General features: G+C 68.1%; 48 protein-coding genes (2 of these 48 cut by a window edge). 17 read left to right on the top strand and 31 right to left on the bottom strand.

Translation table 11 applies throughout. The annotated features are described in order from the left end of the window. Together M6E97_RS20180 and M6E97_RS20185 are read right to left on the bottom strand one after the other, a co-directional pair. On the bottom strand, nt 1-315 hold the 5' portion of the coding sequence (locus M6E97_RS20180) for a hypothetical protein (protein ID WP_003085438.1). 162 nt of this gene lie to the left of the window's left edge; the window shows 315 of its 477 coding nt (coding positions 1-315); its start codon is at nt 313-315; its stop codon lies off the left edge, out of view. Between the two features lie 231 nt (nt 316-546). Then, nucleotides 547-840: a DUF2845 domain-containing protein gene (locus tag M6E97_RS20185; RefSeq protein ID WP_003085435.1), complete on the bottom strand. Its 294-nt coding sequence runs from the start codon at nt 838-840 to the stop codon at nt 547-549. A 339-nt stretch (nt 841-1,179) separates the two neighbouring features. Between M6E97_RS20185 and M6E97_RS20190 the strand changes: the two genes are divergently transcribed. Together M6E97_RS20190 and M6E97_RS20195 are read left to right on the top strand one after the other, a co-directional pair. Beyond that, nucleotides 1,180-1,437, top strand: coding sequence for a YjhX family toxin (locus tag M6E97_RS20190; RefSeq protein WP_003085431.1), 258 nt, complete (start codon nt 1,180-1,182; stop codon nt 1,435-1,437). Nucleotides 1,438-1,496: 59 nt separating this feature from the next. Continuing rightward, complete coding sequence (locus tag M6E97_RS20195; RefSeq protein WP_003085428.1) at nt 1,497-2,003, top strand: GNAT family N-acetyltransferase; 507 nt, start codon at nt 1,497-1,499, stop codon at nt 2,001-2,003. 43 nt (nt 2,004-2,046) lie between these two features. Here M6E97_RS20195 and gloA read toward each other — a convergent pair whose 3' ends face one another. Then, the gene (gloA, locus tag M6E97_RS20200) at nt 2,047-2,442 is read right to left on the bottom strand and encodes a lactoylglutathione lyase (RefSeq protein WP_019485089.1); all 396 of its coding nucleotides are present in this window, start codon (nt 2,440-2,442) and stop codon (nt 2,047-2,049) included. Nucleotides 2,443-2,486: 44 nt separating this feature from the next. Beyond that, entirely contained in the window at nt 2,487-2,783 is a 297-nt protein-coding gene (locus M6E97_RS20205; RefSeq protein ID WP_003085421.1) for a putative quinol monooxygenase, read from the bottom strand. Nucleotides 2,784-2,898: 115 nt separating this feature from the next. On the opposite strand from M6E97_RS20205, the gene M6E97_RS20210 reads away from it, so the two are divergent. From M6E97_RS20210 to M6E97_RS20245, 8 genes are all read left to right on the top strand, one after another. Continuing rightward, nucleotides 2,899-3,753, top strand: coding sequence for a LysR family transcriptional regulator (locus M6E97_RS20210; protein WP_031636593.1), 855 nt, complete (start codon nt 2,899-2,901; stop codon nt 3,751-3,753). A gap of 285 nt (nt 3,754-4,038) precedes the next feature. After that, complete coding sequence (gene toxR, locus M6E97_RS20215) at nt 4,039-4,818, top strand: toxA transcriptional regulator ToxR (RefSeq protein WP_003120800.1); 780 nt, start codon at nt 4,039-4,041, stop codon at nt 4,816-4,818. Nucleotides 4,819-4,910: 92 nt separating this feature from the next. Continuing rightward, on the top strand, nt 4,911-5,549 hold the full coding sequence (gene catB, locus M6E97_RS20220) for a type B chloramphenicol O-acetyltransferase (protein ID WP_019485091.1): 639 nt from the start codon (nt 4,911-4,913) through the stop codon (nt 5,547-5,549). Between the two features lie 254 nt (nt 5,550-5,803). Next, nucleotides 5,804-6,706, top strand: coding sequence for an alpha-1,6-rhamnosyltransferase (gene migA, locus M6E97_RS20225; RefSeq protein WP_003085404.1), 903 nt, complete (start codon nt 5,804-5,806; stop codon nt 6,704-6,706). A 33-nt stretch (nt 6,707-6,739) separates the two neighbouring features. Next, nucleotides 6,740-7,360: a CatB-related O-acetyltransferase gene (locus tag M6E97_RS20230; protein ID WP_003085401.1), complete on the top strand. Its 621-nt coding sequence runs from the start codon at nt 6,740-6,742 to the stop codon at nt 7,358-7,360. 126 nt (nt 7,361-7,486) lie between these two features. After that, nucleotides 7,487-8,881, top strand: coding sequence for an amidase (locus tag M6E97_RS20235; protein ID WP_003085396.1), 1,395 nt, complete (start codon nt 7,487-7,489; stop codon nt 8,879-8,881). Between the two features lie 70 nt (nt 8,882-8,951). Continuing rightward, complete coding sequence (locus tag M6E97_RS20240) at nt 8,952-10,268, top strand: MFS transporter (protein ID WP_031686510.1); 1,317 nt, start codon at nt 8,952-8,954, stop codon at nt 10,266-10,268. A 78-nt stretch (nt 10,269-10,346) separates the two neighbouring features. After that, nucleotides 10,347-11,252, top strand: coding sequence for a sterol desaturase family protein (locus M6E97_RS20245; RefSeq protein WP_003085391.1), 906 nt, complete (start codon nt 10,347-10,349; stop codon nt 11,250-11,252). On the opposite strand, the gene M6E97_RS20250 is transcribed toward M6E97_RS20245, so the two are convergent. From M6E97_RS20250 to gspG, 21 genes are all read right to left on the bottom strand, one after another. Next, nucleotides 11,235-11,900, bottom strand: coding sequence for a helix-turn-helix transcriptional regulator (locus M6E97_RS20250; RefSeq protein ID WP_023094979.1), 666 nt, complete (start codon nt 11,898-11,900; stop codon nt 11,235-11,237). The genes M6E97_RS20245 and M6E97_RS20250 overlap by 18 nt on opposite strands. 71 nt (nt 11,901-11,971) lie before the next feature. After that, complete coding sequence (locus M6E97_RS20255) at nt 11,972-12,958, bottom strand: LysR family transcriptional regulator (RefSeq protein ID WP_021264203.1); 987 nt, start codon at nt 12,956-12,958, stop codon at nt 11,972-11,974. A gap of 9 nt (nt 12,959-12,967) precedes the next feature. Then, nucleotides 12,968-13,393, bottom strand: a complete 426-nt coding sequence (locus M6E97_RS20260) for a hypothetical protein (RefSeq protein WP_003085381.1) — start codon at nt 13,391-13,393, stop codon at nt 12,968-12,970. Next, nucleotides 13,393-14,337, bottom strand: coding sequence for a peptidylprolyl isomerase (locus tag M6E97_RS20265; protein ID WP_023096067.1), 945 nt, complete (start codon nt 14,335-14,337; stop codon nt 13,393-13,395). Before M6E97_RS20265 ends, M6E97_RS20260 begins: the two co-directional genes overlap by 1 nt. A gap of 4 nt (nt 14,338-14,341) precedes the next feature. Next, a complete protein-coding gene (locus M6E97_RS20270) occupies nt 14,342-14,821 on the bottom strand; it encodes a YbjN domain-containing protein (RefSeq protein WP_003085375.1) in 480 nt (159 codons plus the stop codon). Between the two features lie 28 nt (nt 14,822-14,849). Further along, nucleotides 14,850-15,512, bottom strand: coding sequence for a hypothetical protein (locus M6E97_RS20275; protein ID WP_004348169.1), 663 nt, complete (start codon nt 15,510-15,512; stop codon nt 14,850-14,852). Between the two features lie 34 nt (nt 15,513-15,546). Further along, on the bottom strand, nt 15,547-17,253 hold the full coding sequence (locus M6E97_RS20280; RefSeq protein WP_003110840.1) for a putative porin: 1,707 nt from the start codon (nt 17,251-17,253) through the stop codon (nt 15,547-15,549). A 67-nt stretch (nt 17,254-17,320) separates the two neighbouring features. Further along, a complete protein-coding gene (locus tag M6E97_RS20285; RefSeq protein WP_003085367.1) occupies nt 17,321-18,067 on the bottom strand; it encodes an energy transducer TonB family protein in 747 nt (248 codons plus the stop codon). Nucleotides 18,068-18,075: 8 nt separating this feature from the next. Beyond that, complete coding sequence (locus tag M6E97_RS20290; protein ID WP_003085366.1) at nt 18,076-18,495, bottom strand: ExbD/TolR family protein; 420 nt, start codon at nt 18,493-18,495, stop codon at nt 18,076-18,078. 10 nt (nt 18,496-18,505) lie between these two features. Continuing rightward, complete coding sequence (locus M6E97_RS20295) at nt 18,506-20,353, bottom strand: DUF2341 domain-containing protein (RefSeq protein WP_019485096.1); 1,848 nt, start codon at nt 20,351-20,353, stop codon at nt 18,506-18,508. Between the two features lie 23 nt (nt 20,354-20,376). Further along, entirely contained in the window at nt 20,377-22,011 is a 1,635-nt protein-coding gene (locus M6E97_RS20300; protein ID WP_023110358.1) for a ShlB/FhaC/HecB family hemolysin secretion/activation protein, read from the bottom strand. A gap of 164 nt (nt 22,012-22,175) precedes the next feature. Then, nucleotides 22,176-22,778: a transposase gene (locus tag M6E97_RS31245; protein ID WP_003141137.1), complete on the bottom strand. Its 603-nt coding sequence runs from the start codon at nt 22,776-22,778 to the stop codon at nt 22,176-22,178. A gap of 391 nt (nt 22,779-23,169) precedes the next feature. Next, nucleotides 23,170-35,703, bottom strand: a complete 12,534-nt coding sequence (locus M6E97_RS20310; RefSeq protein WP_033939050.1) for a filamentous hemagglutinin family protein — start codon at nt 35,701-35,703, stop codon at nt 23,170-23,172. Nucleotides 35,704-35,901: 198 nt separating this feature from the next. Then, nucleotides 35,902-37,080, bottom strand: a complete 1,179-nt coding sequence (locus tag M6E97_RS20315; protein ID WP_003085359.1) for a substrate-binding domain-containing protein — start codon at nt 37,078-37,080, stop codon at nt 35,902-35,904. Nucleotides 37,081-37,593: 513 nt separating this feature from the next. After that, complete coding sequence (gspF, locus tag M6E97_RS20320) at nt 37,594-38,808, bottom strand: type II secretion system inner membrane protein GspF (RefSeq protein WP_033939048.1); 1,215 nt, start codon at nt 38,806-38,808, stop codon at nt 37,594-37,596. After that, on the bottom strand, nt 38,808-40,217 hold the full coding sequence (gene gspE, locus M6E97_RS20325; RefSeq protein WP_003120811.1) for a type II secretion system ATPase GspE: 1,410 nt from the start codon (nt 40,215-40,217) through the stop codon (nt 38,808-38,810). The genes gspF and gspE overlap by 1 nt, the downstream gene beginning before the upstream one ends. Continuing rightward, nucleotides 40,214-42,625: a type II secretion system secretin GspD gene (gene gspD, locus M6E97_RS20330; RefSeq protein ID WP_023088536.1), complete on the bottom strand. Its 2,412-nt coding sequence runs from the start codon at nt 42,623-42,625 to the stop codon at nt 40,214-40,216. Before gspD ends, gspE begins: the two co-directional genes overlap by 4 nt. Further along, on the bottom strand, nt 42,622-43,215 hold the full coding sequence (locus M6E97_RS20335) for a type II secretion system protein M (RefSeq protein ID WP_003141147.1): 594 nt from the start codon (nt 43,213-43,215) through the stop codon (nt 42,622-42,624). Before M6E97_RS20335 ends, gspD begins: the two co-directional genes overlap by 4 nt. After that, the gene (gene gspL, locus M6E97_RS20340; protein ID WP_033939046.1) at nt 43,202-44,413 is read right to left on the bottom strand and encodes a type II secretion system protein GspL; all 1,212 of its coding nucleotides are present in this window, start codon (nt 44,411-44,413) and stop codon (nt 43,202-43,204) included. The genes M6E97_RS20335 and gspL overlap by 14 nt, the downstream gene beginning before the upstream one ends. After that, on the bottom strand, nt 44,410-45,375 hold the full coding sequence (gene gspK, locus M6E97_RS20345; RefSeq protein WP_003085351.1) for a type II secretion system minor pseudopilin GspK: 966 nt from the start codon (nt 45,373-45,375) through the stop codon (nt 44,410-44,412). Before gspK ends, gspL begins: the two co-directional genes overlap by 4 nt. Nucleotides 45,376-45,382: 7 nt before the next feature. Next, nucleotides 45,383-45,832: a type II secretion system major pseudopilin GspG gene (gene gspG, locus M6E97_RS20350; RefSeq protein ID WP_003085349.1), complete on the bottom strand. Its 450-nt coding sequence runs from the start codon at nt 45,830-45,832 to the stop codon at nt 45,383-45,385. Between the two features lie 233 nt (nt 45,833-46,065). Between gspG and gspI the strand changes: the two genes are divergently transcribed. Further along, nucleotides 46,066-46,440: a type II secretion system minor pseudopilin GspI gene (gene gspI / locus M6E97_RS20355; RefSeq protein WP_003085347.1), complete on the top strand. Its 375-nt coding sequence runs from the start codon at nt 46,066-46,068 to the stop codon at nt 46,438-46,440. Nucleotides 46,441-46,442: 2 nt separating this feature from the next. Here the strand turns inward: gspI and M6E97_RS20360 are convergent, their stop codons facing one another. Beyond that, a complete protein-coding gene (locus M6E97_RS20360; protein ID WP_004364205.1) occupies nt 46,443-46,874 on the bottom strand; it encodes a type II secretion system protein N in 432 nt (143 codons plus the stop codon). 147 nt (nt 46,875-47,021) lie between these two features. Here M6E97_RS20360 and gspH point away from each other — a divergent pair, with 147 nt between their 5' ends. Continuing rightward, nucleotides 47,022-47,471 (top strand): type II secretion system minor pseudopilin GspH, encoded by a 450-nt coding sequence (gspH, locus tag M6E97_RS20365; protein ID WP_003111910.1) that lies wholly within the window; start codon nt 47,022-47,024, stop codon nt 47,469-47,471. Then, nucleotides 47,455-48,096: a PulJ/GspJ family protein gene (locus M6E97_RS20370; RefSeq protein ID WP_003085334.1), complete on the top strand. Its 642-nt coding sequence runs from the start codon at nt 47,455-47,457 to the stop codon at nt 48,094-48,096. The genes gspH and M6E97_RS20370 overlap by 17 nt, the downstream gene beginning before the upstream one ends. A gap of 9 nt (nt 48,097-48,105) precedes the next feature. Here the strand turns inward: M6E97_RS20370 and vreR are convergent, their stop codons facing one another. The 3 genes from vreR to vreA all read right to left on the bottom strand — a co-directional run bounded on the left by vreR (nt 48,106) and on the right by vreA (nt 50,393). Beyond that, the gene (gene vreR, locus M6E97_RS20375) at nt 48,106-49,065 is read right to left on the bottom strand and encodes an anti-sigma factor VreR (protein WP_003106396.1); all 960 of its coding nucleotides are present in this window, start codon (nt 49,063-49,065) and stop codon (nt 48,106-48,108) included. Nucleotides 49,066-49,134: 69 nt separating this feature from the next. Next, complete coding sequence (vreI, locus tag M6E97_RS20380; RefSeq protein ID WP_003085329.1) at nt 49,135-49,680, bottom strand: RNA polymerase sigma factor VreI; 546 nt, start codon at nt 49,678-49,680, stop codon at nt 49,135-49,137. Then, nucleotides 49,677-50,393: a TonB-dependent outer membrane receptor VreA gene (vreA, locus tag M6E97_RS20385; protein ID WP_003120815.1), complete on the bottom strand. Its 717-nt coding sequence runs from the start codon at nt 50,391-50,393 to the stop codon at nt 49,677-49,679. Before vreA ends, vreI begins: the two co-directional genes overlap by 4 nt. Nucleotides 50,394-50,558: 165 nt before the next feature. Here vreA and M6E97_RS20390 point away from each other — a divergent pair, with 165 nt between their 5' ends. Further along, complete coding sequence (locus M6E97_RS20390) at nt 50,559-50,879, top strand: hypothetical protein (RefSeq protein ID WP_003116538.1); 321 nt, start codon at nt 50,559-50,561, stop codon at nt 50,877-50,879. Between the two features lie 117 nt (nt 50,880-50,996). On the opposite strand, the gene pigA is transcribed toward M6E97_RS20390, so the two are convergent. Next, the gene (gene pigA, locus M6E97_RS20395) at nt 50,997-51,593 is read right to left on the bottom strand and encodes a biliverdin-producing heme oxygenase PigA (RefSeq protein ID WP_003160831.1); all 597 of its coding nucleotides are present in this window, start codon (nt 51,591-51,593) and stop codon (nt 50,997-50,999) included. A 251-nt stretch (nt 51,594-51,844) separates the two neighbouring features. Here pigA and imuA point away from each other — a divergent pair, with 251 nt between their 5' ends. Genes imuA through dnaE2 form a run of 3 tightly spaced genes read left to right on the top strand, consistent with a single transcriptional unit; the run spans nt 51,845 to nt 56,944 of the window. Further along, the gene (imuA, locus tag M6E97_RS20400) at nt 51,845-52,450 is read left to right on the top strand and encodes a translesion DNA synthesis-associated protein ImuA (protein ID WP_031627677.1); all 606 of its coding nucleotides are present in this window, start codon (nt 51,845-51,847) and stop codon (nt 52,448-52,450) included. 7 nt (nt 52,451-52,457) lie between these two features. Beyond that, a complete protein-coding gene (locus M6E97_RS20405) occupies nt 52,458-53,873 on the top strand; it encodes a Y-family DNA polymerase (protein ID WP_033939038.1) in 1,416 nt (471 codons plus the stop codon). After that, a complete protein-coding gene (gene dnaE2, locus M6E97_RS20410) occupies nt 53,849-56,944 on the top strand; it encodes an error-prone DNA polymerase (RefSeq protein ID WP_079385789.1) in 3,096 nt (1,031 codons plus the stop codon). The genes M6E97_RS20405 and dnaE2 overlap by 25 nt, the downstream gene beginning before the upstream one ends. A gap of 447 nt (nt 56,945-57,391) precedes the next feature. On the opposite strand, the gene msrQ is transcribed toward dnaE2, so the two are convergent. After that, nucleotides 57,392-57,481 carry the 3' portion of a protein-methionine-sulfoxide reductase heme-binding subunit MsrQ gene (msrQ, locus tag M6E97_RS20415; protein WP_034005304.1) on the bottom strand. Its footprint extends 519 nt past the window's final position, so the window shows 90 of its 609 coding nt (coding positions 520-609); its start codon lies off the right edge, out of view; its stop codon occupies nt 57,392-57,394.

Genomic DNA, 57,481 nt, shown 5'->3' on the forward strand with positions numbered 1-57,481 from the left:
GAAGTTCAGCGGTGAGCGGCCGGAATAGGTTTCGTTCCAGCATGCGACGTACGAACGTTCGCCCAGGACTTTCGGACGGCAGGAAACGTAGGGTTCCAGATAGACCTCATGGGTGAGGTACAGGAAGGTGAGGTCATCCACGCGATAGGCCGGCGCTTCGCTGACCTCCTGAGGCTCCTCGTCCAGTTGCGCTTCGGGGTTCGCTCCCGGATCGACCGCTGCGACAGCGGAAAACCCATCCGCCCCCCGGGGTTCTTCCATGGCCATGCCTCCGCCGATGAACAGGGAAGCAACCACGACCAATAACTTCAACATGACGCGCCCTCGCCTGAAAATCGCGTAGATTACGCCGCCAACTTTTCAGGTATGCGATCGGGGTGGCCCGCAACCTTCCGCCCCGCCGCCCGATATCGGGCAATTCCTACACGACGGAAGACGCATCCACCTGGGCCCGCACCCGGCTCGTCTTCTCGCTCAGCGCTCTTTCACGGTGTTCCGCAGCGAATTAGTAATTATCTGTAGGAATAACTCCTCAACAGCCTCGTATCACTTCCGCTCGAGCCGAATCTCGACCAGCTTGCCATCGATGAAGCGCAAGTGTCGGTAGACGCCTCCACTGGGGCCATACACCCAGAATTCGGTGCGTGCGGCATTCAACTTGGGCACGCCGTTGTTGCGCAGGGCAGGCTCGTTGACGATCCTGCTCAGCGGTTGCCCGCACCTTTCCAGGACTTGCTCGACGCTGTCGCCCTCGTCCACCAGATGCGTGCCGCATCTCATCGAGGCGAGGGCAGGAATTGCCAACGAAGACATGAACAGCGTCAGCGCCGTGCGAAACATGGATACCTCCCGCTTCCCCCGATAATGAAAGCGCGGACCGCCGCGGGGCGAGGCGAACTCCCTCACAAAGGCGCAAGCGTCGCACAGCGGCATGGCGACGCAGGCAGTTCCTTGCCGTCGCTTCGCCAGCTTCGTTAGACTGCCGCATCGCAGCACGCTTTCGTGGCTGCGCCCTCCCCGATCCGAGGCTTGCATGTTGGAGATAGTAGTCATCCGATAACCGCCACTTCGTCATCCCGCACGAGGTGTCGCCGGTTATCTGCCTTCGCCATGGCTCGCACGCGCCTTTTCGCGCAGTGCGGCCGCGTTGTCACACCGATGATTACAGGTTCTACCGACATGAACGTTTCCAAGCCGGAACAACGGACGCTTCACGCCTTGGCCCAGGGCGGCCATATCGCCTTCCTTCGCGACGCTTCGGGCAAGATCACCCGCGTCGAGTGCTACAACCGCGACGGCCACCTGCTGCTCGACTGCACCCTGGCGGTGTTCTCCAGGCTGAAGAACAAGGGCCTGGTCCACTCCCGCCAGGGCAGGCCCTACCGGATATCCATGGCCGGGCTGAAAGCCGTGCGCCCGCAGGCGGACAATCGCTGACCCCCTTTCTTTTCCATTGCCCTCGCCGGGACAAGGCGGGGGTTCCGAGGAGTGCTTGCATGAATATTTCCATCCGTGCGGAAACGCCCGGCGACATCGACGCCATCGCTCGCCTGACCGAAGCCGCGTTCCGCAACGAAACGCACAGCAGCCATACCGAGCAGTACATCATCGACGCCCTGCGCCGTGCCGGCGCGCTGACGTTTTCGCTGGTGGCCGAAGCGAACGGCCAGGTGATCGGCCATATCGCAGCCTCGCCAGTGACCATCGATGGCGAAGCGGGCGACTGGTACGGCCTCGCGCCGCTATCGGTGGCGCCCGAGCGGCAGCACCAGGGCCTCGGTTCGCAGTTGGTCCGGCGCCTGCTCGCCGAGCTGCGCATGCTGCCCGCGGGCGGCTGCGTGGTACTGGGCGAACCGACCTACTACTCGCGCTTCGGCTTTCGGGTGGAAAGCGGCCTGGCGTTGCTCGGCGTTCCCGCCGAATACTTCCAGGCACAGTCCTTCAGCGGGCGCATGGCGCGAGGAATAGTGGCCTTCCACGCCGCATTCGACGCCAGCGGCTGAGCCGGAACGACAGCAGCCGCTATGTCGCCCGCTGGTCGCGGGCTCAATCGAACTGGGTGCCCTTCTGGATCAGTTCCACCTTGTAGCCGTCCGGGTCTTCGAGGAAGGCGATCACGCTGCGTCCGTGCTGCATCGGCCCGGCCTCGCGGGTGACCCGATAGCCCAGCGCCCTGGCCCGGGCGCAGGTGACGGCGGCATCCTCGACCTCGATGGCCAGGTGGCCGTAGCCGTCGCCCTGGCTGTAGCCGTCCCGGTCCCAGTTGTGGGTCAACTCCAGGGCAGCGGCCGCGCGCTCGTCCTGGTAGCCGACGAAGGCCAGGGTGAAGCGGCCTTCGGGATAGTCCCGGCGCCGTAGCAGACGCATGTCCAGGGCGCGGGTGTAGAACTCCAGCGCGGCCTCAAGATCGGCCACGCGGAGCATGCTGTGCAGGATTCGCATGGAAATTCTCCGTGGAGTCCGGCGGCGAGCCGCCGGAGCGGGAATCAACCCTCGACGCGGTAGCCCTTGAACAGGAAAAGCGGACCGAAGGCATAGCTGTCGATCAGTTCATAGAAGCGCGCGATGGTTTCGTTGCGGCAATGCTGGAGGAACGCCGCCTCGTCTTCGTACACCTCGTCGAGGTAGAAGCGGTTGCGGTTGTTCTCGTCGCGGATCACCTCGAAGCGCAGGGTGCCCGGCTCGTTCTGCAACGAGCCATTGGCATCGAACAGGCCTGCCGCGGCGAACGCTTCGCGCTTGTCGGAGGGAACGTCGAACTGAACCAGTACGTGGTAGGTCATGGAATCTTTCCTCGTGAAATGGGGTTGGAAGCGATCGCGAGGTCCATGCTAGGGTGGCCTTCCACTCATTAAAAGTAATCAATAATCAGCAAAGCACTCACTTAAAGAGAATGATGTGAAACTCTCCCAACTCGGATTCTTCTGCGCGGTGGTCGAACGCGGCACCATCGCAGCCGCGGCCGAACAGTTGCATTGCGTGCCGTCGAACATCACTACCCGCTTGCGCGAACTCGAAGGACAACTCGGCGTAGCCCTGTTCAATCGCGAAAGGAACCGCCTGCTGGTCACCCCCGAGGGCCGCCTGTTGTACCGCCACGCCCGGCGCCTGCTGGCGCTGGCCGACGAGACCGCCGCGCTGTTCGCCGGCGACCAGGCGCACGGCGCGCTACGGGTCGGCGCGCTGGACGTGGCCCTGGCCAATCACCTGCCCCAGCGCCTGGCCCGCTACCGCCGCGAGTCGCCGGGCGTTGAACTGCACATCCGCCCGGAGCATTCGCTGCTGCTCGAGCGTCTGCTGATGGAAGGAGAGCTGGACCTGATCGTCACCGACGGCCCCATCGAACACCCGTTGCTGGCCAGCCGCCTGGCCTTCCGCGAGCGCCTGTTGCGGGTCACTCCCGCCGACCTGCCGGCGCCCACTCCCGAGGACCTCGCCGGCCTCGAACTCTATGTGTTCGGCCACACTTGCCACTACCGCCGCCAGGTCGACCGCTGGCTGGCGGAGAGCGGTATCCAGCCGCGTGCGACCCTGGAAATCGAGTCCTACCCGAGCCTCTTCGCCTGCATCGAGGCCGGTCTCGGCTTCGCCTGCGTGCCGGAGAGCTGCGTTGCACGCATGCCCTCCACGCGACGGGGTTTCCATGCCGAACCGGTAGCCGGCCTGGACTCCAGCGATATCCATTTCGTCTGGCGCAAACAGCAAGCCTCGCCGCTGATCCAGGGCTTCATCGACAGCATCGGCGCCGACTGACGCCAACGAACGATGCCGCAACACAAACGCACTCGGAAAAATCGGTAACAGCGGAACCACTGCACAGACCAGAGAAAAAGCCGCCACCAACCAGGCCTGGCGGCGACACCGGAAGTACCCTCGGCGGCCGATTGCCGAGCCGATCTCCTACCTGCCCCCTGGGTTTTCCGACGAAAGACCTTGATTCGTGGGAGGAAGGGTCGTCTCCGCTAGATACCCCTCAACCCTGCGTGCGGGCTCCATGCCCGAGCGCCTTGGCGAGATTTGCCCATAGAGCCATCACTTATGACTGCGACAGACAGAACGCCCCCGCCATTGAAATGGCTCTGCCTCGGCAACCGTGATGCGAACGACGGATTCGAGCTCTTCGCCCATGGCATCTATGCGAGGAACGGCGCGTTGGTCGGCAGCAAGCTCTCCCTGCGCGAACGGCGCCAGCGCGTCGACCTGTCGGCCTTCCTTTCCGGCGCACCGCCGCTGCTTGCTGAGGCGGCGGTCAAGCACCTGCTGGCGCGCCTCCTGTGCGTGCACCGGCACAACACCGACCTCGAACTGCTCGGCAAGAACTTCATTCCCCTGCATGCCAGCAGCCTGGGCAACGCCGGGGTCTGCGAGCGGATCCTGGCCTCGGCCAGGCAATTGCAGCAGCACCAGGTCGAACTCTGCCTGCTGCTGGCCATCGACGAGCAGGAACCCGCCTCGGCGGAGTACCTGGCGTCCCTCGCCCGGCTACGCGACAGCGGCGTGCGCATCGCGCTGCACCCGCAACGCATCGATACCGACGCTCGCCAGTGCTTCGCCGAGGTCGACGCCGGCCTCTGCGATTACCTGGGCCTGGACGCGCGCCTGCTTGCCCCCGGCCCGCTGACGCGTAACCTGCGCCAGCGCAAGAGCATCGAGTACCTGAACCGGCTGCTGGTGGCACAGGACATCCAGATGCTTTGCCTCAACGTCGACAATGAGGAACTGCACCAACAAGCCAACGCACTCCCCTTCGCCTTCCGTCACGGCAGGCACTATTCGGAGCCTTTCCAGGCCTGGCCGTTCAGCAGTCCGGCCTGCTGAACGCCGATGCGGCTGCCAGCCGTCACGCCAGGCTGGCCCGCTATCCCGCCAGGCGCTACCCTTGGCGGTTTCGACGGACAGGGACGACGGTCATGGGCAACTATTTCGAGAGCCCCTTCAGGGGCAAGCTGCTCTCGGAACAGGTCAGCAACCCAAACATTCGGGTGGGGCGCTACAGCTACTACTCCGGCTACTATCACGGGCATTCCTTCGACGACTGCGCCCGCTACCTGATGCCGGACCGCGACGACGTGGACAAGCTGGTCATCGGCAGTTTCTGTTCGATCGGCAGTGGCGCCGCCTTCATCATGGCCGGCAACCAGGGACACCGCGCCGAATGGGCATCGACCTTCCCCTTCCACTTCATGCACGAAGAGCCTGCCTTCGCCGGCGCCGTGAACGGCTATCAGCCAGCGGGCGACACGCTGATCGGCCATGAAGTCTGGATCGGTACCGAGGCGATGTTCATGCCCGGCGTACGGGTCGGCCACGGAGCCATCATCGGCAGCCGCGCGCTGGTGACCGGCGATGTCGAGCCCTATGCCATCGTCGGCGGTAACCCGGCCCGGACCATTCGTAAGCGCTTTTCCGATGGCGATATCCAGAACCTGCTGGAAATGGCCTGGTGGGACTGGCCACTGGCCGATATCGAGGCAGCCATGCCACTGCTGTGTACTGGGGATATCCCCGCCTTGTACCAGCACTGGAAACAGCGCCAGGCCTCGGCCTGACGGTTGGACGAAGGAGGTCGAGGATTTTTCTCGGGCCCGATGGCCTACCCTCTATGCTTCCAACGGTGTACTGTCGCGATGCCTGGCCATCCAGGCATGCGTGCCAGAGCCACTCCAGCGACCGTACCGGCGGAACGAAACGCTGTGTTTCCGCCAGCCCGTGCCGAGCAACGATTGCCGGAACGATCGCAGGACTTCATGACCGGCGGCCTCCTGGAACGGCTACCGGGCAAGACGAGTGACAAGAACGACACATGATTGAAGAAGCCACTTCCAGCAAGCACTCAGGCACGACGGACGCCCCGCTGGTATCCGTCGTAGCGCCCTGCTTCAACGCGGAAAAGTACCTGGAAGAAGCCCTGCGCAGCATCTACGAGCAGGACTACCCGAATTTCGAAGTGATCATCGTCGACGACGGTTCCACCGACAACAGCTACGCCATGCTGGAGCAGTTGCAGAAAGTCCACGGTTTCCAGCTCTACCGCCAGCAGAACCAGGGCGTCAGCGCAGCGCTGAACTTCGGCCTGCGACACGCCCGCGGCGACTACGTAGCCACGCCGGACCTGGACGACATCATGCTGCCACACTCGTTGAGCGTGCGCGCCGCGTACCTCGACCAGCACTCGGAAGTCGGCTGCGTCGGCGCCCTGGTGATCTACATCGACAGCGAAGGCCAGGAAACCAAGCGGCAGAACGGCAATCGCATCCGCCAGCTGGACTTCGACTACCTGCTCGGCAACGCCTACGTTTGCGGCGCCCCGGTGTCCCTGTACCGCATGGAGGCCCTGCGCGCAGCCGGCTTCTACGATCCCGAGATCAAGGTGCAGGACTTCCAGATGACCCTGCGCATCGCCAGCCAGGGCTACCAGATCCACAAGCTGCCGGTGCTGGTCACTCGCTACCGGCGCCACCCCGACAACCTGTCGCGGCGCTACAAGGTGCTGCTCGATGCCGACCTGCGCACCATCGAGCCCTACCAGTCGCATCCCGCCTACGAGCGCGGCCGCACGGAACTGGTCAACAAGGCCCTGAAATACGCCGTGGTCGCGGACAAGCGGCATGCCTGGCAACTGCTCCGCTCGCTGCCGCTGCGGCAGTGGAACCGCACCACCTTCCGCCGGTTGAAGCGCTTCCTTCTCCATCACGAGACCACCTGAGCCCCGCGGACTCCAAGGTGGCAAGGTAATTCGATGAAATTCCTGGAAAAACTGAAAAAACGCAAAGAGCGGAAGTACTTCCGTGGCTGGGAAAAGATCTTCAAGGCCCCGGAGAAGATCCGTCTTGCCTACCCACATTACGAGGTCGGCGTGGGCACCTACGGGATCCCGGAGGTCACCGAGTTCGGCGACAAGGCCACCCTAAGGATCGGCGCCTACACCTCGATCGCTGCCGGCGTGAAGATCCTCCTCGGCGGCGAGCACCATACCGACTGGCTCACCACCTACCCCTTCCCGAAGATGATCGATGAGGTCGCCGACATCCCTGACAGCACCACGACCCGCGGCGACGTGGTCATCGGTAGCGACTGTTGGATCTGCACGAACGCGCTGATCCTCTCCGGGGTCACCATCGGGCATGGTGCGGTAGTCGCCGCCGGCGCGGTGGTGACCCGCGACGTGCCGCCATTCGCCATCGTCGGCGGCAACCCGGCCCGGCAGATCCGCTGGCGCTTCGAGGAAGACATCCGCGAAGCCCTGCTGGCTTCGTCCTGGTGGGACTGGCCGGTGGACGAGGTGAAGCAGGTCGCCCGGACCCTGTGCAGTACCGACATGACAGCCTTCCTGCGCTACATCGAGCAACGCAAGGGCTGATTCCCCGGCGGGAACGATCGCCGGTCATGGGCTATACCTCCCCGATACACCTTGGTTTCGAATCGCCGCCCGACAACGGGTAGGCCGGCCGCTTGACGCCCGCGGCCGTTCTTCGAGGGAGCTTGAATGACCGCGCTGCACGACCTTCCGGGAACCCGCCTGCTGGCACTGTTCGCCCGCCGGGAACTCTCGCCCAGCGAGTACTACGAGCATCTGCTGGCCCACATCCAGCGCTGGGAACCGCATCTCAACGCGCTGTATCGCTTCGACCCGCAACGGATTCGCGAACAGGCCGCGGCGGCCACCGAGCGTTGGCGCAAGGGACAGCCCAAAGGCCCGCTGGACGGGCTGCCGGTAACCATCAAGGAGCTGATCGCGACCGCTGGCGAACCTATCCCATTGGGCAGCGCCGCCACCGCCCTGCAACCCGCGACCTGCGACGCGCCGCCGGCCGCTCGGCTGCGCGAAGCCGGCGCGATCGTCCTGGCCAAGACTACGGTTCCGGACTTCGGCATGCTCTCATCCGGCCTCTCCAGCTTCCACGGAGTCACCCGCAATCCCTGGAACCTGGCCAACAATACCGGCGGCTCCAGTTCGGGCGCGGCAGCGGCGGCCGCCGCCGGCTACGGACCGCTGCACCTGGGCACCGACATCGGCGGCTCGGTGCGTCTGCCGGCGGGCTGGTGCGGCCTGGTGGGCTTCAAGCCAAGCCTCGGGCGGATCCCCATCGACCCTTACTACACCGGTCGCTGCGCCGGTCCGATGACCCGCTGCATGGACGACTGCCTGCTGCTGATGCGCTACCTCGCGCAGCCCGACGCCCGCGACGCCACCAGCCTGCCGCCGGAAGTGCTGGACTGGAGCGCCGAGCCGCTGTCGGTGCGCGGCCTGAGGGTCGGCCTGCAACTCGACCCCGGCTGCGGCCTGCAGCCCGACGCGGAAATCCGCGCCGCGATCGAGGCCGCGGCGCGGCTGTTCGAGGAGCACGGCGCCCAGCTCAGGATCGTCGAACCGCTGATGGACCGGAGCCTGCTCGACGGCCTGAACGACTTCTGGCGCGCCCGCCTGTGGAGCGAACTGCTGCTCCTCGACGAGACGCGGCGGGCCAGGGTGCTGCCCTATGTCCACGCCTGGGCCGAGGGCGGCGCACGGGTCAGCGGGGTCGATGCGGTGCGCGGTTTCAACCAGACCTTCGAGATGCGCCGGCGCGCCGCCCGGCTGTTCGGCGAGATCGACCTGCTGCTGACGCCGACCAACCAGGTCGAGGCCTTCCCCGCCGACTGGGCCTCGCCGCTGAACGATCCGCAGCGGCCGTTCGAGCACATCGTCTTCACCGTGCCGTGGAATATGGGCGAACAGCCCGCGCTCTCGATAAACTGCGGCTTCACGGCCGCCGGCATGCCGATCGGCCTGCAACTGGTCGCGCCGCGCTTCGCCGATACCTGGCTGTTGCGCATCGGCAAGACCTACGAAGGCTGGCGCGGTCCGATCCACGGCTGGCCACGGCCGCCGGCTGACTGAAGCCGGCAGCCGCTCGTCGCTCGGCTCCAGGCCTGAGTGTTTCAGTCGTCACTCCGAGAGGGCCTTCGCCATGCGCTCCCCCACCCGTCCCCCGGCGGCCGCCGAACCGGCCAGCCGCCGCAGCGTCTTTGCCGTGGTCCTCGGCAACGCCGTGGAATTCTTCGACTTCGGGGTCTATGCCACCTTCGCGGTGATGATCGGACGGACTTTCTTCCCCTCCGACAGCGCCTTCGTCAGCCTGCTCCTGTCGGTCACCGCGTTCGGCGTCGGCTTCGTCATCCGCCCCCTCGGCGCGATCCTTATCGGCGCCTACGCCGACCGCGCCGGGCGCAAGCCGGCGATGCTCCTTACCCTGTTCCTGATGGCGCTGGGCACCGGCGGCATCGCGGTGCTCCCCGGCTACGACAGCATCGGCCCGGCCGCGCCGCTGCTGCTGGTGTTGACCCGCCTGCTGCAAGGCCTGGCCTGGGGCGGCGAGGCCGGGCCGGCGACCACCTACATCCTCGAGGCGGCACCGCCGCACAAGCGCGGCACCTACGCCTGCTGGCAGGTCGTGGCGCAAGGCATCGCGGCGGTCGCCGCCGGGCTGATGGGCTACCTGCTCACCCTCTGGCTCGACGAGCGCCAACTGCAGGAATGGGGCTGGCGGATTCCCTTCGCGGCCGGCCTGCTGGTCCTGCCGATCGGCCTGTACATCCGCCTCAACCTGGCCGAGACCTTTTCCGGACGCGGCCGCCAGGCCAGCACCCGGAGCCTGCTCGGCGAGTTGTTCGGCAATCATCGGCGGGCCCTGCTGCTCGGCCTGCTGATCCTCTCCGGAAGCACCATCACCCAGTACTTCCTCAACTACATGACCACCTTCGCCCTTACCGAGCTACACCTGCCGGCGGGCATCGCGATGCTCTCGACGCTGGTCGCCGGCGCCGCACTGGCGCTCTCGGCGTTGCTCGGCGGCGTGCTCTGCGACCGCTACGGGCGCCGCGCCGTGCTGATCCTGCCGCGCCTGGCGCTGCTCGCGGTGCTGTTCCCGGCACTGCAGGCAATGACCCGTCACCCCGAGCCGGCAGTCTTCCTCGCCGTCCTCGCCCTGCTCTCGGCCCTGCATGGCATGAGCGGCGCGGCGCTGATCGTGCTGCTGGTAGAAAGCTTCCCCCGGGCGCTGCGCTCCACCGGTTTTTCCCTGGTCTATGCGACCGGCGTCGCCGCGTTCGGCGGCACCGCGCAGATCGTGGTGACCTGGCTGATCGGCGTCACCGGCAATCCGCTGTCGCCGCTGGGCTACCTGCTGCTGGCCAACCTGGTCTGCCTGGTTGGGGCCTGGCTGGCCCGCGAGACCTGGCCGGGTCGCGGGGACATGGGAGGCGCGCCGCTGGTGCTGCGCGACTGAGAACTTGCGCGGTTCGTTCAAGCGCCGCCGGCCTGTCGCGGGCGACGCTGGGGACCTCATTCATCCGGAGGTCCCACCATGCAGTTCTTCCTGCGCTACGCCTACGCGCCCCTCTTCTGGTCCGGCTTCATCGGCCTGGCGACCTGGCAGGTCGGCTATCGCCAGGCTTCCCACGCCTGGCTGGTCGCCCTGTTCCTCGGGGCGCTCGGCCTGTCCTTTCTCGCCGAACGACGACTGCCCTACCAGCCACGCTGGAACCGGCCGCACGCCGACCGCCTGCGCGATGTCCTGCACGCGTCGGTCAACGAAAGCCTGAACGCACTTGGCATCCTCGCCCTGCCACTGCTGGCCGGAGTCCTGGGCTTCTGGCCGGTGTGGCCGCAGGCCTGGCCGCTGTGGCTGCAACTGCTGCTGGCGATCGTCCTGGCCGATCTCGGCATCACCCTGGTGCACTACGCCAGCCACCGTTCGGCGCTGCTTTGGCGGCTGCACGCGGTGCACCATAGCGTGCAGCGCCTGTACGGTTTCAACGGTCTGATGAAACATCCCCTGCACCTGGGCCTGGAAGCGCTCGGCGGCACCCTGCCGCTGTTGCTGCTCGGCGTGCCGCAGACGGTCGCCGCGCTGCTCGCCTTCGCCATCGGCATCCAGTTGCTGCTGCAACACAGCAACGTCGACATGCGCATCGGCGGGTTACGCCATGTGTTCGCCTGGGCACCGCTGCATCGCCTGCACCACATCCGCTACGGGCGCGCCGGCGACGTCAACTTCGCGCTGTTCTTCAGCGTCTGGGACCGCCTGCTCGGCACCGCCCTCCATCGTCCCGACTACCGCCTGGACAGCACCGACATGGGCATCGGCGACCAGCCTGACTATCCCCGCGACTATGCCGGCCAGTTGCTCGCGCCATTCCGCGACCTGCCACGCAGCAGGCACGTCCCACAGCCGCCGGAAGGATTGGGGCGTTCAGCCGGCCAGGCGTAGGTGCGGCAGCGACAGGCCGGCGCGGATACCGAGCAGGCTGCGTACGCTGCGCGACAGGTGCGCGGCGTCGGCGAAGCCGGCGTGATGGGCCGCCTCGGTCAGGCTGCGCCCCTGCAAGGCCAGGGCGAAGGCCAGGTACAGGCGGCGCCAGAGCACCAGGCGGCGCACCGACAGGCCGACCTGGACGGCGAACAGCCGCTCCAGTTGGCTCAGCGAAAGACTGGCGCTGCGCGCCAGTCTTTCCGCCTCGACCCGCGCCGCGAGTTGCTCGTCGAGCGCCGCCAGGGCCTTTTCGACGCGGCGGTCGAGCCGTCGACGAGGCAGCCGCGCAAGCCGCCCCAGCAACGCCTCGGGCTCGCCGGGAGCGTCCTCGAGAAGCTGATGCAGGTCGTCGCTGTCGAACGCCAGCGGCTCGGCGTACAGCGCCAGCAACGGCTGCGACGCGTCGACGCGATGGGCTTGCAGCGAGGGCACCAGCAAGCGCCGGGCCTCCAGTACCTGGCCAGCGACGCGCACCCGCAGCGGCGTCTCCGCCAGCAGCAACTGGTGGGCATAGTGAGCGTGCTCGCGGGTATCGCCGTTGACCCCGGCGAACAGCGCGTGGTCCCGCGCCAGCCAGACCTCGCCCTGCCAATGCCGCTCCGTCATCGCGTACCTTCCGTCAACCGTTCCGTGGCGAAACGGTGTCGGCTATGGCGACCGCCGTCAAGCCCGCAAGGTCAGCGTCCGAACCAGTCGCGCCGGTCGTCGAAGGCGTGCTCGATCAGATCGAGCAAGGCACGCACCTCCACGCGGTTCTCCGCTTCCGGCTGCACGCTCATCCAGACTTCCCGCCGCATCGGCTCGTCGAAGACCTGCGGCAACGCCGCCAGGTTGCGCTCCAGGCGTCCGGCGTAATGCGGCAGCAGGCCGATGCAGGCGCCCCAGAGGATCGCCTGTAGCAGCAGGTCGTGGCTCTGTACCTCGATCACTCCCGACTGGCGAGCCGCCACCCGCCGGTTCCAGGGTGCCAGGGCGGCGCTGGCGGCCTGGCCGTGGAGCTGCGCCAGCAGGTAGTCGTCCAGCTCGTCCTCGCTGGCCGGCCGCGTGCGCTCGCGCGAATAGCGCTTGCCGATGTGCGGCTGGTACTCCAGCTCAGCGATGCGCGCCGGTGCGGCGAAGTGGCCTTCCATCGCCGGATGCGGCTGCCCCGGATCGGCGATCCAGATGGCGATCTCCGCCGGCCCTGCGCTTTCCGGCCAGCCCTCGCGCAACTCGGCGAGGGCTACGCGCAGGTTGGCGTTCTTGCGCAGGTAGCCCCACAGCTCGCGACTGAGCACATCGTGCAGGACGCTTTCGGCCACCGCCAGGCGCACCAGCGGCTGTTGCCGGTGAAGATCGGCGTGGCTCTGGCTGTCCTCGACCAGGCGCTGCCCGGCGGCCTGGACGATGCGGCCCTCGCGGGTCAGCGAGAGGGCGTTGCCCTCATGCACGAACAGATGCAGGCCGAGGCGCTCCTCGAGCCGGGCCAGGGTCTTGCGCAGCAGCGTCGGCTTGACGTCCAGGCTGCGCGCAGCCTGCATGAAACAGCCGCAACGGGCGGTGACCAGGAAGAAATGCACCACCTCCAGGGAGCCGAACAGCTCGTGCCAATAGGCACGATCGTCGCGTCCCTGCGCGGGCCTGAGCAGTGCCGGGCGCTGCCCGGCGGACTCCGATAGGGCCATGCTTCCTCGCTAGCGTCCAGGCATGAGGCGAATCCGCAGTTCGATCGGCTGCGGCATGTGTTCCGGCGGCGGCAAGCGCAACGAACGGTCCATCAGCGCGCGCCGCAGTTCATTCTCGATCGGCTCGGCGTCGCTGCACAGGCAGGCGAGACGGACGATCCAGCCGCGTTCGTCGAGCCAGACCCGCAGGTCGATGTCGGTATTCGGCAACTGCCCCGCCGCGCGCCGCGACTCCAGAAAGGCCAGCAGCCGCGGCGCGGTTTCGGCGTCTTCGCCCAGGCGCTGCTGGACCTGCTCGCCGAGCCATGCGGCATAGGCGCCCCAGAGCCGCTGGCGTTCGTCGCGGAACCGCTCGGGCTCGCCGAACAGCCAACTGCGCAGGTGCCGCCAGCGGCTCGCGCGCGGCCCACGCCTGGCCTCCGGGATGCCGTCCATCAGTGCAGTTCCGCCAGGGTCTTGCCGAGCAACGCGCCGTCGATGCTCAGGGTAGCGTTGTTCACCAGGCCATCCAGGTAGGCCTTGGCGATCTGCTCCTGGCGTTGCGCGCGCAGGCTTTCGCGCAGGCGACCACGGACCTCGTCGAGGGTGGCGAGGCGAGCGTCGCGACGCTCGGTCAGCTTGACCAGGTGGAAACCGTTGGCGCCCTGGATCGGCTCGGACACCGCGCCGACCTTCAGCCGTTCCAGCGCCGGACGGATCGCCGGCAGCAGTTGCGCCTGCGCCAGCAACCCACCGATGTCGCCGCCGTTGCGGGCGGTCTGCGGGTCGTCGGAATGCTTGCGCGCCAGTTCGGCGAAGTCGCCGTCCGCGGCCTGCCGGTAGAGTTCCTGGGCGCGCTTGCGCGCTTCGGCAAGCCCGCCGGCCGCAGAGGCGGCGATGAAGATCTGGCTGACCCGGTACAGCGCCGGTACAGCCAGTTGCGCCTTGTTCGCCTGGTAGGCGGCCTGCAGTTCGGCATCGCTGGGGTAGTCCTCGGGCACCGTGCTCACCGACTCCAGGTAGGTACGCAGGACGATCTGCCGCGCCGCCGCATCGATCAGCGTCTTCACCTGCGGACGCTGTTGCCAGTCCTGGGCGCTGGCCTGCTCGTAGAGCGCCTTCTCGGCCAGTCGCGCACGCATCCAGCGCTCCAGCGCGTCGCGGTTCTCGCTCAACTGCACGCGGGTTTCCGCCGGCACCTCGGCCAGCAGCGCCTTCAGTTCGTCCGGCGCCACCTGCAAGGCGCCGAGGCGGGCCACCGCGGGCTCCGCGGCGTCGCTGGGAGATGGCTTGGCAAGCGCGGCCTGGGCCTGGCCCGCGCCGCCGTCCTCGCGCTGGCCACAGCCGGCGAGAACGGCAAGCGCGAACGCCAGGACACCGCAACGAAATGCCGGCCGCATCGGCTCAGGCCTCGCCATCGACGGGTTGACCGGCATCCTGCGCCATGCCCTGTTGCTCCGCGGCCAGGCGGCTGTAGTCGCGCAGGTAGGCGATGAACTCCTGCAGCAGGCGATCCCACAGTTCGATATGGCTACGCAGGTTGGCCGGGCTGACGCCGCCGGCGACGATCACGTCCATTTCCATCACCAGGAACTCGCCCTGCTGCGACAGGCGGCCGAAGCGCCGGCTGAGATTCCAGCGCTCGGTCAGCCCGGCGGGCAACTCGCCCTGCACGCGCAGGGCGCAGCTGAAGGTGAAGTCGAGGTAGCTCGCCGGCGTCGCCGCCGGATTGCCGAAGCGCACCGCGTAGCCGATTCCCTGGCTGGCGCTGAGCAGTTGCACGACGCCGTTCTGCTCGCTGCGGTTGACCCGGTAGCCGGCGTCCTGCAAGGCCTCGGTCAGGCTGTCGACGGAAAGGTGTTCGATCAGGGTGATGTCGTTCATGTCCGGGTTCCTGGTTTGCTATCGGATTTCACTGGGCGAGCGCCGCCTGGCGGTTCTCGACCTGAGTCTTGTAGAGATCGTCGCCGAGCTTCTGCGCCATCTCTTCGAATTTCACCCGCGCACCGCTGGCGAACGGTTGGCGGATCTTCATCACCTCGGCGACGCTGACGTTCTCGTAGGCGCCGAGAATCTCCTTGGCCACGCCATACATTTCCCGGTTCTTCGCGGTGCACTGCTGCAACTGCTGGTCGTGCTCGCGGAACGCCAGGTCGAGCTTCTGCCGCTCGGCCTCCTTGGCTCGCGCCATGACCAGCAACTCGTCGTAGGCCTGCTTGTACTTGCCCAGTTGCTCGTTGCTCGCCTCGACCATCTGCCGCGCCCGGTCGTGCAAGCCCTGTTGCTGGGCCGAGAGCTGCTCGGCCTGGCCCTTGGCCCGGGCCAGCTCGGCGCTCAGTTGCTTGACCTGGGCCAGCGCCGCATCGCGCTGGCTTTCCAGCGCGGCTTTCGCCGCGGTGGCCTGGGCCTGTTCGGTCTGCAGCGCCTGGAGTTGCTGGGTGGTGCTGCGCAACTGGGTGCGCAGGCGTTCCTCCAGGCTGTCGGCGTAGGCCGCCTGGCTGGCGTAGGCGGCGAAGGCGGCCCCGGCGAGCAGCGCCTGGGCCCAGATCGGTAATGAGAAAGGTCGCGTGTTCATGGTCTGCCTCTTCATGGTCTGCCTCGAGGAGCGCTCAGAAGCGCGTGTTGACCTCGAGTTGCAGGACGTCGATGGAGAACGGTGCGCCGTAGACCTCGTCGGAGCTGAGCCAGCGCGCGGTACCGTAGACGCGCTTGTCGAAGCCATAGCTGGCGCCGAGGATGTAGCCCTTGGCGTTGGTCCCGCCAAGGTGGAAGGTGGAATCGTTGAAACCGTCCGGCAGGGCATCCGGCTGGATGTACTTGTAGGCGGCGAAGACCTGCCAGTCGCCGGCGTCGCGCATGTCCAGGGCGTTGCCCAGGGTGAACTGGAGCATCCAGGCGTTCGCCCCGCTCTTGATGTCGCCATCGGAGCCGAGGTTGTTGGCGATCTGCGCCACACCGCCGGCGCGCTTGCGCATGTCGCCCTCGTCGTAGCCCAGGTTGTGCACGTAGTTGCCGGCCACCCGCAGCTTGAAGTCGTTGGGCAGCTCGGCATCCCAGCCGAGGTTCAGGTCGAGCAGGTTGAACTCCGAGGCCAGGCCGACGTACTGCGGGTTCGGCGTGTTCGCCGGGTCGGCCGGGTTGGGCACGATGTCGCGCAGGAGGAACACCGTGTTGCCCTTCTGCATGAAGGTCGGTCGGCTGCCGTCGGTGTCGCACTCCGGATCTCCCGCCCAGGGCCGGCAGGGGCTGGAACGCCGCCCTTCGATATCGTCGAAGCGGTAGTAGGCCAGCGCGCCGGTAAGGCTGTGCTGCGGGTTGATCTTCCAGGTGGCGCCCAATTGCGCGCCGTACATCCACTTGTTGTCGCTGTCTTCCTTGTCGAAACCGTTCGACGAGGCGGTGTCCGAGCTGTACTCCACGGGGAACGCGCCGACCGTGCCGAACAGCGAGACATCGCGGCTCAGCGGCTGGTTGAAGATCGCCGCCACGCCGTCGAAGTTGAGGTCGTTGGAATACAACAGGTCGGTGGACAGGAACGGATTGGCGATCCGCCCGCCGGTCAGGCTCAGGCGCTCGCTGGGCTTCCAGGTCAGGTAGCCCTGGTCGAGCCAGAGGTCCTTCTTGCCGAAGCCGCCGCCGAGGGTCTGGGTGGTCGACACCGGGTTGTTGTCCGAACCGGTGCCGATGCGGATGCCGGCGCTCCAGCTTTCCGACAGCGCCGCCTTGAGGCCGAAGCGCGCGCGCAGGCGCAGCAGGCTGTCGCGGTCCTCGCGGGTGTTGAGCAGCGGCGGCAGGCCCGAGCTGGTATTCGGGTTGACGTCATAGGGACCGTCGTCGTTGAGTTCGGCGAAGTCGGTGATCTGGTTGCTGTTGCCGTTGCCGAAGGAGCGCGACTCGTAGCGCAGGCGCACGTCGCCGTCGAAGCTGATGCGCGAGGCCCAGTCCGGGAAGGCGTTGGGCTGCGCCCAGTTCTCCGCCTTGGCCTGGGTCATTACCTCGGCCTTCACTTCGTCGCGGATCTGGTCGCGCACCACCTGCGGGATATAGGGTACGCGGACCTCCCCGGGGACCGCGGCGACGGCCGCCGCGGGCGCCACGGCCTGGCGCGCCTGCTGGGCCTGCAACGCCTCGGCCTCGGCCTGCCTGACCAGCGCATCGGCCTGTTCCTTCTTCAACACGCCCTGCTGTACCAACAGGCGGATCAGGTTGATCGTGGCGTTCTCCGAGGGCGCCGGCGGCTGGGCCTGCGCCTGGCCGGCCAGCGCGGCGAGCATGACGCCCATCCCCAGCGCCAGTCGGTTCACTTTCGCGTTCATCTGTGTACGGCTCCTAAGGTCCTTCAAGGCAGTCGCCTGCCGGAAATCGTTCTGGGTTGGCGTCTTCTCATCCCGGCCGCTTGCCCTGCAGGGCGATGCGCACCGGCAGGGTCAGCGAAGCCGGCGGGCGTTCTTCCAGGCGGCCGGCGGCGCGCAGCGCGGCCAGCACCTTCTGGTCGGTCTCGGGGTCGCCGCTGGAGCGGGTCAGTTCGGCCCGGGTGATATCCCCCGAGGAACTCAGCCAGATCTCCGCCTGCAGGCGGAACGCCAGGTTGCGCAGCTCCGGGTTGTCCCGCAGCAGGCGCTGGAAGGCGTAGGCCAGGTACTGGCTATAGCTGGCGTTGCCGGCGCGACCGCCGCCGGAACCGGCCATCCCGCCGCCCTTGCCGGCGCCGATGTTGAAAGCGTCGGAGCCGGACTGGGCGTCACCATCCATCTGCATCGGGTCGGCCAAGTCGTCGGCCGGCGACGGCGGCGCTTCCTCCTGCGGCTTGACCTCCTCCAGTTCGGGTTGCGGTTCCGGCTCGACGATCTTTTCCTCTTCCACCGGCTGCTCCGGTTCCGGCGGTTTTTCCGGCGGCGGCGGAGGCGGCGGCGGCAGCGGGATGATCGCCGGCACCTTGGGCGCCTCGCGGCGCACGCCGCTCATGTCGTTGGCCCACTCCCAGACCAGCCAGGCGAGGCCGGCGAGCAGCAGCGCGCCGAGGCCCCACTTGAGGTAGCGCAGGGTCGGGTTCGCCGGGTGGCCGTCGATGGACAGCGGCGCGGCATTTTTCGGCTCGGGGGTGTGCTTGGGATCGGCGGACATGTTCATCCCGGGCCTCAGGTCGGTTTGCCGGTGACCAGGCCGACCTGGGACAGCTCCAGGCGGCGCAGCAGGTCGAGGACCTCGATGACCTTCTGGTACTGCACCGTGGCGTCGCCGCGGACCACTACCGGGAAGTCGGGGTTGAGGGCCTTCTCCGTACGCAGGCGGTCCTCCAGCTCGGGCAGGGTCACCGGGTAGGCGTCGAGGAACACCTGGCCGGCGTCGTTCACCGAGATCGCCTTGGTCTTGGGCTGCGACAGCGCCACGGTGGCACTGGCCTTCGGCAGGTTGATCTGGATCCCGGCGACCTGGGCGGTGGCGGTGAGGATGAACATCACCAGCACCACCATCAGCACGTCCACCAGCGGGGTGATGTTGATGCTGTCGACGGCGCCGTCGTCGTCATCGTCGTGGCTGCTGTTCACGGAAGCCATGGCGTTCTCCTCAGGCCGGCAACGGCTGGCCGTTGCGACGATGGGCCACTTCGCTGAGCTGGCTTTCGCCATGTACCTCGGCGAGGCGGGTGACGAACTCGTCGACGAACACCCGCATGTCCGCGCTAACTTCCTTGTTCCGCGTGACCAGGCGGTTGTAGCCGAACAACGCGGGGATCGCGACGAACAGGCCCATGGCCGTGGCCAGCAGGGCGGCGGCCATGCCCGGGGCGATGGCATTGATGTTGACGTCGCCGGCCATGGCGGTGCCGAGGAACACCACCATGATCCCCAGCACGGTGCCGAGCAGGCCGATGTAGGGGCCGCCGGCGATGGCGTTGGACAGGCTCGACAAGCGCGAGCCGAGCTGCTGGTTCTCCTTGGTGCGCACGCCGTCCATGGAGGCGCGGATCGCCTCGATGGTGGCCGCGGAGACGGAAGAGGTGTCGGCGCCCTGCTCGCGGCGGGTGCGGATCTCCTTCACCGCCACCTGGTACAGGCGCCACAGCGAGGAGTGTTGCAGGCGGGCGGCCAGCTCGCGGTCGTCGGCGAGCAGTTCCAGGCGCGTGCCGACCTCGGCGAAGCGCTCGCGGAACAGCCCGTTGGCACGACTGACGCGGCCGACGTTCTGGTTCTTGCGGTACATGATGACCCACGACTGGACCATCATCAGCGCCAGGATCGCGATGATCACCCAGGCATCCAGCGGCACTGCGTTGAGCAGGAAGCCGAGCTTGCCGAAGCCGAAGCCGGACTGCTTCTCGTCGACCCCGTAGGCCACCAGGCGCGACTCGGCGCCCTGGGCGGTGGCGTCGGCGAGGAGCAGCGCCGCCGGGCGGGCGATCTTCGACAGGCGCAACTCGTCGATGGCGCCCTGGAAGGGTTGCAGGGTCGGCGCCGCGGCGCTCGCCTCACCTTCCCCGCTTGCCGCTTCGGTGGCGACCGCAGGCGCAGCCTGGCCTTCCGCGCCGATGGCGATCGCGCCGCTGAACGCCGGCAGCGCCGCCGCCAGGCTGGCGACTTCGCGACCGCCGAGATACAGCGCCAGCCGGGTACCGTCGGCGACCAGCGCCAGATGCTGCCATTGCCCCTGCGCCAGGGCCTGGCTGGCGGCAGCGCGCTGACCGTTCAGCTCGACGAAGGGCGCGCCCTGGGCCAGGCCGACCAACAGGACGTTGCCGCCTTCGCGGCGCGACAGCAGGACCTGTTCGCCGGCCAGTTGGTCGGGACGCACCCAGCCGCTGAAGCTGAAGGTGCCACCGGCGCTCACCGCCAGCGATGGGCTGGCCGGCAGCAGCAGCGGCTGGCCCAGCAGTTGCGCGGAGCGACCGATGACGCCCTCCACCGGACTGCCGGCGGCGGTCTGCGCATTGTTGGCGTAGGCAGTGGAATCCCGCGGCGGAGTGCCCGGCGCACCGTCGAAGTGATAGACCAGGGTGTAGTCCGGGTCGAACACCGACTGGCCGTTGCCGCTCTCCGGCGCCTTGGCGTTGCCGTAGTACATCCAGATGTCCTGGCGCTGGCCACCCTCCACCCGCGGCACGTCGACCCAGATCAGGGCCATGCCCATCAGCGGGTCGAAGCTCTCGACCTGGTGGCGCAATACGGTCTTGTCGTCGGCGGCGACGAAGCGGATGTCCGAGCCGTTCTCGTTGACCCCGTCGAAGGTGAAGTTGCCGGTATGCAGACGCACCAGCAACGGCAGGCGACCGAGACTGTCGTTGATCGCCGCGCCTTGCGGGGTGGTATCGACCGAGACCTGCTTGCGGTACTGCCAGTCGTCCTGCCACCAGGCACTGGCGCTGGCCGGGGCCAGCAGGCCCAGGCAGATCAGCGATGTCAGCAATAAGCGATACATGTGGGGTTACTCCGGGGTCAGCGTCAGAAGCTCGCCTGCACGCTGAAATGCAGGCGCGAGTCGTGTTTGTCGGTGTTCGTCCCTTCCAGCAACGGGAAGGCCCAGTCGAGGCTGCCGGACAGCCAGTCGGCGAGTTGCGCGCGGGTGCCGATGCCGACGCTGGCCAGGCTGAAGTCGTCGTCCTGCTCGGGCAGCGCATCCTGCAGGCGCAGTTGCGCGCCCTCGGCGAACACGTAGAAGCGCCAGTCGTTGACATAGCTGCCGGCGCGCTTGCCGAGGAAGCGTCCGAGGGACGGCGTACGCCATTCCTGGGAGAGCAGGTAGCCGTCGTCGGCGGTGTTCTCCGCCGCCAGGTAGCCACGCACGCTGGTGGCACCGCCGGCAGCGAACTGTTCGTTGGAGATCAGCGGCCCGGAGGCGAGCTGGAAGGCCGCCTTGGTCGCCACCTGCCAGTCGCCGCCGAAGGTCAGGGTGTGGTTGAGATCGCCCTTGAGCACACCGAAGCCGGACTTGGCGCGATAACGCTTGCGGTCGAATTCCTCGTCGTCGTCGCCGTAGCCGAGGAGACTGCCGGTACCGGCCACCAGGCTCAGGCCGAGGGCCAACTGGGAACGTTCGGTGTAGCGGAAGCCGTTGTAGCTGAGGGTCAGCGGGGCGTACTTGATCGGCACCCTGTCGTTGTTGCCGCCGATCCGGGTCTGTTCCTCGAAGTCCTTGAAGTCGACGCCGAAGGAGAACGAGTGCGACCAGAGGCCGGTGACCGGCAGGCTGTAGATCGCCGCGACGCCATAGGAATGGCCCTGGCCGACCACATTCATGCTGCCCACCGTGGCCACGTCGCTGTCGGACTGGTAGCCGGACAGCTGCACGCTCCAGCGCTGGCTCAGCGGCGCGGTGTAGGAGCCGGACCAGACCTTGGCGTTGTCCTGGTCCTGCGGCGCGGTGAAATAGGTCAGCGAGATGGCGTGGCCGAGTTGCCAGAGATTGTCGTAGCCCAGCGAAACCACCGAGCGCAAGTGACGGGTGTCGGCGCTGTAGTCGTTGTTCAGGCCGATGCTGGCGTGCCAGGGATTCTTGTCTTCCACCTGCAGGTCGACGTCCATGGTGCCGGGCCGCTGGCCCTCGCGCACCATCGGCAGCACCTGGCGGCCGGGGGTGCGGTTGACCTGCGCCAGCTCGCGCTGGACCTGGGCGAAGTCGGGTACCTTGCCCTCCTCCAGGGCCGGCACTTCCTCGCGCAACTCCACCGGCGAATAGTGCTTGGCGCCGACCACCCGAACGCGACCGACAGTGGTCTCGGTGACCTGCAGGTAGACCACCCCGCCGCTCACCTGCTGCTCCGGCAGCTCGACGTAGACCGACTGGTAGCCCTTCTCCTGGTAGGCGGCCTGCAGCGCATCGCGCGCCCCCTCGATGTCGCCCAGGCTGCGCTGCGGTCCAAGGAAGGGATACACCGCCGCCTCGATGGCGCGGTTGTCCAGCACGGTGTTGCCGCGTACCACGTACTCGTTGATGTCCACCAGACGCTGGGTCTCGGCTCCCGCCGCGGCGGGAGGGGCCTCGTCGGCCAGCGAAGCGCACGACAATGCGACAGCCAGGCAACCGATCGACCAGCGCTGGCGAAACGGGTGCGCACAATTGAACAGCGAACGCTTCACACGGTCCCCCGAAGTTCCATCGGGACTTATTGTTCTAATGCAACAAGTCCGTTCATCGAACAGTTCTATGAAAGACAACAAACTAGCGATGACGCATGAACAACCTGTTAAAAACAGCGCCCCGCCCTTATGAAATTTCGTTCTTTTCTATTTTCACTTTCGCGCTAGATATTCAGCCGTCGCGCTCCGCCATGGCGCGCTTGCCATGTATGCAACAAGGCGAAGTTCAGGGAGAATTCCGGCATCTGCATGAGATCCCCGGAAATCACTTCCCCGATAATCCTGCCTATTATCCTTACCGCCTCCGCGCTGTTCAGCAGGACGGTTATATCGCCGACGAAAACCGGAAAACTCCAGATCTTCTGCTTCATTTCCAGGCCAACGAACCAGCGATACAGCAGGTTGTAGTTCAATTGCTCGTACAACTGCTGCTCGCTGGGAATCGCGTACAGCAGTTGCAGCAGCAGCGCGTGGATCAGCGGCTCCGGGGCCAACTGCATGCCATGTTCGCGGGCGAGCGCCAAGAGGACTTTCGCCTCTTCGCCAAGGAGACTTTCTATTTGCGGTTTCAGCAATGCCAGGGAATGTCCCGGCGGTATATAGCTGGACACTTCCTTGAGCGCACCCTGCCAATCTTCCTGGGACACTATCCAGACCCATGGCGCCCCATATCGATAAACCGATACCGGTTTCTTGCGTGCGGCTTCGACGATCTTCGATAGGCGCTGGTCAAGTTCCTGCATACCGACTTTCGAGTAACTTTCCATCAATACTCACCGTCCTTCGCCGTATTCACCGGAGTGACCACGGCCGTTAGCGGATACTGTTCTCTTGTTTCAGAGCGGAACGCGTCTTGCTCGAACGACACGCTCATTTCCAGCAACCGGTCAGCGCAACCGGGAAATGGCCGATTCCTTTCGTTCCCGTCCCTGCCTTTCACCACTGAATTCCGTTTTCCTCATTCACACCTGTTTGACGGCAACCCCGCCGCACCACCGAACTTTTGTCATGAAAACTTCATGCGACCGGCCGTTCGCGCGCCGCCGGCGGGGACGAACGGGCATTCACCCGAGAATCGACCAGCGCCTCGGAAGTTCGCCGAAAAAAAGGCCCTCCGTGGGGAGGGCCTGGCGGGTATCGTGCCTCCGCGGCGGTGCCTTACAGGATCAGGTTGCCGCGCTCTTCATCGGTCAATTGGCTGCGCGCCTGTTCGCCGAGGGCTCCGGCGCCGAGCACCTGCACGGCGCTGTCCGGGTTGTAGCCCGGCGAACGACTGGCGCCGTCGCGCGAAGGCTCCAGGCGCTCGTTGCCGAACCCGAGCACCTGCACCGTGATCACCGACGGCATGCGCTGCCGCGCGGCGGCCTGCTGCTGGCGACTGACGTCCTCCGCCGCCTGGGTCGCGGAACTCGCCGCGGCGCTGGCGGAGGTCAACGCACCGGTATTCACCGAAGCCACCAGCGGAATGCCGCTGGACTGGCCCTGGGTCTGGATGTTCGCCGCGTTGACCACCTGCAGCGCCGCCACGTTGACGTTGCCGGAGACCCGGATGCCCGCCTCGCCGGCATCGATGGTGCCGAGCGGGGCGATCAGGTCGATGTCGCCCGGCGCCACTTCGGGAATCGGGTTGAGGGTGGCGATACCGGCGCCGGTGCTGGGCACCTGCGGCGACAGGCTGACGTTGCCCCAGGCGTCGTAGATGCGCCGCGGCGGGGTGTACACCACGGTGGTCTTGCTGCCGCGCCCGGCGTTGATGTCGCCCTCGGCCGACCAGATCTGGATATCGCCACCGAAGGTGGTCATCACCCGGCTCTGGCCGAGCAGGATGCTGCTAAGGGCGTAGGAACGGATATTGCCAACGCCCTGGGTCACCACACCGGCGGTGGACGGCGGCGCCTCACCTTCGATACCGAATACCTGCTGCCCACCCGGGGTGAGCAACTGGATGTCGCCACCGAAGTTGGTATGCACGCCGGCACCGCCGTACATGACGATATCGCCTTCGTAGCTGATCGGATTGCCCGCCGGATCGCGCTCGGGGAACAGCGCGGCGATCGCGTTGCGCCCGCGCAGGTAGCTGCCCTGGCGCACTCCGCCGACCTCGTTGTACTCGCGGCCGCCGGCCTTGAGCTCGGCGAAGTACACCTCGCGGGCGAAGATCCGCTGCTGCTCCGCCGAGAGGCCGGCGAGGAACTCCCGCGCCTGCTGGGCGTCGCCGCTGAAGCCATAACGCCCGCTCAACCATTCGATCAATTCGTTTTCGTAGGTCCGTACCACCTTGCCGGGCTGTTCCGCCAGGGGCGTTCCTGCCTGCGCCAGGTTGTCGAGCTCCAGGTAACGCCGGAGGAAGCCGGAGTAGTCCGCCTGGCTGGCGCCCGCCTGCAGGACGATGCTGGCGCCGGAGCGCGTGTCGCCCGCGGCGACCGCCCCCAGGCTGGTGACCGCCACCTCGTCGTTCATCAGCAGGTTGCGTCCGGCGCTGATCTCCAGGCTGCCCGGTCCCGCGACGTTGAAGTTGCCGTAGAGGATGTCGCGCCCCGCCTGCACCAGCGACACGTCGGTAGCCGAGGTATTGACGAACAGATTGCCGCTGCTGGCGTAGACCCCCATGTTGTCGCTCGCGGTCCGCTCGGAGCCCAACCCGGTGCCGCTGCTGACGATGTCACGGCCGGCGATCATGCGCACCGCACCATGCCCCTCGTAACGCAACTGGCCGAAACGCACATCGCTGGTCCCGGTGTAGCGCAGCAGCCGGCCACTGTCGACACCGACCAGATCACCCGCAAGGGCGTAGAAGCGCGACGGTTCCAGCGCCGCCCCCCATTCGCCGGAGACGCTGTTGGCGCCGAAGGCGAACAACGGGAAGTGGTTCGTGTCGGCGCGGCTGCCGTCGCTGGACAGGTTGTCGACCTGCCGCGTGATCCCGGTATAGCCCTGGTAGCTCGGATTCAGCGGCGTGGCCAGGCTGCCGGTGCTGGCGCCGGAACGGCTGATGCTGTAGCCGCCGGCGTAGATGGAGTCGCCGGCCAGCAGGTCGAGACGGCCCTGACTCGACGGCGCCAGGACCAGCGCGGTCCTGTCGCTGCGAGCGTTTTCGCGGAGTGTCGCGTTGCCATAATAGAGGCTGCCGGTCAGCGCCACGGCCGACAGCTTCGCCGGATAGACCAGCGCGGAATCGGTGTCCTGTTCCGTCCTACCTTGGGAAACCGGGGTCAGGTTGCCTCCCGCCGATGTCAGGTCGATCGCCGTGCGTTCGGTCCACAACGAGAAACCGCTCAGGCCGTAACCCTCGACACCGCTGGCGCTGGTATAGGGGGTGCCGTTCATCAACGGCGTCCGCCCGGGATCGACCACCCCTTGCAGCACCAGGTCACCCAGGCTGTTCAGGCTGAAGGTGGCGTCGCCCGGCACCAGCGTCGGCCCGCCGTTGGCCAGGCCGAGGGTCGAGACGAAGGGATCGTAGGCGCGCCGTTCGCCCGGAACCTGATCGCTATCCAGACGACCATAGATCAGATCGATACCACCCAGGCTCGTCGCCCGGACCTGAGCATTGCCGCGCAGGTTGACCATCGCGCCGTACAGTGAACTGCCCTGATCGAAGGGCGTCAACGGGTTGAGCGCACCGCCGATACGTACGTCCATGTCTCCGCCGCCGCTCAGGGTCAGTTGGCCATCGGCGCCTACCCGGCCGCTACCGCCCACCGCCAGCACCAGCCCCTGGCTGCGCTGCGACGTTTCCTGCGGAACGCTGGACGTGCGCGCCTCGATGACGCCCGCATCGCCCGCGACCTTCAGGCTCAGATCGCCACCGCCCAGGGTGCCGATGCCGGTGAAGCCCACCTGCTGCGTGGCGGCAGCCGCTCCATCGCCGCCCGGCTGGCGCGCATAGGTGCCGAAATTGATCCACCAGGCGGTGCGGTCGGCCGTACCGGCGGTCGAACCGCTGCCCTGGCGCCAGAGCCAGTTGCCGACGGCCGCCGAGTCGTAGCCGGCGTTGGGTACGGCGCCGGACAACCGACCCAGCACATCGCCGCGCAGATCGCCACCGACCGCCAGCGTCAGGTTGCCGCCCAGGGCCGGGTACCAAGCGCTGTAGAGGCTCTGTTCGCCGCCGTCCACCCATTGCTCGTAACCGCCCAGCGCCGGATCGCGCAGAACGCTGCCGCCGTCCCTGGCACGCGCCAGGTTGTAGCTGGAATCGACCGCGCTCGCGGTACCGGCGGTGTAGACTCCGAATGGCGAATCCATACGCAGGTTGCCGGCGGCGAACAGGTCGAGATCGCCAGTGCCGGTGCGCAGCACGCTGAAGCGCGAAGCGTAGGGTTCGGCTTCCAGCGCATAGTCGTCGCTGGACGCAGCGCACCAGGTCGGGAAATCGTCACAGATGGTCGGGTAGCCCAAAGCCTCCGGGTCCAGTGGGTCGCCCGGCTTGATGCCGGGGTCGCCCCATCCTGCCACCCCTTCCTCGGTCCACACCATGCCGCCCGAACTCGCGGCGCACCAGGTCGGGAAATCGTCGCAGATGGTCGGGTAGCCCAAAGCCTCCGGGTCCAGTGGATCACCGGGCTTGAGGCTAGGATCGCCCCAGTTATCCACCCCTTCCTGGGTCCATACCAGCCCACCACCCGCCGCCGGTATGCGCCGCATGCCGTAGTGCGTATCGGCGAGGCGCATCTGCCCGCTGGAACGCGGATCGGTCAGCCGCGGATCGGCCGCCTGCAGATCGGCGCCAGCCACCAGGCGCACGCTCCAGGACTGCGAACCGGCCGCCAGCATCGGCGCGATGGCCCAATTGTGCGAAACCGCACCGGCCGGGCGTACGTCCACCGACGCGGCGCCATCGGGCAGGCGGATATCGCTGCCAGCCGGCAGGAAGGCCCCGGCGCGCAAGGCCAGTCCACCGGCCAGACGCACGCCGTCGACTTCGTCGTTGGCCAGCGTGGCGCGGCCGGGCAGCGGCACGCCGCCCGGCCAGGTCATCCCCGTCACGGGCGTCGCCAGCGGCAGACGGCTGCCGGCGCCGAGGCGGGTGCCGGCGGGCAGGTCCAGAGCCTCGCCAAGCAGGCTGCCGGCCGGCCGGAGCAGGTTGCCGGCGGCATCCAGCAACGCTCCCTCGAGCACCGTTCCCGCCGGCAGTTGCAGTGGCTGGCTGAGCACCGCCTCGACCGGCAGCCGGGTACCGGCGGCCAGGGTCATGGCCTTGATCGGCAGTTCGAAGTTGAGCCTCTTGCCGGCCGGGAAGAAGCTGTCGTCGTCCAGCCGCACGCCAGCCGTCGGCACCACCCGATCGCCGCCCAGGTGATCCTGGCCGGCTAGCAGCAACCAGCCCTGATCGTCGTCGGTTTCCGGCGGCGGGGCGAAACCGTCGGTGACGCTGCCGTAAATGTTCAGGTCGCCGCCGGCGCGGATCGCCAGCGAACCGGCCTCGCCGGAGCCGTATACCGAGGTTTTCGCCGTCCGCGGGTTGAGACTGGCGTAGCGATGGCCCGACAGGTCCAGGTCGCCCTGCACCACCAGGTCGCCATCGGCCGTGGCGCTGACGATCTCCAGCCCGGGGCGCAGGTGGAAAGCTTCCGCGTAGGTGGCATTGTTCAATCCAGCCAGCTTGCCGTCGAGCAGGGCGCTATTGGCCAACGCCGCCTGCATGAACAGTTCGCTCTGCTGGTGCTTGCCATCCAGGTAGGCCTGGGTGATCTCCTGGTACGGCCGGCCGTTGCTCGCCGGCAGAGCGGCGACCGGCGCGTCGTCGTAGCGCTGCACGGCACTGAGGGTGATGGCGCGGGCACCAAGGATCTGCAGCGGCGCACCGGCGTCGATGGCGATATCGCCCGCCGTCGCCCCGCCCAGACGCGGCGCGTACAGGTCGAGGGTGCCGCGGGCGACGCCGTCGTTCTGCCCGGGCGCGCTTCCCGCTGCCGCCTCGGTGCCGTGGCGCAGGTCGATACGGGCACCGGCGCCGAGGCTGAGCAGCCCGTCTCCGGCGTTCAGCTCGATCAGCGCGCGGTTCGGCGAATCGATGATCTTGCCGTAGCTGTCCACCCGCAGCCGCCGCCCATGGGCATCGAGCAGCGCCTCGCCACCGATGCTCAGGCCCTGCTTGGCGGCCAGGCGGATACTGCCGACCTGCTCGCCGCTGGCGTCAAGCACGCCGTTCACGCTCAGATGGCCACCATCCAGCGACACCTCGATCGTCGAGGCCCTGACGTCGTTGCCGATGTTCAGGTCGCCCTGCTTGATCTGGAAACTGCGCGCACCGAACACCTGACCGGCATTCAGGCGCTGGTTGAGAGCGGCGAACCGGCTGTCTGGCGTACCGTCCTCGCCCAGCCGCTGGGCACGGATCTCGACGCTGCCCGCGGCGTATGGCACCAGGGTGCCGCCAGCGTCGTATTCGCCGCTGCTCGCCGCCAGGATCTGCCCTTGTAGGTCGACCACGCCGGCCGCGCTGTCCAGCGCCACCGCCGTCAGGCTACCGGCCTGGTTGTTGCTCGCCGACAGGTCGATGCGCGAAGCGCCGGCCTGGCGGATATTGCCGCCGTGGCTCAGCAGGTTGACTTCGCCACCCCAGCTGTAGCGGATCACGTCGTCGAAACGCAGCGCGCGCCCGGCTAGGTCGAGCTGGGCGCCGGCGCCCAGTTCCAGGTCCTCCTGCGCGGTCAGGCTCAACTTGCCGCTGGGCAGGCCGACGCGGGTGCCCAGCAGGAGGCTGGCGCCCTCCAGGGCCAGTTCGGCGCCCAGTGCGCCGTTGGCCAGTTCGACCGGGGTGGATGCCGCGCCGCCGCCCCCCGCGCTGACCCGCAACGCACCGCCCGCCAGCAGGCTGTTGCGCGAGCCGGCCTCGCCGGTGAGCAAGGGTGTGATCAGGTTGAGATCGCCGCCGCTGTATGCGTAGCCGCTACCAGCCCGATACTCGCCCTGGCTCTGGTAGACCGCGAGGCTACCCTTGTGGTTGGCGGTGATCCGCTCGCTGGCCGCCAGGTTGACCGTGGCGAAGCCCAGCGCCAGGCGCTGGTAACTGTCGATGGCGCTGGGCTGGCTGAAGGGACCGTAGCCGAACTCCAGGCGTTCGCTGCGGATGTCCAGCGTGCCCTGGCCACTGCCGGCGCCGCCGGTGATGACCCCGGCGGCCGGCGTCTGCGCGCCGTTCCAGATCAGGTTGGAGGTGCGGATCGAGGCGACGCTGTCGCTGTCGCCGTAGCCATAGATCGCCGGGGTGCCCAGCACCAGGCGCGACAAGCGGGAGCGACCGCTGCTCGGATCGTAGGAATCGAGGCTGACGTCGCCGTAGAAGTTGAACGCGTCGCGGGCGTTCAGCACCAGAGTCTCCAGGGGCGGCGCGCCCTCCGACGCATCACCCTGCAGCAGGCGGTCGAGCACTTGCTGGTCGAGCGCCAACCCGGTCGGCAGCACACCGCGCTCGGCCAGTTCGGCCAGCAGCGCCTGCTCGCCGACATTGAAGCCGCCCGCCGCCAGGGTCAGGTTGCGGGTGCCGTAACGCACGCTGCCGTCGAGCACGAAGCGCTTGTCGGTGGCCGCGACCAGACTGCCCTCGGAATACAGCCGGGTTTCGCCGGCCACACCATCGGCAGCGGGAACGCCAAGCAGGATGTCGCCGGGACCACTGTCCGGCGTTCCGGCTTCCGGTGGCAAGACGTTCAGCACGCCGTTCGACAGGGCGAGCATGGAACGCCCTCCCGACGCATACAGGAAGCCATCCCGTGCATCGTAGGCAGCAGCCCCCCGCCCTAGGGTGACAATGGCGGCACCTTGTTCAAGGCTGATCGCCTCCCCCGGCCGATTCGCCAGGAGGAACACCTCGGGTGCGGCCAGTTCGGCGCCATTGCGCAGGACGATGCTTTGCGCGCCATCGGTGATGTCGAAGGTGACGTAATTGCCGCCTTGCCCGTAGAGCACTGCTGGCGTCGAGCCGATCACCATGCGCGCCGCACCGAAGGCGTTGAGATCGTCGGCCCGCAGCGTCACGCCCTGGAACCCCTCGCTGGCCTGCGCGCCGGCGCCGACGATCTCGATCCGCTGGTTGTTGCCCAATACCACCAGACTACCGCCATAGCCGCCTCTGGCGGCCTGGAACAGCCCGGTGCCGTCGAACGCCAGCGCATCGGCACCGCCACCGGCGAGCAGGTCAAGGCGCAGGCTGCGCGCATCCACCGGCAGCATCGGCCGCGGGATGCCACGGCGAGCAGCATCGGCCATGGCGAAGTCGCTGTAACTCGTTTCGTTGTACTGCGAATGGCGCCGCAGCACATCCGCCGGGGTCAGCAGCACCTGGCGGAACAGTTCGTCGCGCACCCCGGTGCCGACGAGGGACAACTGCCCGGCCAGCGACCAGGAGCCGCTGCGCATGAGCTGGGTGGGCGCTGCCCGTCCCAGCCCGGCCTGGCCGTTGAGTTCGACCCGGTACGCGCCGGGCAGCAGGGCGTAGGTCGACGGCAACAGGGTGTAGGTTCCCGCCGACAGGCCGGGCACGCCGCTACCGATGCTGATCTGCTGGCCGACCAGCGGGTCGACGGCGCCGCCTTCGGCGGCCACCGGCGCGATGCGCTGAACCCCGGGCACAATGGCGTAGATCGGATTGTCGGCCAATCCCGGCAGGTCGAAGCGGCCCTCCTCGTCGAAACGCACCAGCGGGTTGTAGCGCGCATCGGTGGAGCCACCGCGGCCGGAAACGAAACCGGCGCCGAGCAGTTCGCCGCCGCCGGAAAGATCCAGCGTCGCTCCGGACGCCACCCGTACGGAGCGGCCACCCAGGTCGACCCCGGTATCCATTATCCCCCTCTCGTTGAAGCTACCGCCGACGCCGGTCAGGGCGATTTCCTCCCCGGCATAGCGCCAGACCTGGCCGTCTACCGTGCCGCCGTAGGGCAAGGTCAGGCCGGCGCCGCTGACCGAGGTCAGGCTGCCAGACAACAACTCGACCTTGTCGGCGTTCTGGCCGATTTCCAGATAGCCCAACGGAGCGCGCACGACGCCGCCCTGAACGACGCTCGCCGCCCCCAGTGACAAGCGACCGAAGACCGCCAGGGGCTGCTCTGGCGTCGTCGCGTCGCTGCGCTCGATACGCAAGCTGCGCGCCGGGTCGAACGCCGCAGCGGCGCCATCGGCCTGGTAGCCGTAGCCGGCGAGAATCCGCGCGCCCGCCCCGGTGCCCGGATAGAGCTGCGCAGCGCGGATGAGCAGATCGCCGCCACTGAGCACCTGGGTGTTGATGCGCTCTACCGGCGTCGCGTTCCCCGCCAGCAAACGCATGTCGCCCGTGCTGGACAGCTCGACCCGGTCGAAGCCACGCCGGTCAATCGTCTGCGTCCCGCCACTGGCGTCGCGGAAACTGCCACGCGAGCCGAAGACCAGGCTGTCGCGGATATCCAGCACCTGCGCGCTGGCTTCGAAGAGCGCCTCGCTAGGTTGCCTGGAAACCTCGAACAGGCCGGTCGACAGCGGCTGGGTTTCGTTGTTCTCCGCCGCTTCGTTGACGAATGCTCCCGCCAACAGCAGGGACGGTGCCGACAACCTGACCCGGCTATCGCCGGCGGCGCCTTCGCCAAGCCCCAATGCCCCGCTGTAGAGGCGCAAACGTTGCGCCAGGGACAGCTCCAGATCGCCGGCGAAACTCAGCAGGCCGTCGCTGAACAGGGTCAGGTCACCGAACCCGCCATCCTGTACCTGGCTCGCCGCCAGGCGGCCATGGCCATAGGCATAGTCTCGCCCTTCCCCGGCGGCTTCGCGCTGCTGGCCGACGATCAGCTCGCGCGGGCGCAGCACCTGGTCGGTCGCCAGGCTGGTCAGGTAGTTCGGCGTGGCCAGCGCCAGCGTCAGGCTGCCGGCGGCGGCACCTTCCCCGCCGGCGAAGGCGCGCAGTTCGCCATCCAGGTACAAGCCATTGGCCGACGCCAGGGAGATACTGCCGCCGGCGCTGCTGACCCGGGTCTGGCCGACTCCGGGCACGTCCAGAAGCGCCTGGGTGCCGGAGGCATCCAGCAGGCTTCCCGGGCGCAGGTCGATGAACAGTTCGGCGGCATCGGCCTTGCCGCTGGCATGTTCGACCGTGCCGCCGATGACGATGCTGCCACCATCGGCCACCTGGCCGTAGCGCCGCCCCTGGAAGTCCAGCGCGGTCGCAGCGCGTGCGGCGACATCGAGCACACCCTCCTCGCCAACGCGGATGGCGCGCTGGTGGCCGACGCTCTCGACCTGGTCGCGCACCGGATCGGGCAACGCCACGCTGCCCAGTTCGATCGAGCCGCCCCAGGCGTTCAGGCGACCATCGACGTTCAACTGGCCGACGCTGCGCAGCTCGATGCGCTGGCCGGGATCGACCTCCAGCAGGCTGCCACGACCGATGTCGAGGACGCTGTCGGCCACCTGCCCTGCACCGCTCTGGCGGCTGCCGGCCTGCAGGAACAGGCTGGCGCCGGGACGCTGGCGCAGTTCGCCGTCGGCCGGCCGCTCCTCGTATAGCGGCGTCAGCCAAGGCTCCAGCGCGAGCAGCGGGTCGGCACCGCTGGCGACGCTGATGGCGTCGTCGCGGAAACGGTACAGCGGACGCAGCACCTTCACCTGTGCGCCTTCCGCCACTTCCAGTCCCTGCTCGCCGATCACCTGATAACTGGCGAAGCCCTTGTCGAAGAACCCGGCGGCCAACGCCAGGGTGCCGTCCTGTGCCGCCGCGCCAATGCTCACCCGCGGCGCCTGGACGCTCAGGGTGCCGGCGCCGGCGACGCCATGGCCGGCCAGTTCGCCGCCCAGTTGCAGGCGGCCGTCACCTGCCGCCGAGCCGGTATTGGCCGACAGCGTCAGGTCGCCGCCCTTGCCGCCCACCTGTTTGCCATCGGCGAGCAGCGCGGCCCCGGACGACACGTCGATCCGGCTGCCATCGCCCAGCGACAGGTCGCCGCTGCTACGCAGGGAAATCCGCCCGCCGTCGAGATGAGCTCGATCGGCATCCACGCCGCCCTGCACCTGGTTGCTCCAGAGGCCACGCGCATCCAGCGTCACGCCATCGCCCAGGGTCAGGGCGGCACGCTGGCCGGCGGCGGGGGTGAGATAGGTATCGATCCGCTCGCCACGGGCTACCTCCACCTGCTCCAGCACGTTGCCCAGGCGCAAACTGCCGGCGCGCGCCGTGAGGTCGGCGTTCACCTCGACCTCGGGCGCGTACAGGACGATCTCGCCGCCATCGCTGACCTGCAGGGCATTGTCCACCGCGATCCGCTCACGGGCGGCCACGCGCAGCGCCCCCAACTCGAAACCCGACAGCCGTTCGCTGTCGAGCAGGAGGACGCCCCGCTGTTCGTCGGCCAGCGCGGTATCCAGGTCCAGGTTCGCCGCCAGCGGCTCGCCGCCATCGGCCAGGCGCACCTGCTGCAGGGTCGGCGCAAGGTTGTACAGCACGTTGCCGCTGGCACTTTCGTAGCGCGGGGTATAGCTGCCCACGATCAGCTCGGCGCCGCGCGCCACTGCGTTCTGCGCCTGCTGGTAGCCATCCGCGCCCGGCTGCGGCGCGCGCACCTGGCGCTCGCCCTGGAATACCTTGCCGAGCAGGTCGCCCTCGAGCACCGCCGAAGCGGTGCCGACCACCAGGCGGCCAGCATCGCGGCCGACCATGTAGCCGCTCTCGTAACGGCTTTGCGGGGCGATCAGCGGATTGTAGAAATAGCGCGTCTGCCCCCAGCGCGGGCTGCTGTCCTCATAGCCGCGGTAGATGCCCTCGTAGAGCAGGTCGCCGGGGGCGCGGGAGATTTCGTAGAGACGTCCGTCGCTGCCCTTGAGCCAGGTCTGCCGGATCAGGCCGCCCTGCACATCGAGGGTCCCGCCGGAGAGGTTGACCGTCGAGCCGGGCTGGCTCACCAGTTCGCCGCCGGTGAAGGTCAGGGTGCCGCCCTGGGCCATCCACTCGCCGGCCGAATGGTTGCGCGTGCCAAGGTAGCCACCCAGTTCCAGCAGGCCGCCGGCGGTATACCAGCGATCGGTGGCGTAGCCGTTGGTGCCGGCCGGAACCAGGACCAGTTCGCGGGCATCGACCCAGACATCATTGCTGGCCAGTCCGCCGCCGTCGCGGTTGACCGGCGCGTCGCGCTGCTCGTTGCCCTGGACGTTGATCTGGATGTTGTTGCTTTCCATCGCCACCTTCACCCCGACGGCGCCGGCGACGTCCACCTGCGCGCCGTCGCGCAGCAGGCTCCGGCCCGCCGCGCTGACCGCCACCTGGCCGCCACTGGCCAGGGTCAGCGAGCCGCCCTGGAAATCCACGCTACCGCCGCTGACGATCTCGACCCGCGACTGCTCGCTGCGATCGGCGACCCGGCTGAGGTTGTCGAAACGACCGATCACGTTGTTGGTCGGCGTGGTGCCATCCAGCGCCTGCTGGGCGGCGTCGCGCTGGCTGTCGAGGGCGCCGGCGCCGCTGGCATCGACCAGCACCGCGGTGGTGCTGCCCTCGCCCAGGACCACGCTGCCCCTGGCGTCGCTGGCCGAGTTGAGCAGGTGGATGGTGCCGCGCACGTCGGTTGAGCTACTGGACAGAGCGACGCCCTCCTGGCGGACCTGGCGCCCGGTCAGGGTGATGTCGCCGGTGGCGGCCTGGATCAGACCCTGGTTGACCACCCGGCCGGCGGCGCTGTCAGCGGCCAGGGAGGTGGCCACTTCATTGCCGCGGGTGGTAGAGCGCAGGTTGCCATCGGTGCCGACGCCACGGCGAATGTAGAAGCTGTCGCCCGCCGCCAGGGTGGCCTGGCCCTTGGGCGTGACGATCTGCCCGGCGTTCTCCACCTCGCTGCCGAGCAACAGCACGTAGCCGCCCGCCGCGGTGGAGCTGGCCGGATTGGCGGTCTGCAGCAAGGCGCCCTGCTCCACCCGCACCGCGCCGGCGGCGTCGGTGAAGCTCGGCTGGCTGCCGTTGGCGTCGAAATACAGGCCGCGTTCGCGGAACTGGCTGTCGCTGATGCTGGCGGCGGCAGCCACCAGGTTGCGTACGTTGACCTGGCTGCTGCCGCTGAACACCACACCGTTGCGGTTGGCCACCATCACCGTGCCGTCGGCCTTGATCTGGCCCTGGATCTGGCTCGGCCGGGCGCTCGGGTCGTTGACCCGGTTGAGCACCGCCCAGTTGCTCTGCTGGTCGAACTGCAGGGTGGTCTGCCGGCCGATGTTGAAGGTTTCCCAGTTGAGGATCGCCCGATCCGCGGTCTGCTCTACCGTCACCGTGGTACGCCCGTCGGCCTGCGACTGCACTGGCGCCTTGGCGTTCTGCCAGGCCTGCTCGAAAGGCAGGGAAGCGTCCACTTTCAGGCCGCCCTCGCCCAGGCCGTCCGGGATGTCCGTCGGCGCCGCCAGCGCAGCCTGGCGTCCCGCCGCCTGGGCGGCCTGCTGCGCGGCGATGGCCGCCACGGTGTTGTTGAGGTTTTGCAGCGAACGCTGCAACTGCTGGTTGACCTTCTGCTGCTGGGCCAGCGGCGGTGGCGTCATGCCCGGCAACTGCGCGCCCGGACGCGCCGCCCCGGCGCTCTGCTGGGCGCCCTTGGCGGCGAACCAGGCGGCGCTGAACGGCTGGGAAGCCTGGGCGCCACCTGCAACCATGAGCAAGGCGATGATCTGCGCCAGCGGTTTCAGCCGCGGCAAGCCGCCATCGAGCGAAACGGTGACGGGGGACGACGGCACGAACGGACGAGACGGCATGACGCGAGATTCCTTGGGCGTGTTCAACTCGACGCGTCGGCTTGCCAACGCGCATTCCTTATAGAAAGACAGCCCGCAACCGGGCGGGCCGAAGTCTTGTCACGGAAAGTTCATGGAAAGCGGCTAAGCGCCGGAAAAAAGAAACCGGCAGTGCTTGCGCACCGCCGGTCTCCGCTATCGCCCGTGGACTGGAGCGTCTTAGAGCGGACGGCCGATGCCGTTGCAGACGTTGGAATGGCCGATGTACAGGTTGTTGGTGGAGGTCAGGAACGACTGGCGTACGGCAAGCTTCCAGGAAGCCGGCAGCGGCACGAAGCGATGGTTGGTGATCGCAGTGTCGTTGTTGACGCTGGCGCCGTAGTGACGGGTGAAGAAGTCGCGCACCTGCTGGGTCTGGGTAGCGTCGGCGTAGCACTGGCTGAAGATCAGGTTGGTGAAGCCGAGGATCGGATAGCCGGTGGTCGGATACGGACGGACGCTCGGATCGGTCGCACTGGCAGTGGCGGCGAAGACCGGCACCCAGTTGTTCGGGTCTGAACGCTGTGCGGTGGTCGGCGGGGTAACGGCACCGATGGCTGCCGAGACGTTGGCCGGAGCCGGCGATACGCCGCGCACCTGGGCGACCTTGGTGGCGTCGTCGAGGCCGGCCAGCGTCGGCGCGGCGAAGTCCGGGCTCATATAGGTGATGCGGCCTTCGGCGGCGTTGAGCGTATTCATCACGGCCTGGCTGCCCTGGGCCGATACGGCGCCAGCCGGCAGGCCGCCGGAGAAGCTGTTACCGAAGCTGGTGGTGATGGCGAAGGTGCCACCTTCGAGGGCGCTGGAGCAAGAGGCGTTGAGGAAGCGGGTGAACAGTTCGGTAGTGCCGCTGCTCTCGGAACGGTAGACCACTGTGATGGCGCCGCTACGGCCCGAGCCAGGAATCTGACTCCAATCGGTCAGACGGCCGGAGAAGACACCGCAAAGGGTGTTCACGTCTGCGAAGTTGACGGCGTTGCTACCTGACTTGTTGAACGGCAGAGCGACCGAAGTGGCTACCGACGGCACCTGGATCAGCGGACCCCAGGCGGAGCCATGGGCGCTCAGATAGGGGTTGGTTTCGTTGGTCTTGCTCAGTTTGGAGTCGCTACCAGCCCAATGCACGTTCTTGTTGGTAGTGCCGGCGACGAACTTGGTGTAGTCGTTGTTCAGGAAGGCCGCCTTGCCGTTGCCGCTGCCTACGCCGATGTAGGCGGCGAAGCCGGCGGTCAGGACGCCGGGCTCCTGGTACAGCTGTTGCGGCAGGGTGGCGCCACCGCCGTTGATTTCGGCCATGGCTTGGGCGGATACGAGGGCGGCCACGCTCAGCGAGGCAGCGATCAGAGAGCGCTTGAACATGAAGAATCTCCTTTCATCGTGGTGTTGGTACGTTGAGGAAGTCGTCTTGCATGAGGCGGCGCCGTGCTTGCCGGGCTTTGCATCCCTAGCCGGTCGAAGGGGCCGCTGGGGATAAAACTCGCAAGTTCCGGTGACAGATCGGGGAAAAAATCTCGGGAGCATCGAATTGTTTTCGCAGCCTTTCCTCGGGTGTTCGCAGGCTCTGCGCCGGGCCTTTTCGCGGGACCTGCGAGGTTCCGCGAGCGCCTCCCGGCGGCCGGCCCGCGACGGCCATGGCGCGCCCTCGGGGCAACCTCGTTGAAACATGCACCCGAGCCCTGGCGAGGGGCCACACGGGTTGATGACAGCGAGAGGAAGGCCAGCTTGCACAAGCCCCTCCCGTAGGGCGGATTACGCCAGCGGCGTTATCCGCCGATACCTCTCTTCGGAAGACCGCTGAGACGCCCCATCCCCACGGCGGATAGCCGCGAGCGGTTAACCGCCCAGCACGGGAAGGGCTTGTTCAGGTACGGACTACTGGACCAGCTGGTTCATCTCGATGATCGGCATCAGCACCGCCATCACGATGGTCAGCACCACCCCGCCCATGACCACGATCATCAGCGGCTCGAGCAACGCGGTCATGCCCATGGCGCGGCGCTCGATGTCGCGCGACAAGGTCTGCGCCGCGCGGTCGAGCATCGGCGGCAGCGCACCGGTCTTCTCGCCGCTGGCGATCAGGTGGGTGAGGATCGGCGGGAACACCTGCCGCGTGCGCAGCGCCGAGGCCAGCGAGACACCTTCGCGAACCTGCGCGGTGGCCTCCTCCACCGCCTGCGCGAGGCAGTCGTTGGCCAGCGTCTGGCGCGCCGCATCGAGCGCGCGCAGCAGCGGTACGCCAGCGCTGCCGAGGATCGCCAGGGTGGAGGCGAAGCGCGCGGTATTCACCCCGAGCACGAAGCGTCCGAGCAGAGGCAGGCGCAGCACTCGCCGGTGCCAGCCGAGCCGCGCCTGCGGGTCGCGCAGGTACAAGCGCCAGCCCCAGTAAGCGCCGCCGATGGCGCCGGCGCAGAGCCCCCCCCAGGCGCGCACGAAGTCGCTGGCCTGGAGCATCGCCCGGGTCAGCGCCGGCAGGTCCTGGCGCGCCTGGGAGAAGGCGCTGACCACCTGCGGCACCACGTAGCCGAGGAGGAAGATGACGATGCCGATGGAGACCACGCCGACCACCGCCGGGTAGATGAACGCGGTGAGGATCTTGCCGCGCAGGGCGTTGCGTTCCTCGATGTAGTCGGCCAGGCGCTCCATCACCTGGGCCAGGTCGCCGGACTCCTCGCCCGCCGCCACCAACGCCCGGTAGATTTCCGGGAAGTCCCGCGGCCGTGCGGCAAGGGCGTCGGCCAGGCGCATGCCGCCGCGCACGTCGCTGCGCACGGCGCTCAGGGTCTGGGCGATGTGCTTGCGCTCGGCCTGGTCGAGGGTGGCGCTCAGCGCCGCCTCCAGCGGCAGGCTGGCGGCCAGCAGGCTGGCCAGCTGGCGGGTGGCCCAGGCCAGGTCGCCGTCGGACAGGCGCGGGGCGAACAGCGCACCCGCCCCTTGCCCGGTCCCGCCGCCAGCCTGCTCGCGGACCTCCAGCGGGGTCAGGCCGCGGGCGCGCAGTTGGCCGAGGGCGCCACGCTGGCTGTCCGCCTCCAGGGTGCCGGTCTCGATCCGGCCCTGGGCGTCGGCGGCTTCGTAGCGGAAGGTCTGCATCAGGCGTCCCGGGTCACGCGGAGGATTTCCTCTAGGGTGGTGGAGCCGCTGGCGATCCAGCGCTCGCCGTCCTCGCGCATGCTGCGCATGCCGGCGGCGCGGGCGGCTTCGCGGAGATCCTGCTCGGCGCGACCCTGGTGGACCAGGCGGCGGATCTCGTCGTCGATCACGAACAGCTCGTGGATGCCGGTGCGCCCGCTGTAGCCGGTCTGGTTGCAGGCAGGGCAGCCGACCGCGCGCCAGCCGCCGTCCTCTTCGACCCGGCAATGCGTGCACAGGCGCCGCACCAGGCGCTGGGCGAGTACGCCAAGCATCGACGAGGCGAGCAGGAACGGCTCGACGCCCATGTCCACCAGCCGGGTCACCGCCGACACCGCGTCGTTGGTGTGCAGCGTGGCCAGCACCAGGTGCCCGGTGAGCGAGGCCTGCACGGCGATCTGCGCGGTCTCCAGGTCGCGGATCTCGCCGATCATGATGATGTCCGGGTCCTGCCGGAGGATCGCCCGCAGGGCTACGGCGAAGGTCATGTCGATGCGCGCGTTGACCTGGATCTGGCTGATCCCCGGCAGGTCGTACTCCACCGGGTCTTCGACGGTGAGGATGTTGCTGGTGCTGGCGTCGAGCCGCGCCAGGGCGGCGTAGAGGGTGGTGGTCTTGCCGCTGCCGGTGGGCCCGGTGACCAGCACGATGCCGTGCGGCTGGCGGATCAGGTTGTCCAGCGGCGCCAGCACGCCGGGAGCCATGCCCAGGGTCTCCAGCCTCAGGCGCCCGGCCTGCTTGTCGAGCAGGCGCATCACCACCCGTTCGCCGTGGCCGGTGGGCACGGTGGAGACGCGAATGTCGATCGGCCGCCCGGCTACCCGCAAGGCGATGCGGCCATCCTGGGGCAGGCGTTTCTCGGCGATATCCAGCTGCGCCATGATCTTGATCCGCGACACCAGTGCCGCGTGCAGCGCCTTGCGCGGCGCGACCACGTCGCGCAGGGCGCCGTCGACGCGGTAGCGCACCACCGAATGGGTCTCGAAGGGCTCGATGTGGATGTCGCTGGCCTCGTCGCGCGCCGCCTGGGTCAGCAGCGCGTTGATCATGCGGATCACCGGCGCGCCATCCTGGGTGTCGAGCAGATCGGTGACCTCGGGGATATCGTCCATCAGGCGGTCGAGGTCGACCTCGCTCTCCGCCGCGCCGACCACCGCCGCGGCGCTGCCGGTATCGGAGTAGGCGCTGGCCAGCAGGGTGTCGAGTTCGTCGTCGCGGACGCTCTCCAGGCTGGCCAACGCATGCCGCTGGCGCACCTCGCTGATCGCCCAGCCGGGCGTGCGCGGGCTGACCAGCAGGGTCGCGCCATGCTCGCCCGGCCGCAGCAAGGCGCGCTGCGCCTTGGCCCAGGCGTAGGGCAGCAGGCTCATAGGGGCGGCGCCTCGCCCAGCGGTACCGCGCGCAGCGGCCGCGGGCTCGGGCGCAAGTCGTAGGCGGCCTGCGGGATGCCCTGCTGCGCCGGCGGCAGCACCGGAGCCTGCATGTCGCCGACGCTCCAGTCGTGGCGCGGCTGCACGCGCTGCTGGGCGCGGCGGATGAAGTCGTAGCGGTTGAGGGTGATGCTGCGCCCGGCGGCGGCATCGCGGACGATGTAGGGACGCAGGAAGACCATCAGGTTGGTCTTGGTCCGCGAGCGCTTCTGGTAGCGGAACAGCGAGCCGACGCCGGGGAGGCTGGAGAGTCCGGGAACGCCGTCGGTGTTGTCCTGCACGTTGTCCTGCAACAGGCCGCCGAGGACCATGATCTGGCCGTCGTCGAGGAGGATGCTGGTATCGATCGCGCGCTTGTTGGTGACCACCCCGGCGGCGGTGCTGGCGCGCTCGTCGACGCTGCTGACCTCCTGGTAGACGTCGAGCTTGACCGTTCCTCCCTCGGAGATCTGCGGACGGATGTTCAGCTTCAGGCCGACGTCCTCGCGCTGGATGGTCTGGAACGGGTTGTTGCTGGTACCGCCGCCGTCGGTGACGTACTGGCCGCTGACGAAGGGTATGGTCTGGCCGACCATGATGCTCGCCGACTCGTTGTCCAGGGTCAGCAGGTTCGGGGTCGACAGGACGTTGGTGCCGCCGCGGCTCTTCAGCGCCCGGGCGAGCACCTTGAGGTCGAGGATCTTGCCGATCCCGGGGATGTCCACGGTGCCATCCACCAGGCCGATGTTGAGCCCCTTGGGCAACACGTCGATGGTGTTCTTGCCGGCCGTGTTCAGCGCCGACTGGCCGAAGTTGACCCCGCCGAACACGCCGTTGCCGCCGAGGTTGCCGGCCTGCCACTGGATGCCGAACTCGCTGGAGTCGTCTTCGCTGACCTCGACGATCAGGCTTTCGATCACCACCTGGGCGCGGCGCTGGTCGAGCAGGTCGATGACTTCGCGGAGGTTGCGGTACAACGGCTCGGGTGCGGAAATCAGCAGGGTGTTGGTGGTGGCGTCGGCCTGTACGGTGACCCCGCCGGCGGAGAACGCCGAGTTCTCCTCGCCCATCGCACCGGGTCCGGCGCCGCCCTGGCCGCTGCCCATCGCACCATAGGCGCCGCCGCTGCGGTTGCTGCCGCCCAACCCGCTGGAACCGCTGCCCGTGGTATTGCCGCTGCTCCCCAGGCCCTGGCTACCAGTACCGCTGTTGCCGCCACCGAGCATGCCGCCGCCGCTCAGGCGCGCGCGCTGCTGGTCGCCCTCGTTGCCCTCGCCGCCGCTGTCGCCGGTGATCAGCCCGCGCAGGGCCTGGGCCAGGCGGGTCGCCTGGGCGTTGCGCAAGTAGACCACATGGAGGTTGCCGGGATTGCTTTGCACGCTGTCCAGCTTGCCGATCAGGTCGCGCGCCAATTGCGTGCGCTCGGGGCTCGGCGAGCGGATCACGATGCTGTTGGAGCGTGGGTCGGCGAGCACCACGGTCTTCTGGCCCTGCTCGGCGCCGCCGCTGCCCTGGCTGTCGAGCAGTTCGGAGACGGTGCTGGCGATGTCCACCGCGATACCGTTCTGGATCGGCACCACGTCGGTGTCGCTGGCGCTGGGGATGTCGATGCTGGCGATGATCCCGGCGACCCGGTCGAGGTTTTCCGCGTAGTCGGTGACCACCACGGTGTTGTTCCCCGGATAGGCATTGATCGGGTTGTTCTGCGCGACGATCGGGCGCAGCACCGGGATCAGGTTCACCGCGTTCTCGTAGCGCAGGCGGAAGGTCCGCGTGACCATGCCGTTGGCCGCCGGCCGGTCGGCGCCGTAGACCGGCCCGCCGAGCAGCTTGGCGTCGGCCTCCGGCACCACCTGGCTGACCCCGTCGACGTCGACCACGCTGAAGCCCTGCATGCGCAGGGCGCTGGTGAGCATGCGGTAGGCGGTGCGCGCCGGCACCTGGCCTTCGGAAACCAGGGTCAGCTTGCCCTTCACCCGCGGATCGACCAGGAACTGCCGGCCGGTGGCGCGCGACAGCGCGCGCACCACCGCTTCCACCTCGGTATCGACGAAATTCAGGCTGACCGGCTGCTCGCCGAGTTCGGCCGCTGTCGCTGAGACCGGAGCCACGCCACCGGAGCGCGCCACGCCGCGTCCGGCACTCAGCGCGCGGCGGGCCTGCTCGGCCTGGGGCCGCTCGCGGACGTCGGCGCTGCGCAACGGCGCACCGGAGCGGACACTGCTCAGCGGCCGACCGACTTCCTCGTCGGCCGGGGGCACGCCGGGGACCTTCGGCGTCTCGCTACACGCCGCGACCAGTAGCGCGCCCAGCGCCACGCCCAGTACAGGCCAACGACGCCGGGCATGGTGGAAAGCTGATTGCCTCATGGGGAATCCTTGGGAGCGGAAGTCGACTGCAAATGGATCGAGGCGGACACCAGCCCGCCGGACAGCTCGTTCGAAGAGCCGGAGCGCTCCTCGGAAGGAGCGTCGAGACGCGTCACCTGCGCCTCGCTGACGCTCAGGCGCAACGCCGCCGGGCTGCGCGCCAGCCAGCGCAGCAAGGCCTCGCCGGACACGCTGGCGAAGTCCAGTTGCCATTGGCCCGGTTGCGGGGCGTCCAGTTGGAAACCGTCGAGTCCCTGATCGCGCAGGCTGCGACGGATCGCCTCGGCGTCCGCCGTACCGCTCAGGGTCGGACCGCGCAACGCCTCGACCTCGCGCAACACGCCGTCCACCGCCGCGGCCTGCGCACGCAGGCGCGGCAGCTCGGCTTGCCAATGCTCGATCCGCGCCAGCGGCGGATCGATGAACACTTGCCAGGTCAGCGCCAGGCATAGCGCCAGGCCACCGCCGGCGAGAATCTTGCGCTCGCGCGGCGCCAGTTGCCGCCAGTAGGCCTGCAGCCGCAGCAGCAGGGGACTCCAGCGCTGCGCCGGGGTATTCAGCAGGCCCGCCAGGCGCTTATTCATCTTCATCGGCAGCCGCCTCGGCAGTGCCACTGTCTGCCGCGCCAGCGGCCGGCGCTGGCGGCGCTTCCATGGCGCGCACCTGCCAGCCCTTGTCGGAGGCATCGGCCTGCAACCCGTGCTTGCCCAACTCGCCCTGCCAGGCAGCGGCATCGCCGCCTGGCGGTCCCGGCAGCAGCTCCAGGTCCAGTTCGCCGGCGTGGTAGTCCAGTCGTTGCAGGCGTCCGGCGAGGAACGGCATCGCCTCGCCGGCGCCATGCAGCAGCGCGGCCAGCCCCGGTACGGCATCGCCATCGGCCTTGCCGGCCAGATAGGCGTCGCGTCGCTCGCGAGCCTGGCGCAACGGATCGAGCACCACCGGCAGTTCCGGGAAGGCCTGCTGCACGCGTTGACTGCTCTGCCGTTGCAAGGACTGGCCCTGCCCGGCCAGTTGCCCGGCGTACAGGTTCAGGCCGGCGACCCACACCAGCAAGGCCAGGGCTGCGCAGACCAGGGGCATCTTCCAGGTGCCGTTGCCGGCGCTCGTCGCCGGCGCTTTCAGCGCCAATCCCCACGGACTGGCGGGCCCGCTCCAGCGCAGCGCTTCGTCCAGCGCCTCGGCCCGCTCCAGGGCTGCGGAGCGCCACGCCGGACGCTCGCCCAGCCAGAACAGCCGCAACTCCTGCGGGACCTCAGCGAGGCCCTGCTCCGGCAAGGGATGGACCACAGCGTCGCTCAGCGAGCGGCGCAACAGCAGATGGCCGTCCCACTCGCCGGCCACCCAAGCGTCATCGCGCAACGGCAGGAGGAACGGCGCGGCCTGCACCTCCCGCACGTCGAGCCGCAGCCGCTGTACGGCCTGCTCCAGCGAGGCCAGCGCCGACGCCTCCAGCCACCCCAAGGTCAGGCGCCCGTCGGCGCCGCGCGGGCCGTGGGCCAGGCGTAGCTGCGCCGGATCGCCGAGGACCAGCGCCTCGGCCGCGCAGTTCACCGCGGCGGCGAGCTTCGCCGCAGGCAGCGCCGGCAGTTCGAGACTGACCAGGCGGCAATCGCGCGGATGCAGGAACAGCGCCACCGGCAACCCCTGGCGTCGCCGCGCCAGTTCCGCGAGCGAGGCCTCGATTCGTTCCTGCACCGCGCCGCGCGCATCCAGGCGCAGGCAATGCAGCGGCGCCGCCTCGGCGAACTCGCTCAGCGGCGGCAGCAGGCAACGCCAGGTGGCTTTCATGAGCCCACCCTCACCCAGTTGACCGCCGTGCTTTCACCGGCCTTGCGCTGCACCAGGGCTTGCAGGCGCACCTCTTGCCGGTCGCGCCGAGCATAGGCGGTGAGCAGGAACCAGTCGCTGGTGATCCCGACCTTCACCGACTGCGCCTGCAATTGCGGCATGTTCAGGCGGTTGACGAAGTCGCCGCGATTGAGGAACCAGCGGCCCCGGTCGCGCTCGCCGAGCACCCGCCGCGCCTGGTCCAGCCCGAGGCCGGGGACACAGGCGGCGAGCACTTCGGCGCGCGCGGTGTTGCCGTTGATCCAGGTGGTTTCGGGCAGGATGGTGACGTAGGGCCGCAGGCGCTCCAGGGTCGCCGGCGGAATGCCCAGCCGGGCCAGGTCGTCGAGACGCCTGAGCGCCGGCATGCGCGCCGGAAGCGCACGCAACACGGCGCCCGGCGAAGTCTCGCGGCCGCTGTCGAAGCCTGCGGGTTGCGTCTCGGCCGGCGGCGCTTCGGCGGGCAGCCGTGCATAGGAATCGAGTACCCGCTCGACGATCAGCCGCGTCTCCTTCGGGCGCACGCCGAGCAGACCGGCGAGGCGTTCGAAGTTCGCTCGCTCCTGGAGATCGGGGCGCTGGTCGACCAACAGGTTGCGCAGGTTGAACTTGCCCTGCTCGTCTTCCAGTTGGCCGTTGAACGGCAATTCGGCGCTGCTCAGACGCAAGCCACGCATCGGTTGCGCCCAGCGCTGGTCGAGGCGGGTCAGCGGGTCGCGGCGGCTGTCCTCGAGCAGCAACTGGCGGCTCCATTCCAGGCCGCCGCGCAGCATCCAGCCGGCCTGGATGCGTAGCTGCTCGCTTTCCAGGGCGCGGATGAATGCGCTCTGGCGGGCGATCAGGCCGGCGGCTATGACCGCGACCACGGTGACGATCAGCAGCGCGCTGATGATCGCCATGCCGCGCTGGCGATGACCGTTCATGGCGCGCTCAGAGCTGCCAGGAGCCGATGTCGGCGTTGATGCCCTCGCCGCCCGGCTGCCCGTCGGCGCCGAGGGAGAACACGTCGATCTCGCCGTTTACGCCGGGATTCAGGTACTGGTAGGGCTTGCCCCAGGGGTCGTTGGGCAGGCGCTCCAGGTACGAGCGCCAGTTGCTCGCCGAGGCATCGGCAGGACGCTCCGCGAGCACCTTCAAGCCCTGCGCCTGGCTCGGATAGCGGCCCTGGTCGAGGCGGTAGAGCTTGAGCGCCTGCATCAGCCCGGAGATGTCCTGGCGCGCCGCGGTGGCACGGGCCTGGTCGGGACGGTCGAGCACCTTGGGCACCACCATCGCGGCGAGGATGCCGAGGATCACCACCACCACCATGATCTCGATCAGGGTGAAGCCCCGCTGTCCCCGATGTCCTTTCGGGCTGGAGCTGAACTGCACGACATCCATCTCGACACTCCTCGGCATGGTTCGATTCGCCGCGGATTGTTTCAGGAAGATATGTCAACGATATTGAAAATCCTCGGGTGCGCCGCTCTTCCGGCGGCGCCCGCAAAGCCCTGGAGCCGGGCTTTCCGGCAGGCGCCGGGGATGGCTCGCGGGAGCGCCCTCCCGAGCTTTTGTCAGGGATCGGTCAGATTTCCCGGCTAGCCTGGAGGTCCCCTTTCGCCGACCTTCCCGCGATGTCCACGCGCCTGTCTTCCCGCGGTTTCACCCTGATCGAAGTGCTGGTCGCGCTGGCCATCGTCGCCATCGCCCTGGCCGCGGCGATCCGCGCGGTGGGCCTGATGACCGACGGCAATGGTCTGTTGCGCGACAAGTCGCTGGCCCTGCTGGCAGCGGAGAGCCGGCTCGCCGAGCTACGCCTGGGCGTCGGCGCGGCTCCGGGAAACAGCGATTTCGAATGCTCCCAGGGCCGCCTGCGGTTGTACTGCGAACAACGCGTCGAGGCCACCGACGACCCCGCGCTACTGTGGGTGGAAATCCGTGTGCGCACGCAGCGCGAACAGGCGGTGCCGCTGGCGCGCCTGAACACCCTGCTGAGCCGCTCCCGGTGATCTCAACCGCGCTTGAGGGTAGCCAGCGGCGGCGGTTCGGCGAGCCGCTGCATGGCCACCCGGCGAACCTCGCCGTTCTGCTCGATGAGCACCGCGTCGGCCTCGATCCGCCGCACCTTCGCCGCACGTGCCAGGACCTCGCCCTCGCGATAGGCCTGGGCCGGCGCGCCGTTCACCGAGAGGATGGCGATCGCCGCGGGACCACCGCTGATCAATCCCGCCAGTTGCACCTCGACCTCACCGGAAGGCGCCGCGAACCAGCGTTGAGCGGCGTCCTCGCCGCTGGGCGGCGGAACGGCGGCGACCTCGGCCTGGACCACGCCGGGAATCGGCGCCAGCAACAGATAGCCCCAGAACAGCAGGCCGGCGAGGATCGCCAGCACGGCGGCGAACTGGACCAGGCGGGGCGGATCGATACGGGGCATGGCCGGCATGGCGGGGCTCTCCTGGCGTATGGGCGACGGGCGCCACGAACGGCGCCCCGGCACCAGCCTAGCGCAGAATTCTCTCCGTTATGTTTCACACGCCGATCATCTTCGTCGGGCACTCTGGAAGCCTCTCTCTTCGCGGAGCGGCATCCGGTGAGGCGACCCCGGCAAGGCGGTTTCACCCTGATCGAACTGATGGTGGTGCTGGTAATCGTCGGCATCGCCACGGCGGCCATCAGCCTGAGCGCCCGCCCCGACCCGACGGGTCTGCTGCGCCAGGATGCCGCGCGCCTGGCGCGGTTGCTGGAAATAGCCCAGGGCGAAGCGCGGGTACGCGGTACGCCGATCCTCTGGCAGCCCAGCGCCAAGGGCTATCGCTTCAGCCCGCAGGCCTATCGCGGCAAGACCGACGCCTTCGCCGCCGACACCGAATTGCGCGCGCGCGACTGGCAGGCCGCGCCGCTGCGGGTCAGCGTGCGCCCGCCGCGACCGGTGTTGCTGGACGCCGAATGGATCGGCGCGCCGTTGCGGATAACGCTCTCCGACGGCCAACACAGCGTCACCGTGCTGCGCGAGGCGAACGGCCATGTCCGGGTACACTGAACGCGCGACGACGCGGCGCCGGCAAGCCGGCTTCACCCTGATCGAGGTGATGGTCGCGATCATGCTCATGGCCATCGTCAGCCTGATGGCCTGGCGCGGCCTGGACAGCATCGCCCGGGCCAGCGCGCACCTGGAGGACAGCACCGAGCAGGGCGCCGCGCTACTGCGCGCGCTGAACCAGCTGGAGCGCGACATCGCCCTGCACAGCGCCATCCGGGAGGAGACCGGCCTGCCCATCGGCGACGAGCCGATCCGGGCCGGCGACAGCCTGCCGCCCGGACTCGCACTGAAGCGCCTGAGCGAGATTCCATTGCGCCTGGACATCGTCCGCGCCAGTACCGAGCCAGGCGCGCCGCTGCAGCGCGTGCGCTGGTGGCGACAGGGCAAGATCCTCTACCGCGCCGCCTCGCCCAGCGGCGACCGCCTGCCGTTGCCGCCGCTGGCGGAGCGGGTGGCTGTGCTGGACGACGTGAGTCGGTTCGAGATCCGTGCCTGGGTGCCGGGAAAGGGCTGGACGCGCCTGCCGGCACGCAGCAAAGTCCGCGCCAGCGGACTGGAGATCAGCCTGTCGCGGGTCACCCGCAACGGCGTGGAGCGCTATCGACGGGTGGTGGCCCTGCAATGAAGCGGTGGCTCAGCCGAGCAGCACCACCCCGCCCGGCAGGCGGGTGACCTCGATGCCATAGGCATCGCGGATCAGGGTCGCCACGTCGGCCAGTTGATCGAGGCTGAAACGGGCCTGGACCCGGCGTCGGCCAAGGGCCTTGTCCAGCAGCAGGAGCATGCCGGGACGGTAGCGGTTGATTTCGTCGATCACCGTGGCCAACGGTACGTCGTTGAACACCAGCATGCGCTCGCGCCAGGCCATCACCTCGGCAACGTCGAAAGGCACCGGCGGACCGTTGCGTCGCTCGTCGAAGGTCAGCTGCTGGCCGGCCTGGAGGTCCAGGCGCTGACCGAGGTGTTCGAGCCGCACGCTGCCCTCCAGGCAAGTCACCACGCAAACGTCACCGCTGCTGCGCACATTGAAGCGGGCCCGGCTGGCGCTCAGCCAGGCGCTCCCGGCCATCACCCGCAGGCTGCTCTGCGGCGGGTGGCTGGCGATGATCTCGGCCTCGCCGCCGAGCAGTTCGATGGTTTCCTGCTGCTCTTGATTGCGCCGCACGTTCAGGCGGGTGCGGGTGTTCATCTCGATCCGCGTCTCGCCGCTCACCTGCACCTGGCGTTGCTCGCCGACCGCCGTGACATAGTCGGCGCCGCCCAGGCCATGGTCGAGCAGCGACGGGCGCAAGACGAACAACGCCACCGAGGCGGCCAGCGCACCGCCGACGAACCAGCGACGACCGAAACGCCTCGGCGCGATCTGCGCCACGGCCGGCGGCTCCAGCGGCAGAGCGGCGGCACTGCCGAGTGCCTGCCAGAGATCGCGCGCCTCGACGAACGCTCGCAGGTGTTGCGGGCTGCGCGCACACCACTGGCGGAAGGCCCGCGCGTCGCCCTGGGTGACGCGTCCGGAGGTCAGGCTGATCACCCAGGCGTGCGCTTCGTGGCGAAGGTCGCCGGTTTCATCGGCGGCGGAGTCTGAGGCTGTCATGACTGTGCTGTACGGACACCGGAATGGCTCATGGGATGGATATGGCGGCGGTTTTCCACCTGCTTATGCTTATGACGGTTTTCCGGCCCCGGGACCGAACCTCTGGATGACTTTTCTTTCCAGGCGCTCCGCGCAGAACCACAGGGCGGCCTTGAGTTCCTTCTCCACGGTGCGGGTGGAAATGCCGAAGCGACGGGAGATTTCCGCATGCGGCGTCTCTTCCAGGCGTGAGGCGATGAGAATCTGCCGACGCCGCGCCGGCAGTTCGCAGAGCGCCTCCAGCAGGCGACGGATCTCGGCGTGACCGCCGACGATGCGCTCCGGGTCGAGGCCTTCGTCGGCCACCTGCAACAGCTCCGCCACCTCCTCCCCGGTGAGCAGGCGGGCGTCGCCCTCGCGGCGGTCGGCGGCAATGTTCAGGGCAATACGGAACAGGTAGGCCTGGGGCTTCTTGACCTCCAGGGCATCATCCAGCCGGTCGACTCTCAGGTAGGTTTCGTGCAGCACGTCGCACGCCAGGTCCTCGGAGCCCAGGCGCCGTTTCAGGCGCGCCTTGAAGTCGTCGTAGGAGGCGAGGAACAGCTTCACCATCGCGCTTTGCCGCGAATCGCTCATGACCCTCCCACTCCCTCCGTCAGCTTGCATTCCATGGCCTTGCCCGTCGTCTTCGGCAGCAACAGGATGGTCAGCGGCTGGGCCAGCGTAGCGGGCGTCGCCTGCATCACCCGCACGCCGCGCAGGCTTTCCACCAGGGCGCTGTCCCGCTGCGGGTCGCCGGTCGAACCGAGCAGGCGACTGTGGCGAACCTCGCCGAAGCGACCGATCCAGAGTTGCAGCACCGCGCGATAGGTACCCGGACGAGTGCGCGGCGAGCGGCACAACTGTTCTTCCAGCGCCGCCTGGACCGCTCCCGCGTAGCGCCGATCCAGCGGCTGCTCGACCTTCGGCATCTCTGCCGGCAGCGGCGCAGCGTTCCTGACGGCCTGCGCCGGCAGCAGGGTGAACGCTTCCTGGCTGGTGTAGCGCGCCATCAGGCCGGTTCCGCCGAGCAGTCGGGTCAGGGCGTCGCTGGCGGTGAAGCGCCCCTGCAAGCGGGCCGAGCGCCGTCCACGGGCCAGTTCGCCATCCACCAGAACCGCCATTCCCGTCACCCCGCTGTAGGTCACCAGCGCCGATGCCAGGCTCTGCGGAGGAATATCGAACGCGTGCACCGCCAGGCGCAACGGCGGCCTGCCGCCATCGCCCGGCACGGCGCCGGACGCCGGCAGCAGCATGCCGAGACCGAGCAACGACACTGCGCACGACCTTGCCACCCCGAGGATCGACATCAACGGATTCCAGTCCGAACTACCCGGTTCAGGCCAGATGGCCATCACCCAGGAGGGACATCCTGATGGCACTGTGTGACTGTGGTGTGACGGTACCTGCGGTGACATGTTTTCACCGATTGCCGTATAAGCGGGAAACCACCATCCCAGCGCGGGAGAATCGCCATGCACCGTTCATCGCAGGTTCTGCCGGCCCTGATCCTGGGCCTGGCCATGAACGCCACCCTGGCCGACGAGCCGACGCCGCCGGCGAACTGCATCAACACCGAGGTCAACGGCTACCAGGCTTTGTCCTATGAATGCCTGAGCCAGCAGATGGCCGATCCTGACAGCGCGGCCAGGGCCCGCCGCGAACAGGAGCTGGATTCCGCCGCCATCGTCCGGCGTCCGCCAAACCAGCTCGGCCTGTACAACCAATCGGCGACGCGCATTCGCCTGGGCACCTCGTTCGGCAACTCAGTGGAAGCGCAGCGGCCGCCTCGCTAAGGACCTCCGCAGGTCCGCGCTCCTGGCCGGCGGCGCAAGACAGAAAACCCCGGCAACCAGGCCGGGGCAATCGTCGTCGGCGAGGTTGGCCGCCGATCAAAGGACAAGGAACGCCCCTCAGGCGAAGGTACGCTCCAGCAGGTCGCCGAAACGATTGAAGGCATCGCTGGCGCCCTTGGCGGCCAGGCGCTCTTCCTCCTCGTTCAGCTCGATGCCGTCGAGGATCGCCACGAAGCTCTTCCAGCCTTGCGCGCGGCCGCCTTCCGGCTCGGCCAGATGGCGGGCGCCGAAGTTCTCGTCGAGTTCGAGCGCGGCGGCTTTTTTGAACAGGAACGCAGCGCCCAGCTTCGAACCTTCGGAAACGAACAGCCAGCCCAGTGCCTCGGCCAGGCTCAGGTCGGCCTCGCGCACGCTCTGGTCGCCCTCCGGCACCGGATGGCCGAGGTCCGCCAGGTCTGCACGAGCGGCGGCGTCGCGGGCGCGGGAAGCCAGGCCGGGGAACAGGCGGGCCAGCGCTTCGTTGCGATAAAGCGGCTCCAGGTCATGCTGGAAGAGGTACTGGGCGGCGACGAAGCGGGCGAAATTGTCCCGGCTGGCGAAGGGTTCCTTGCTCTTCACCAGGCTCTCCAGGCGCTGGTGCGGCTCGTTGGTCAGCAGGTTGAGGCGTTGCGAACGCAGGTTTTGCCGAGTGGATTCAGGGGCCAGGGTATCCATAGGGGAATTCCTTTCGAGGGACGGAACGCACTGGGCCGACATAGCCTGCCCAGGATCAATAACGATTCTCAATTATATTCGTTATTGAATCTCAATGTCACAGGAAAGGATGCCGACCGACTGCCATTGACCAGAAAAGGACTACAGCAAATACTGTATTTACATACAGTATTCGAGTTATTTCCTTGGCCTCCCTTTCATCCGTAGCCGACATCACCCCACCCGCAGCCGTCGCCGGACGAGGCAATGGCATAGCGCTGAGTGCGCTGCTCGACGCACGTAGGATCTGGAAAGGCCAGTCCGCCGTGCCGGCCGGCGCTTCCCTGCCCACCGGGCATGCGCGCCTGGACGCACTGCTACCCGGCGGCGGTTGGCCGGAGCATGCCCTGAGCGAAATCCTCCATGCCCGCGACGGTGTCGGCGAACTGCAACTACTGATGCCGACCCTCGCTCGCCTGACCCAGGCGCAACGTCGCGTCGTACTGGTCGGCGCACCCTACGTACCCTATCCGCAGGCCTGGCTGGCCGCCGCGGTCGACCTGCGCCACCTGGTCCTCTTGCAGGCCAGCGGACGCGACGCCTTGTGGGCTGCCGAACAGTGCCTGCGCTCGGGCAGTTGCGCCGCTGTGCTGTGTTGGCCGCAACAGGCCGACGACCGCGCCCTGCGCCGCCTCCAGGTTGCCGCCGAAAGCGGTCAGGCCCTGGGTTTCGCCTATCGTCCCCTGCGCGAAGCGGTCAACCCTTCGCCGGCAGCGCTACGCCTATGCATCGAAACCCGCCCCCCACGCCTGCGCATCCTCAAGTGCCGGGGCGGCCTCGCGCCGGCGACCGCCCTGCCAGCCAGCGCCTGGCAATGAGGCGGCCATGCTCTGGGCTTGCATTCTCCTGCCGCAACTGGCCATGGACAGCGCGCTGCGTCAACGGAGCAATCCCGACGCACCGCTGGCGCTGCTCGGCGGCCCAGTGCAGCGCCGGCAGTTGCAGGCGGTCAACCCAGCGGCACGCGCGCTCGGCCTGAAGCCCGGTCAATCGCTGATCGCCGCCCAGGCCCTGAGCCGGGACTTCGCCACGGCGGAATACGACCTCGCCGCCGTGGAGCGCTGGCAGGCCTTCCTCGCCGCCTGGGCCTACGGTTTCAGCTCGCAGGTCAGCCTGCACTATCCGCGCGCGCTGCTGCTGGAAGTGCAGTCCAGCCTTGCCCTGTTCGGCCCCTGGCCACGCTTCGAGGCCCGCTTGCGCAAGGAACTCACGGCGCTGGGCTTCCGCCATCGCCTGTGCCTGGCGCCGAACCCGGTGGCGGCGAGGGTCCTGGCGAACAGCCACGACGGCCTGGCCATCGAGGACGAGACAGCGCTGCAACGCCAGTTGTCCGCCCTTCCGCTGGACCGCCTGGGACTCTCGCGGGAGCTGGCCGTCGCCCTCGGACGCATGGGACTGCGCCATCTGCGCCAGGTCCTCGAGTTGCCGCGCGCCGCCCTGGCCCGTCGCTTCCCGGCCGAACTGCTGTTGCACATCGACCGCCTCTGCGGCCGCAGCCCACTGGCGCTGGAGCACTACCGGCCGCCGGACACCTTCGACCTGCGCATCGAACTCAATTTCGACGTGGAATCGCACCAGGCCCTGCTCTTCCCCCTGCGACGGCTGAGCGCCGATCTCGCCGCCTTTCTCGCCGGACGCGACAGCGGCGTGCAGCGCTTCACCCTGCATCTGGAGCATCACGGGCGCGCCGACAGCCAGGTCACGGTCGGCCTGCTCAGCGCCGAACGCGAGGCGGCCATGCTCTTCGAACTGACCCGCGGCCGTCTCGAACAGCTGCAACTGCCCGCCCCCGTGCATGCCGTGCGCCTGGAGGCCCGCGAGCTGCCTCCTTTCACGCCGCAGCACCGCGAACTGTTCGACGAGCGCCCACAGCAGTATCTCGGCTGGGAACAGCTGCGGGAACGCCTGCGCGCGCGGCTGGGCGACGAGGCGGTACAGGGCCTGAGCGCCGTCGCCGAACACCGTCCGGAGCGAAGCTGGCGGCCGCACAGCTGCGACAGGGCGCAATCGCCGGCAGCCTGCGGCCTCCGCCCCGGCTGGCTGCTGGCGGAGCCTCGCCCCCTCAGCGAGGCCTTGCCCACCGTGCTGGCCGGCCCGGAGCGGATCGAGTCGGGCTGGTGGGATGGCGAAGACATCCGCCGCGACTATTACCTGGTGGAAACCCGCAGCGGACAACGTGCCTGGGTCTATCGCGAGGTCGGCAGCGAAGGGCCGCTGTGGCTGCATGGCTGGTTCGCATGAGCGCCTACGCCGAACTGCATTGCCTGTCCAACTTCAGTTTCCAGCGCGGCGCCTCCAGCGCCGCGGAACTCTTCGCCCGTGCAGCGCGCCTGGGCTATCGGGCCCTGGCGATCACCGACGAATGCAGCCTGGCCGGTATCGTGCGGGCCTGGCAGGCGGCGCGGGAGCATCAGGTACAACTGATCGTCGGCAGCGAAATCCGCCTCGAACAGGGGCCCAAGCTGGTCCTCCTGGCGGAGGACCTGGAGGGCTACCAGAACCTCTGTCGCCTCATCACCCGCGGCCGGCGACAAGCCGACAAGGGCCACTACCGGCTGCTGCGCGAAGACCTGCAACAGCCGCTCGCCGGCCTGTTGGCGATCTGGTTGCCGAACGACCATGAGGACGAGCAGGTTGCCTGGCTCCGCGAACGCTTCCCCCAGCGCCTTTGGCTGGGCGTCGAGTTGCATCGCGGCGCCGATGACGATGCCCGCCTGGACAAACTGCTCGCGCTCGCCTCGCATCTCCGGTTACCGCCCGTGGCCTGCGGCGACGTCCACATGCACGCCCGCGGCAGGCGAGCCCTGCAGGACTGCATGACAGCGATCCGCAACCATCTGCCGGTCAGCGAGGCCGGCGCCTATCTCTTCCCCAACGGGGAACGCCACCTGCGTACCCTGGAGGCCCTGCAGGGTATCTACCCGCAAGCCCTGCTGGCGGAAACCCTGAAGATCGCCGAACGCTGCCGGTTCGATCTGGAACAGCTGAAATACCAGTATCCACGCGAATTGGTACCGGCCGGACACGACCCGGCGTCATGGCTCCGCCATCTCACCGAACAGGGCATCGCCAGGCGCTGGCCGAACGGCGCGAGCGCCAAGGTCCGCAAGCAGATCGAGAGAGAACTCGAGCTGATCGCCGAACTGGGCTATGAAAGCTATTTCCTCACCGTGCAGGACATCGTCGCCTTCGCCCGGGGCCGGGAAATCCTTTGCCAGGGCCGCGGCTCGGCGGCCAATTCAGCAGTGTGCTTCGCCCTCGGCATCACTGAGTTGGACCCGGACCGGACCAACCTGCTGTTCGAGCGCTTCCTTTCCCGCGAGCGCAACGAACCACCGGACATCGACGTGGATTTCGAACACGAGCGCCGCGAGGAGGTCATCCAGTACGTTTTCACACGCTACGGACGCCAGCGCGCGGCGCTGACCGCGGTGGTCAGCACCTACCACGGCGCCGGCGCGGTGCGCGACGTAGCCAAGGCCCTGGGTCTGCCGCCCGAGCAGGTCGACGTCCTGGCCAACTGCTGCGGCCGCTGGAGCGACCAGGCCCCCAGCGCCGAACGCCTGGAAGAGGCCGGCTTCGATCCGCAGAGTCCGATCCTGCGCCGGGTGCTGGCCCTGACCGGCGAGTTGATCGGTTTTCCGCGCCACCTCTCGCAGCACCCCGGCGGCTTCGTCATCTCCGAGCAGCCATTGGACACCCTGGTCCCGGTGGAGAATGCCAGCATGGCCGAACGCACGGTGATCCAGTGGGACAAGGACGATCTCGACGCGGTCGGCCTGCTCAAGGTCGACGTCCTCGCCCTGGGCATGCTCAGCGCCCTGCGCCGCAGCTTCGACCTGATCCACGCGCTGCGCGGCGGCAAGCGGTTGAGCATCGCCAGTATCCCGAGCGAAGACCCGGCCACCTACGAAATGATCAGCCGCGCCGATACCATCGGTGTGTTCCAGATCGAATCGCGCGCACAGATGGCCATGCTGCCACGCCTGCGCCCGCAGAAGTTCTACGACCTGGTGATCCAGGTCGCCATCGTCCGGCCAGGGCCGATCCAGGGCGACATGGTGCATCCTTACCTGCGCCGGCGAAACGGTGAAGAGCCGGTGGCCTATCCATCGGCCGAACTGGAGAAGGTCTTCGAACGTACCCTGGGCGTCCCGTTGTTCCAGGAACAGGTCATGGAACTGGCGATCGTCGCCGCCGACTACACGCCGGGCGAGGCGGACGAACTGCGTCGTTCGATGGCCGCCTGGAAGCGTCATGGCGGCCTGGAACACCACCGCGAGCGGCTGACCCGGGGCATGCTCGCCAACGGCTACGAGGCCGACTTCGCAGCGCGCATCTTCGAGCAGATCAAAGGCTTCGGCAGCTACGGTTTCCCTGAATCCCACGCTGCCAGCTTCGCCCTGCTCACCTACGCCAGCAGTTGGCTGAAACGTCACGAGCCGGCGGCCTTCGCCTGCGCCTTGATCAACAGTTGGCCGATGGGCTTCTACAGCCCCGACCAGTTGCTCCAGGACGCCCGCCGCCACGCCCTGCAGACACGCCCGGTGGATGTCCGCCACAGCGGTTGGGATTGCAGCCTGGAGCCGTTCGGCCAGGCGCAACCGGCCATACGCCTTGGCCTGCGGATGATCCGAGGCTTTCGCGAGGAGGATGCCAGGCGTATCGAGCAGGTCCGGGAGGCCGAGCCGTTCCTCGACGTGCACGATCTCGGCCGACGCGCCAGGCTCGACGCCCGGGCCCTGGAGTTGCTGGCCGATGCCGGCGCCCTGCGCGGTCTCGCCGGACACCGGCACAAGGCGCGCTGGGCCGTCGCCAGCGTCGAGCCGCAATTGCCGCTGTTCGCCGAAGGGACCGTCATCGAAGAGAGCACGGTCAGCCTGCCACTGCCTTCGCGCGGCGAGGAACTGCTGAACGATTACGCTCTCCTCGGCACCACCCTCGGCCCGCATCCGCTGAAACTCTTGCGTGGACAGCTCAAGGCCCGCCGCTGCCGCGACTCCCGCGAACTGGCGAAACTGGGACATGGGCGACCGATACGGGTCGCCGGCCTGGTGGTCGGCCGGCAGCGCCCACAGACCGCCAGCGGCATCACCTTCATCACCCTGGAAGACGAGTTCGGCATGGTCAACGTGGTGGTCCGACACGACCTTGCCGAACGGCAGAGGCGGCCATTCCTCGAGTCCCGGCTGCTGCAGGTGGAGGGCATCCTGGAGTCCTCCGGCGAGGTGCGCCACGTCATCGCCGGGCGCCTGCATGACCTGAGCCCTCTACTCACCGGCCTGGACGTCCGCAGCCGGGATTTCCATTGAGACAAAGAAAAAGGCAGCTCGAGAGACGAGCTGCCTTGGGATGGCCAACAGGGATGGCCACGAAGGGGGGAGCGCTCAAGATACTGTTTATTCATACAGTAAATCAAGCGATTCCCTTCATCGGAAGCCACCTTTTGTCTTTCTCCTCGAAGCGAGGCTCTAACTCGCGGATCGGGATCGGTACGGCGAACGCAAGAGCGCCAGCGCCATGCGGATCCGCCCGGACTCTCGCTACGCTAGACGCGAAAGAGGACATGCCAGGAGGGGTTCGGCAAGGTGAACAGGAAGCACGCCTTTTTCCGCGCGCAAAAGCAAAACCCCTGGTCATCGCTCCTGGGAGAGAATCCGTAAATCCTTGATTTTCAAGCATTTACTCTTCGTCGTCGCCGGGAGTGGTGCGCATTATAGGGAGATAGAAACTGGCGTCAACACTTATTTGAACTTTTATTACGAAACACCGGGACGAGTTCGAAGCCTGGGTAGGCGGCGAGCGATCGAGGGTAGCCGCAGCAGCATGAGCGACGCACCAGCCACAGC

It is taken from the genome of Pseudomonas sp. B111 (assembly GCF_026428275.1).
Taxonomy (GTDB): domain Bacteria; phylum Pseudomonadota; class Gammaproteobacteria; order Pseudomonadales; family Pseudomonadaceae; genus Pseudomonas; species Pseudomonas aeruginosa.

Coding starts and splice junctions, on each gene's coding strand:
- M6E97_RS20360 (WP_004364205.1), bottom strand. CDS start 46,874: ATGCCGGCCATGCCCCGTATCGATCCGCCCCGCCTGGTCCAGTTCGCC.
- M6E97_RS20205 (WP_003085421.1), bottom strand. CDS start 2,783: ATGACCTACCACGTACTGGTTCAGTTCGACGTTCCCTCCGACAAGCGC.
- M6E97_RS20275 (WP_004348169.1), bottom strand. CDS start 15,512: ATGAACACGCGACCTTTCTCATTACCGATCTGGGCCCAGGCGCTGCTC.
- M6E97_RS20235 (WP_003085396.1), top strand. CDS start 7,487: ATGACCGCGCTGCACGACCTTCCGGGAACCCGCCTGCTGGCACTGTTC.
- M6E97_RS20335 (WP_003141147.1), bottom strand. CDS start 43,215: ATGAAGATGAATAAGCGCCTGGCGGGCCTGCTGAATACCCCGGCGCAG.
- M6E97_RS20390 (WP_003116538.1), top strand. CDS start 50,559: ATGCACCGTTCATCGCAGGTTCTGCCGGCCCTGATCCTGGGCCTGGCC.
- M6E97_RS20250 (WP_023094979.1), bottom strand. CDS start 11,900: ATGACGGAGCGGCATTGGCAGGGCGAGGTCTGGCTGGCGCGGGACCAC.
- M6E97_RS20230 (WP_003085401.1), top strand. CDS start 6,740: ATGAAATTCCTGGAAAAACTGAAAAAACGCAAAGAGCGGAAGTACTTC.
- catB (WP_019485091.1), top strand. CDS start 4,911: ATGGGCAACTATTTCGAGAGCCCCTTCAGGGGCAAGCTGCTCTCGGAA.
- M6E97_RS20255 (WP_021264203.1), bottom strand. CDS start 12,958: ATGGCCCTATCGGAGTCCGCCGGGCAGCGCCCGGCACTGCTCAGGCCC.
- M6E97_RS20285 (WP_003085367.1), bottom strand. CDS start 18,067: ATGAACATGTCCGCCGATCCCAAGCACACCCCCGAGCCGAAAAATGCC.
- migA (WP_003085404.1), top strand. CDS start 5,804: ATGATTGAAGAAGCCACTTCCAGCAAGCACTCAGGCACGACGGACGCC.
- gspL (WP_033939046.1), bottom strand. CDS start 44,413: ATGAAAGCCACCTGGCGTTGCCTGCTGCCGCCGCTGAGCGAGTTCGCC.
- M6E97_RS20315 (WP_003085359.1), bottom strand. CDS start 37,080: ATGTTCAAGCGCTCTCTGATCGCTGCCTCGCTGAGCGTGGCCGCCCTC.
- M6E97_RS31245 (WP_003141137.1), bottom strand. CDS start 22,778: ATGGAAAGTTACTCGAAAGTCGGTATGCAGGAACTTGACCAGCGCCTA.
- M6E97_RS20290 (WP_003085366.1), bottom strand. CDS start 18,495: ATGGCTTCCGTGAACAGCAGCCACGACGATGACGACGACGGCGCCGTC.
- vreA (WP_003120815.1), bottom strand. CDS start 50,393: ATGTCGATCCTCGGGGTGGCAAGGTCGTGCGCAGTGTCGTTGCTCGGT.
- gspF (WP_033939048.1), bottom strand. CDS start 38,808: ATGCAGACCTTCCGCTACGAAGCCGCCGACGCCCAGGGCCGGATCGAG.
- pigA (WP_003160831.1), bottom strand. CDS start 51,593: ATGGATACCCTGGCCCCTGAATCCACTCGGCAAAACCTGCGTTCGCAA.
- M6E97_RS20270 (WP_003085375.1), bottom strand. CDS start 14,821: ATGAACGACATCACCCTGATCGAACACCTTTCCGTCGACAGCCTGACC.
- gloA (WP_019485089.1), bottom strand. CDS start 2,442: ATGCGAATCCTGCACAGCATGCTCCGCGTGGCCGATCTTGAGGCCGCG.
- M6E97_RS20190 (WP_003085431.1), top strand. CDS start 1,180: ATGAACGTTTCCAAGCCGGAACAACGGACGCTTCACGCCTTGGCCCAG.
- M6E97_RS20195 (WP_003085428.1), top strand. CDS start 1,497: ATGAATATTTCCATCCGTGCGGAAACGCCCGGCGACATCGACGCCATC.
- gspE (WP_003120811.1), bottom strand. CDS start 40,217: ATGAGCCTGCTGCCCTACGCCTGGGCCAAGGCGCAGCGCGCCTTGCTG.
- M6E97_RS20245 (WP_003085391.1), top strand. CDS start 10,347: ATGCAGTTCTTCCTGCGCTACGCCTACGCGCCCCTCTTCTGGTCCGGC.
- M6E97_RS20280 (WP_003110840.1), bottom strand. CDS start 17,253: ATGAACGCGAAAGTGAACCGACTGGCGCTGGGGATGGGCGTCATGCTC.
- M6E97_RS20370 (WP_003085334.1), top strand. CDS start 47,455: ATGTCCGGGTACACTGAACGCGCGACGACGCGGCGCCGGCAAGCCGGC.
- M6E97_RS20240 (WP_031686510.1), top strand. CDS start 8,952: ATGCGCTCCCCCACCCGTCCCCCGGCGGCCGCCGAACCGGCCAGCCGC.
- vreR (WP_003106396.1), bottom strand. CDS start 49,065: ATGACAGCCTCAGACTCCGCCGCCGATGAAACCGGCGACCTTCGCCAC.
- M6E97_RS20405 (WP_033939038.1), top strand. CDS start 52,458: ATGCTCTGGGCTTGCATTCTCCTGCCGCAACTGGCCATGGACAGCGCG.
- M6E97_RS20185 (WP_003085435.1), bottom strand. CDS start 840: ATGTTTCGCACGGCGCTGACGCTGTTCATGTCTTCGTTGGCAATTCCT.
- M6E97_RS20265 (WP_023096067.1), bottom strand. CDS start 14,337: ATGCGGCCGGCATTTCGTTGCGGTGTCCTGGCGTTCGCGCTTGCCGTT.
- M6E97_RS20295 (WP_019485096.1), bottom strand. CDS start 20,353: ATGTATCGCTTATTGCTGACATCGCTGATCTGCCTGGGCCTGCTGGCC.
- gspD (WP_023088536.1), bottom strand. CDS start 42,625: ATGAGGCAATCAGCTTTCCACCATGCCCGGCGTCGTTGGCCTGTACTG.
- M6E97_RS20310 (WP_033939050.1), bottom strand. CDS start 35,703: ATGCCGTCTCGTCCGTTCGTGCCGTCGTCCCCCGTCACCGTTTCGCTC.
- M6E97_RS20260 (WP_003085381.1), bottom strand. CDS start 13,393: ATGGACGGCATCCCGGAGGCCAGGCGTGGGCCGCGCGCGAGCCGCTGG.
- gspI (WP_003085347.1), top strand. CDS start 46,066: ATGTCCACGCGCCTGTCTTCCCGCGGTTTCACCCTGATCGAAGTGCTG.
- toxR (WP_003120800.1), top strand. CDS start 4,039: ATGACTGCGACAGACAGAACGCCCCCGCCATTGAAATGGCTCTGCCTC.
- vreI (WP_003085329.1), bottom strand. CDS start 49,680: ATGAGCGATTCGCGGCAAAGCGCGATGGTGAAGCTGTTCCTCGCCTCC.
- gspK (WP_003085351.1), bottom strand. CDS start 45,375: ATGAACGGTCATCGCCAGCGCGGCATGGCGATCATCAGCGCGCTGCTG.
- gspG (WP_003085349.1), bottom strand. CDS start 45,832: ATGGATGTCGTGCAGTTCAGCTCCAGCCCGAAAGGACATCGGGGACAG.